This is a genomic window from Amycolatopsis sp. NPDC104863 (genome assembly GCF_055582965.1).
On sequence record NZ_JBVJOW010000001.1, the window covers coordinates 1,284,579 to 1,342,249 of the forward strand.

A 57,671-nucleotide genomic window follows, 5' to 3' on the forward strand; every position below is an offset into this window, starting at 1 on the left:
CCGACCTCCCGCAGGGGCGCGGGGTGGTGCGCGTAGACCTTGCCGTTGACCGTCACCGAGCCCGACGTGGGCGCGTCCAGGCCCATGATCATCCGGATGGTGGTGGACTTCCCGGCGCCGTTCGGGCCGAGGAACCCGGTCACCGCCCCGGGCTTGATGGTGAACGTCGCCCCGTCCACCGCGGTCCGGGCGCCGTAGCGCTTGGACACCGCGTGTGCCTCGATCATCCGTCTCCCTTCGTCGCGGCCGAAGGTAGGCCTGGATGACGTCGGGATCGACCGGCTGAAGGGCGATCTCGACGCGGGCCGCGTGCGACTCGCGGCGTAGGCGCTACGCCGGAGGTCGCACACGGGGTCAGGCGAAGGTTGCCGGGGCGATGACCCGTTGACCGCGCCGCCGCCGAGCAGCTATTCTCGATATGCGAAAGAAAGATTCCGGATAGCGAAATTTGAGGTCGCGATGCCAGAAGAGGGGCACACCCTGCCGTACGTCGCCAACCTGTCGATCCTGTTCAAGGAGGTACCGCTGCCCGAGCGGGCGGCGGCGGCGCGCGCGGCGGGCTTCACCGACGTCGAGTACTGGTGGCCGTTCGAGGTCGCGGTGCCGGCGCGGGACGAGGTCGACGCCTTCGTGCGCGGCGTCGAGCAGGCCGGCGTCCGGCTGCGCGGGCTGAACTTCTACGCCGGTGACATGGCGGCGGGGGAGCGCGGCCTGGTCTCGTGGATCGGCCGCGAAACCGAGTTCGCCGACAGCCTGGTCGTCGCACTCGGGATCGCCGAACGCACCGGCTGCCGCAGCTTCAACGCGCTCTACGGCAACCGGCTCGACGGCGAAGACCCGGCCAAGCAGGACGACCTCGCGCTGGTCCACCTCGCCACCGCCGCCGAGGCGGCCGCGAAGATCGGCGCCCAGTTGGTCCTCGAACCGCTCTCCGGCGCCGACCGCTACCCGCTCAAGACCGCCGCGGACGCCGTGGCCGTGCTCGACGACCTCGGGCGCGACAACGTGCGGCTGCTGGCCGACCTGTACCACCTGGCAGTCAACGGCGACGACCTGGACGCGCTGGCGACGGAGCACATCGCCCGGATCGGGCACGTGCAGATCGCCGACGCGCCCGGCCGCCACCAGCCCGGCACCGGGTCCCTCGACCTCGACGGCCACCTGCGGAAGCTCCAGAACGCGGGCTACGCCGGGTTCGTGGGGATCGAGTACGTCCCGGAGCCCGACACCGTCACGTCGCTGAACTGGCTGCCGACCACCCGAAGGGGACGAGCATGAAACTGGGATTCATCGGACTGGGCGTGATGGGCGCCCCGATGGCCGCGCACCTGGTCGCGGCCGGGCACGACGTCAGCGGCTACGACGTGCACGCCGCGGCGGGGGAGAAGCTCCAGGCCGCCGGGGGACGCGCCGCGAGCGACGTCGCCGACGCGGTGGCCGGGGCGGACGTCGTGATCACGATGCTGCCGAACCACCCGCAGGTCGAGGCGGTCGTGCTGGCCGGCGGCGGGGTCCTCGACACCGCCGCGCCCGGCACGCTGCTGATCGACATGAGCACCATCCGGCCCGAGACGTCGATCGAGGTCGCGAACCTCGCGCGGGACAAGAAGATCCGCGTCCTCGACGCCCCGGTCTCCGGCGGGCAGGCCGGCGCCGAGCAGGCGTCGCTGTCCATCATGGTCGGTGGGGACGCGGCCGACTTCGACGCCGCGAAGCCGGTGCTCGACGCCGTCGGCAAGACGATCGTGCACGTCGGCCCGCACGGCGCCGGTCAGGTGGTCAAGGCCGCCAACCAGCTCGTCGTGGGCGGGATCTACGGCCTGGTCGCCGAGGCGATCGTGCTGCTCGAAGCGTCCGGAGTGGACGCCGCGACCGGGCTCGACGTGCTCGCCGGGGGACTGGCCGGCAGCCGGATCCTCGAGCTCAAGCGCAAGTCCATGGTGGACCGTCAGTTCGCACCCGGGTTCCGGATCGACCTGCACCACAAGGACATGGGGATCGCGCTGGCCGCCGCCCGGCAGGCCGACGTCGCGCTCCCGCTGACCGGGCTGGTCGCCCAGCTCGTCGCCGCCGGCCGTGCCATGGGGTACGGCTCCCTGGACCACTCGGCCTTGCTGAAGGTCGTCGAACAGTTGTCGGGCCGCGTCCCGGCGGAGGTGTGACATGCCCAGAATCCCCGCCATGCAAGCGGTCGTCGACGTCCTGGAGAGCGAAGGCGTCGACACCGTCTTCGGCTGCCCCGGCGCGGCCATCCTCCCGCTGTATAACGCCCTGCAAGGCCGGGCGATCCAGCACCTGATCGTCCGCCACGAAGAGGGTGCGACGCACATGGCCGACGGCTGGGCCCGGACGAACGGGAACGTCGGCGTCGCGATCGGCACGTCCGGGCCGGCCGGGACGAACATGATCACCGGGCTCTACACCGCGCACGCGGACTCGATCCCGATGATCTGCATCACCGGGCAGGCGGCCACGACGAAGCTGCACCAAGAAGCGTTCCAGGCCGTCGACATCGTCGAGATCGCCAAGCCGGTGACGAAGTGGGCGGTGCAGGTCAAGGAGGCCGCGCAGCTGCCGTGGATCTTCCGCGAGGCCTTCCGGATCGCCCGGTCCGGCCGCCCCGGCCCGGTCCTGATCGACCTCCCGATCGACGTCCAGAAGCAGGACATCGAGTGGGACTCCTCGATCGACTCGCCGCTGCCGGTGACCGCCGTCAAACCCGCCGCCGCGCGGGTCGAGCGGGCGCTGGAGATGCTGCTGGCCGCCGAACGCCCGCTGATCCTGGCCGGCGGCGGTGTTGTCCTCGGCGAGGCGAGCGAGCAGCTGCGCGCCGCGGCCGAGCGCCTGGACGTCCCGGTGCAGGTGACGCTCATGGGCAAGGGGAGCTTCCCCGAGGACCACGAGCTGTTCGCCGGGATGGCCGGCATCCAGACGTCGCAGCGCTGGGCCAACGCGGCCTTCCTCGAGTCCGACCTGGTGCTGGCGCTGGGCGCGCGGTTCGGCGACCGGCACACCGGTGAGCTGTCGGTCTACCGCGGTGACCGGAAGTTCATCCACGTCGACATCGAGCCGACGCAGCTGGGCAAGGTGTTCGGCCCCGACTTGGGGATCGTCTCGGACACCCGGGAGTTCCTGGACGCGCTGCTGGCGGCGCTGGACGAGCGTGCGCCGGAGCCGCGGCGCGAGTGGGTCGGCCGGATCGCGGAGCTGAAGGAAGCGCTTCCCCGCCGGGACGACTTCGACACCCTGCCGATCAAGGCGCCGCGGGTCTTCAAGGAGATCAACGAAACCTTCGGCGAGGACACCTACTTCGTCACCGCGATCGGGCTCTACCAGATCTGGTCGGGCCAGTTCCAGAAGGCGCACAAGCCGCGTCACTACCAGGTGTGTGGCCAGGCCGGTCCGCTCGGCTGGGAGATCCCCGCCGCGATCGGCGTCAAGAAGGCCCGGCCGGAGGCCGAGGTTGTCGGCGTGGTCGGCGACTACTCGTTCCAGTTCCTCGTCGAGGAGCTGGCGGTGGCCGCGCAGTACGACGTCGGGTTCGTGCTGATCATGCTCAACAACGAGTACCTCGGGCTGATCCGGCAGGCGGAGACCGGGTACGACATGAACTTCGAGGTCGACATCCACTACGACGCGAACGGCACGGACAACGTCAAGATCATGGAGGCCTACGGCTGCTCGGGCACCCGCGTGCACGAGCCGGCCGAGATCCGGACGTCCCTGGAGTGGGCCCGCAAGGAGGCCGAGCGCACCAGCCGGCCGGTCCTGGTGGAGATCATGATCGAACGTGAGGGCAACGCCGCCATGGGTGCCGCCCTCGACGCCGTCAAGGAGTTCGAGCCCGCGTAACGGCGCCGTTGGTTGCCAGTCCGACCACAGCCACGGCCGGATGACTTCGGAGCAACGGTCACGTACCGCTCCGGGGCCGGCCTACCTTTGGCCGGACTGGCAACGCGCCGCGTGACCACGGCCGCCGCACGAGACCCTGACCTCGTGCGGCGGCCTTTCCGCGTCCGCGATCAAGCGCTTGTCGGAAAGTACAAACGCGGGCCCGAAATTCACCCTTCTTTCAGGGGTTTTGCCGTGGTCGGAGCCACAGTTCACCGTGTGTACTCCTTATCGAAGCAGCCCCGAAAGGACGTCCACAGTGGAATTCCTCCGACCCGCCTCGCTGGCCGACGCGCTCGCCGCGAAGGCCGCGAACCCCGGTGCGGTCCCGATCGCCGGCGGCACGGACGTGATGGTCGAGCTCAACTTCGACCACCGCCGTCCCGAAGCCCTGCTCGACCTCGGCCGGGTCGCCGAGCTCCACGAGCACGGCGCCGACGGCGGCCGGATCCGGATCGGCGCGGCCGTGCCCTACACCCGGATCATCACCGAACTGGGCGCACAGCTGCCCGGCCTCGCGATGGCTTCGCGGACCGTGGGGTCCCCGCAGATCCGCAACCGCGGTTCCGTGGGCGGCAACCTGGGCGCAGCTTCGCCTGCGGGCGACTCACACCCGGCGCTCCTGGCCGCGGACGCGGAGGTCGAGATCGCGTCGGTGCGCGGCACCCGGATCGTCGCGGCGAAGGACTTCTACGTCGGCGTCAAGCGGAACGTCCTGGAGCCGGACGAGCTGATCACGTCCGTGCTGCTGGCCCCGGCCACCGGGCCGCAGCAGTTCAGCAAGATCGGCACCCGCAACGCCATGGTCATCGCCGTCGCCGCGTTCGGGCTGGCACTGCACCCGGACCAGCGGCGCGTCGGCACCGGCGTCGGCTCGGCCGCGCCGACCCCGCGCCGGGCGTTCGAAGCCGAGGAGTTCCTGGCCGGCGAGCTGGACTGGGACGCACCGAAGGCCCTGAACGACTCGGTGAAGCGCCGCTTCGGCGACCTGGTCGCCGGAGCTGCCGCGCCGATCGACGACGTCCGGGGGAGCGCGGCCTACCGCCGGCACGCCCTGGGCGTGATGGCGCGGCGAACCCTGACCTGGGCCTGGACCGACTACTGCGGAGGGAGCGCGAAGTGCGCGTGAACGTCACCGTCAACGGCGAGCCCCGCCGGGCGGACAACGTCTGGGAAGGCGAAAGCCTCCTCTACATGCTGCGCGAGCGGCTCGGCCTGCCGGGCTCGAAGAACGCCTGTGAGCAGGGCGAATGCGGCTCCTGCACGGTGTACGTCGACGGCGTCCCGGCGTGTTCCTGCCTGGTCGCGGCGGGGCAGGCCGAGGGCCGCGACGTCGTCACAGTCGAAGGGCTCGCTTCCGGCGACGACCTGGACCCGGTGCAGGAGTCGTTCGTCGAGCGCGGCGCCGTCCAGTGCGGGTTCTGCACCCCCGGCCTGCTGGTGGCCGCGCACGACCTGATCGAGCGCGTCCCCGACCCGAGCGACGTCGAGATCCGCGAGGCGCTGGCCGGCAACCTCTGCCGCTGCACCGGCTACGAGAAGATCCTCGACGCCGTCCGTGACGCGGCCGCGAAGAAGGCCGTCCGATGAGCGCCCCGGCCCGCTCCCCGCAGGAGCTGCACGACACGATCGCCGGCGGCATCGGCGAGAGCCCGCTGCGCCCCGACGGCACGCTCAAGGTCCGCGGCGAGTTCGCCTACTCCTCCGACCTGTGGCACGAGGACATGCTGTGGGGCGCGACCCTGCGCAGCCCGCACCCGCACGCCCGGATCGTCCGCCTCGACGTCTCCCGCGCGCTGGCCCAGCCGGGCGTGCACGCGGTGCTGACCCACGAGGACGTGCCGGGGGAGAACGTCTACGGCCTCAAGTACCAGGACACCCCGGCGCTGGCCGCGGACCTGGTCCGCTTCCAGGGTGAGCCGGTCGCGATCCTCGCCGCGGACCACCCGGAGATCGCGCGGCAGGCGCTCAAGGAGATCGTCGTCGAGTACGACGTCCTCGAGCCGATCACCGACCCCGAGCGGGCCGCGCACGACGACACGCTGCCGAAGCTGCACCCGGGCGGGAACCTGGTCCGTCACCAGCGGATCGTCAAGGGCGACCCGACCGCGACCGCGGACGTCGTCGTCTCCGGCGTCTACGAGATCGGCATGCAGGACCAGGCGTTCCTCGGGCCGGAGTCCGGGCTCGCGGTGCCGGCCGAGGACGGCGGAGTCGACCTCTACCTGGCGACCCAGTGGCTGCACGTCGACCAGCGCCAGACGGCGAAGGCCCTGGGGCTCCCGCTGGACAAGGTCCGGCTGACGCTGTCCGGCGTCGGCGGTGCGTTCGGCGGCCGCGAGGACCTGTCGATGCAGATCCACTCGTGCATGCTCGCCTTGCGCACCGGGCGGCCGGTGAAGATGAGCTACAACCGCCTGGAGTCGTTCTTCGGGCACGTCCACCGCCACCCGGCGAAGATGTACTACGAGCACGGCGCCACGAGCGACGGCGAGCTCGTCTACGTGCGCGCCAAGATGTACTTCGACGGCGGCGCGTATGCGTCGAAGACCCCGGTCGTGGTCGGCAACGGCACCACGCTCAGCGTCGGCCCGTACGACGTCCCGAACGCGCACATCGAGGGCTGGGGTGTCTACACCAACAACCCGACCTGCGGCGCGATGCGCGGCCTGGGCGCGGTCCAGCCGACGTACGCCTACGAGTCCCAAATGGACAAACTCGCCGCCGCCCTGGGCATGGACCCGGCCGAACTGCGGATCCGCAACGCGCTGAGCGAAGGGTCCACTGTGGTCACCGGCCAGGTCGTGGACTTCCCGGCGCCGGTGGCGGAGCTGGTCCAGCGCCTGCGTGACCTGCCGCTGCCGCCCGAACCCACCGGCGAACGCGACATCCGCGAGCTGCCCGGCGGCGCGTCCAACACCACCCACGGTGAAGGCGTCGTGCGCGGCGTCGGGTACGGCGTCACGATCAAGAACATCTCCTACGCCGAAGGCCTCGACGACTACTCGACCGCCCGCGTCCGGCTGGAGGTGCTCGGCGGCGAGGCGGTCGCGATGGTGCACACCGCCGCGGCCGAGGTCGGCCAGGGCCTGGTCACCCTGCAGCAGCAGATCGCCCGCACCGAGCTGGGCCTGACACGGGTGAGCGTGCACCCGGCCGACACGAGCGTCGGCGACGCCGGCTCCAGCTCGGCGTCGCGCCAGACCTACGTGACCGGTGGTGCGGTCCGCAACGCCTGCCGCGCGGTCGCCGACGCCGTGTACGCCCTCGCCGCGGTCCGCCTCGGCCGTCCGGCCGACGGGCTCACGCTCACCGGCGGCAAGGTGGTCGCGGCCGACGGCGAAGTCGTCGCGGACCTCGCCGACCTGCTCGGCGAGACGGCGATCGAGGAGACCCGCGAGTTCCACCACCGCAAGACCTACCCACTCGACCCCGAGACCGGCCAGGGTGACGCCCACGTCCAGTACGGGTTCTCGGCGCACCGCGCGGTGGTCGACGTCGACCTGGACCTCGGGCTGGTCAAGGTGGTGCAGCTCGACTGCGCGCAAGACGTCGGCAAGGCGATGAACCCCGACGCCGTCATCGCCCAGATCCAGGGCGGCTCGGCCCAGGGCCTCGGTCTGGCGGTGATGGAGGAGATCCTGGTCAAGGACGGCAAGGTCCGGAACCCGTCGTTCACCGACTACCTCATCCCGACCATCCTCGACATGCCCCCGATGCGCGTCGACGTCCTCGAACGGCCCGACCCGCACGCGCCCTACGGCGTCCGCGGCGTCGGCGAGCCACCGACGATCTCGGCCACCCCGGCGATCGCCAACGCCATCCGCGCGGCCACCGGCCTCGAGCTGCCGCGTGTCCCCATCCGCCCCGAACACATCACTGGAGTCTGAGATGACCACGTCGATTTCCGTCGAACAGGAATGGCTCGAGGAGGCCATCCGCATCGCGGCGACGAACGTCGCGAACGGCGGCGGTCCGTTCGGCGCCCTGATCGCCCGCGACGGCGAGATCGTCTCCACCGGCGTCAACCGCGTCACCGCGAACCTCGACCCGACCGCGCACGCCGAAGTCGTCGCGATCCGCGCGGCCTGCCAGGCCCTCGGCGACTTCAAGCTGGACGGCTGCGTGCTCGTCTCCAGCTGCGAGCCGTGCCCGATGTGCCTGTCCTCGGCGCTGTGGGCGCGGGTCGACAAGGTCGTCTTCGCCGCCGACCGGCACGACGCCGCCAAGGCCGGCTTCGACGACCGCGTCTTCTACGAGCTCTTCGACCGCCCGCGCGAAAGCTGGACGGTCCCCATCACCCGACTGTCCGCAAAGGACGGTTTCGCCCCCTTCGCGGCGTGGCTCGACAAGAGCGACCGCACCGACTACTGACCCGCCGACCTCTGACCCACAAGGCCAGCTGACCGGAGCACAACCGAATCGAACGTCCCGCTCGCCAGGCACGGCGCTGTGCCTCGGCCTGGCCGAGCACACCCACCGGCAAGGGCAGGACGCATGACCCAGACCGAAGTCCCCACCCCCGTGGTCGACGAAGTACCCGCGCCACGGCGATCTTTGCTCGACAAGCTGTTCGAACTGCGCGCCCGGCAATCCACGGTAGGCCGCGAGGTCCGCGGCGGCGTCACGACGTTCGTCGCGATGGCCTACATCGTGCTGCTCAACCCGCTCATCCTCGGCGCCTCCGCCGACATCACCGGCGCCCGGCTCTCCGCGGCGCAGGTGACCACCGCGACGGCGCTGGCCGCCGCCGTGATGACGATCCTCATGGGGGTCGTCGGCAACGCGCCCCTCGCGCTGGCCGCCGGCCTCGGCATCAACGGCATCGTCGCGTTCCAGATGGCCCCGACGATGACCTGGGCGCAGGCCTTCGGGCTGGTGGTGCTGGAAGGCGTCTGCATCGTGCTGATGGCCGTCAGCGGAGTCCGCGAACGGATCATGAACGCCATCCCACGGCCGCTCAAGATGGCGATCACCGTCGGGATCGGGCTCTACATCGCCCTGGTCGGGCTGGTCAGTGCCGGGTTCGTGACCCGGGTGCCGGACGCGGCGCAGACCACGGTCCCGGTCCGCCTCGGGGCGAGCGGGCACCTGCACGGCTGGCCGATCGTCGTGTTCTGCTTCGGCCTGCTGCTGATGATCGTGCTGATGGCCCGCAAGGTCCCGGGCGCGGTGCTGATCAGCATCGGCGTGGCGACGGTGTTCGCCGTCGTGCTGCACGAGGGGTTCGGCGTCGGCGGCTGGGGCCTGACCACCCCGGCGCTGCCCGACCACGTTGTCGCGGCCCCGGATTTCGGGCTCTTCGGGCACATCGATCTCTTCGGCGGCTTCGCCTCGGCGGGGGCGCTCGCGGCGACGGTCTTCCTGTTCACCCTGGTGCTCTCCGGCTTCTTCGACGCGATGGGCACGATCACGAGCGTCTCGGACGAGGCCGGGCTGTCGAAGAACGGCAAGGTCCCGCGGATGGGCCGGATCCTGCTGGTCGACGGCGCGGGCGCGATCGCCGGCGGGGTCACCGGTTCGTCGCCGAACACGGTGTTCCTCGAGTCCGCGGCCGGCGTCGGCGAAGGCGCCCGGACGGGCCTCGCCAGCTTGGTCACCGGCCTGCTGTTCGCCGGGACGCTGCTGTTCACCCCGCTCGCCGGAGTGGTTCCGGCCCAGGCCGCGGCGCCCGCGCTGGTCGTCATCGGCGGCATGATGGTCGCGCAGTGCCGCACCATCCCGTGGAACGACCCGGACTACACGATCCCGGTGTTCCTCACCGCGGCCCTGATCCCGTTCACCTACTCGATCACCAACGGTGTCGGCGCCGGCCTGATCGCGTTCGTGCTGATCAAGATCGGCCGCGGCAAGTGGCGCGAAGCCGGCTGGCTGTTGTCGGTGCTGGCGCTGGTGTTCGCGGTCTACTTCGCCGTCGACGGCGTCGAAGCCCTCTTCCGCTAAGGAGAATCCCCGTGGCCCTGATGTTCTTCAACGGCGGCGCCATGCGCGGCGAGCCGCTGCACCACCTCCTGGCCGGAGCGCCGTTCGTGGCGGAGGCGAAAACCGCGCCGAAGTACCGGTTCTACGCCGTCGGCGACCAGTGCCCGGCGCTGTACCCGGTGTCGCACGGCGGCGCGGAGGTGACCGGCGAGGTGTACGACGTCTCGCTGGACGACCTGCGCGACAAGGTGCTCCCGTCCGAGCCCCACGAGCTGGAGCTGGGGGTGGTGGAGCTGACCGACGGCAGTTCGGCGTTCGCGATGCTGCTGCGGCGGCCCTACACCTCGCACGTCGCGCTGCGGGACATCACCGAGGTCGGCGACTGGCGGGCCTACAAGGCGAGCGTGTGAAAGTCCTCGTGGCGCCCGACAAGTTCAAGGGGTCGCTGACCGCGGCCGAGGTGGCGTCGGCGGTGGCCCGGGGCCTCGCCGACGTCCACCCGCGGGTCGAGACGCAGACCCTGCCGGTGGCGGACGGCGGTGACGGCACGGTCGACGCCGCCGTCGCCGCCGGCTTCCGCCGGGTCCGGGTCCCGGCACGCGGCCCGACCGGCGTGCCGGTGACGGCGTCGTACGCGGTCCGTGGCGACACGGCGGTCGTCGAGCTGGCCGAAGCGTCCGGCCTGCACCGGCTGCCCGGTGCGCCGTCGCCGCTCGGCGCGTCCAGTGCGGGCACCGGGGACGTCATCGCGGCCGCGGTGGGCGGGGGCTGCCGCCGGATCGTCCTCGGGGTGGGCGGCAGCGCCTGCACCGACGGCGGCGCCGGCATGCTCGCCGCGCTGGGCGCCCGGCTCCTCGACGCCGCCGGCCGGGAGCTCCCGCCCGGCGGCGCGGCGCTGTCCCGGGTCGCTTCGCTGGATCTGTCCGAACTGGACTTGTCCGAAGTGGACTTCGAGCTGGCGAGCGACGTGGACAACCCGCTCTACGGCCTGAACGGGGCCGCGTTCGTCTACGGCCCGCAGAAGGGCGCGTCACCCGACGACGTCGAGGTGCTCGACGAGGCGTTACGGCACTGGGCGTCGGTCGCCGGGCCGGCGTTCGCGGACCGGCCAGGCGCCGGGGCCGCCGGGGGAGTGGGCTTCGCCGCGATGGCCGTGCTGGGCGCCCGGATGCGCCCGGGCATCACGCTGCTGCTGGACCTGCTCGGGTTCGGCGCCGCGCTCGCGGGGTCCGCGCTGGTCGTCACCGGCGAGGGCTCGCTCGACCGGCAGACGCTCTCGGGCAAGGCGCCGGCCGGAGTCGCCCGGGCCGCGGCGGAGAAGGGGATTCCGTGTGTCGCGGTGTCCGGGCGGTGTCAGCTGTCCACATCGGAACTGGCTTCGGCGGGCATTACGGCCGCGTATGCCCTGACGGACCTGGAGCCCGACCCGGCCCGGTGCATGGCCGACGCCGCGCCGTTGCTGCGGCGGCTCGCCCACCGCGTCGCCGTGGACCACCTCTGACAGGTGCTACCGCAGTTTTGTTATCATTGAAACCATGGTGACGAAGGCGGCGGCGGACACCCGGGAGCGCATCCTCGAAGCGGCGGCGGCCCTGCTGGTGGCCGAAGGCCGCGACGGCCTCTCGACCCGCGCGGTCAGCGCCGCGGCGGGCGTCCAGCCGCCCGCGCTGTACCGGCTCTTCGGCGACAAGGACGGCCTGCTCGACGCGGTCGCCGCGTACGGCTTCGACGAGTACCTGACGAGCAAGCGCGCGCTGGGCTCGACCGGCGACGCGGTGGCGGACCTGCGGCGCGGCTGGGACCTGCACGTGGAATTCGGGCTGTCCCGTCCGGAGTTCTACGTGCTCATGTACGGCGACGCGCGGCCGGGCCGGACCTCGCCCGCGGCCCGGGAAGCCGAAGGGATGCTGCGAAGCATTGTCTCGCGGGTCGCGGAGGCGGGCCGGCTGCGTCTGAGCGTCGAACGCGCGGCGCGGCTGGTGCACGCGACCGGAATGGGCGTGGTGCTGTCGCTCATCGCGACGCCAGAAGACGAGCGTGACCGGGAGCTGTCGCTGACGGCCCGGGAGACGGTGCTGAGCCGGATCCTCACCGACGTCGAAGCGCCGGCGGAGTCCGATCTGCCGGGACGCGCGATCGCGCTGCGGGCCGGGCTCGACGGCGTGGCGGCGCTGACCGAAGCCGAGCGCGTCCTGCTGGCCGAGTGGCTGGACCGCATCGCCGACGCCTGAGCCGTCCGGAGCAGGGCTGGATCGGTTCAGACCGATCGGACATTGCTTGTCACCCACCGGTGGCTCAATATGTTGCGGCTCGCAACATATTGACGACAACGCCGTCGGAGGGTCTTGATGATCAGGTGGAAAGCGGTCCTGGCCTGCGCCGGAGCGGGCGTGCTGCTCGCCGGCGCGCTGCCCGGCACGGCCCTCGCGAGCGGCACCGCGACCGACTGCTGCGGCGGTGGCGCCTCCTGGGCGACCGGCAACAAGTCCGCGCTCGGCACTTCGACGACCACCGGCAGCCCGGTGTGGTTCACCGTCGCCGACGGCGTGACCTCGGAGGTCTTCTACCCGCGCGCCGACGTCCCGAACCTGCAGGACATGCAGTTCGTCGTCACCGACGGATCCAGCTTCGTCGACCTCGAACGCGATGCCACCACCCACGTCGTCTCGATGCCCGACGAGAAAGTGCTCCAGTACACCGTCACCAACACCGCCAAGAGCGGCAAGTACCGGCTCACCACCGACTACGTCACCGACCCGGCCCGCGCGACGCTCGTCCGGAACACCCGCTTCCAGTCCCTCGACGGCGGCGCCTACCGCCTCTACCTGCTCGCCAACCCGTCGATGGCCGGCGGCGGCGCCAACGACAACGCGTGGTGGGACGGCACCGGCCTGGTGGCGAGCGGCACCGAGACGCTGTTCGGCGGCGCGGCCACGACCGTCGTGTCGGCGCTGCGCGTCTCGACCGGGTTCACCGCGCACGACAACGGCTACAGCGGCGCGGGCAGCGACTGCCTGGTCGACCTGCGCGCCGACAAGACCCTGAACAACCAGTTCGACACCGTCTCCGGCACCGGCAACGTCGTCCAGTGTGGACAGATCCCGGTCGGCACGGACACCACGTTCACCGTCGCCCTCGGCTACGGCGGCACTGCGGCCGCCGCGACCTCGGCGGCGACCGGGTCGCTGAGCAGCGGGTTCTCCGCGGTGGCGACGTCGTACCGCGGCGGCTGGAACTCCTATGTGGGCGGTCTGAAACCCGCCCCCGCCAGCGTTTCCGGCGACACCCAGCGGCGTCGCGCCTACTACGTCGCCGCGATGGCGCTCAAGACCGCCGAGGACAAGCAGCACCCCGGCGCGAGCGTCGCGGGCCTCGCGACGCCGTGGGGCAGCTTCACCAACGGCGACCAGCTCAACGACGGTTACCACCGCGTCTGGGGCCGTGACCTCTACCAGCAGGCGACCGGCCTGCTCGCCGCCGGCGACACCGCGCAGGCCAAGCGGATGGCCCAGTTCCTGTGGAACTCCCAGTGGATCGGCAGCCCGACCGCCGGGGACGGCACGACCTACCCGGCGGGCTCGTTCCCGCGCTACAGCCCGGTTTCCGGGGTCGCCGGGGCGAGCGCCCAGCAGCTCGGCTGCTGCGAACAGCTCGACCAGGACGCCGACGCGATCCTGCTCGCGTGGCTGACCGGCGTCACCGACGCCTCGACGTCCTCGAAGGTCAAGACGACGGCGAACCACCTCGTCGCGACCGGCCCGGACACCACCGAGCGGTGGGAAGAGCAGTACGGCAAGTCACCGTCGTCGATCGCCGCCGAGATCGCCGGGCTCATCGCGGCCGGCGCGATCGCCCGGGCCAACGGCGACACCGCGAGCGCGACGTCGTGGGAGTCCACAGCGGACTCGTGGCGCAACTCCCTGGCCGGCTGGACCGTGACGACGTCCGGCTACTGGGGTGGCCACACTTACTACGAGCGGCTCGACCGCGCCGGGAACCCCAACGACGGCGCGACGATCTGCTTCGACGAAGGCTGCTTCTACGAACACGACGTCACCGACTTCGGGTTCCTCGACCTGGTGCGTCTCGGCATCCGCCCGGCCAACGACACGACGATCGCGAACTCGGTCGGACCGACGGCCGCCGCGTCCGACGGCAACGCACCGATGCAGGTGACGCTGCCCAACGGTGACGTCTACTTCCACCGCTACCCGCACGACAACTACGGCGAGAGCACGTCGACCTGCAACGGCTGGCCCGCGGGCGGCAGCCAGCGTTTCGGCCGGCTGTGGCCGGTGCTGTCGGGGGAGCGTGGCCAGTACGAACTGGCCAACGGCCGCTCGGCGAGCGTCTACCTGAAGTCCATGGCGGACTCGGCGAACGACGGGTACTTCGTGCCCGAGCAGGTCTGGGACCGCGCGGACGTCGGCTGCTTCGGGCTGGGCCGCCCGACCGGCAGCGCGGGCCCGCTGATGTGGGCCGAGGGCCAGTACCTGCGGCTCGCGCAGAGCATGGACGCGGGCCACAACCTCGACACCCCGTCGATCGTCAAGTCCCGCTACGGCACCTGAGCGCCGAGCTTGCGGGCCCGGGTCAGCAGCTTCTCGACCCGGTCCCGCAGCTCAGGTGTCTCCCGGTCGAGATCCGGCAGCAGGTTCGTGTAGTCGGCCACGAGGGTCCGGTAGCTCCGGGCGAACTTGCTCGCGGGCTTCTGACGGGCGTAGCGCTTGTCGAGGTCGATGATCTCCTGGGCCAGCACGGCCGTGGCCGCCGCCAGCTCGGACCGCTCGTCCGCTTCGGCGTCCCGGCGTTCGCGCCGCGTCACCGCCACCTGGCCGGTCCGGCGGGCGACGACGTAGAGCGCCAATGAGCCCAGGACCACCGCGCCGACCGCGGCCGACGCGATCAGGTAGCGCGGCAGCGAGGGGCTGACCGTGCGGCCGCCGTCGGGGATCGCGCCGGACTTCACCAGCAGGTCGTAGTTGACGACCATGACCTTCAGCGCGTCCACCGGCCGGTCGGTGAACGCGTCGATGCCGTTGCCGATCATCGACTCCGCCACGTACGCCTTGCCGAAGTTCTCGTCGTCCCCGCCGGGCAGCTGCGAGCAGCCGTACTTCTTGAAGTCGTCGCCGTCGCGGCTGAGCATGACGGCGAGAGTGCCGTCGACCGCGGTGCCGAGGCTGTCGCAAGCGTCGCGCAGGTCCGCGCCCGGTTCGAGGAACGCCACCACCAGCCGCCGGTTGCCGATGACGCGTTCGGCGGCCGGCTGGTCGAGCGTGACCCCGGGCGCGGCGTACACGGACGCCGCGCGCAGCTGCCGGGCGACCGGGCCGTCGAACACACCCGCCGACCACACCGCCCAGCCCGCGAGCACGAGGCAGCCGAGCACCGCGATCCCGAACGCGGAGCGGAAGAAGCGGTTCACGCGAGCCTCCCTCGCAGGTACGCGGCGGGCCGGTAGTCCGGGCGGCCGAGCAGCCCGGCGGTGGTGTCCAAATCGGACTCGGCCGCGTCGAGCAGGCCGTGCACGTGCCGGTCCGGCAGTTTCTCCGTGAACGCCTCCCGGGCCGCCGTCAGCTGGGTGATCCCGCGGGTCAGGGCCGCGGCCGACGCGCCGTCGGTGAGCCCCGAGATCTCGACGGCGAGCGCGGTCAGCCCGGCCAGGCGCGCCGGGACGCCGGCTCCGGCGGGCCGGGCCGGCCGCACCACCCGGCGGGCCGAGAGGACGAGGAACCCGACCGCGCAGGCGGCGAACAGCCACGGCAGCGCGGGCAGCGCGACCCGCAGCGGGTCGAACGGCGTGTAGGGGAGCGGGCGGTCGAACAGCCCGGCGTAGCGGATGGCCGTGACGCGGTCGAGCCACGCGCCGAGGACATTGCGCTGGGGGTAGGCGTACGTGCTGAGGCGGTCGGCGAACTGGCCGTAGAAGCTCGCCGTGACGACGTCGGAGAAGGCGGCGGCCGACGGGCCGTCGTACTCGATCCACTGGCCGTAGATCGCGACGATCGGCCGGCCGGGGAACTCCTTCGCCAGCGCCGGTCCGAAGTGGACCAACGGCTGCCCGGCCGGTTGCTGCGGCAACGCGACGTACAACGGCTGCGCGCCGGGGAACGCGGCGGTCGTCGCGGGCACGTCCTTCAGCGTCGCACCGGGGGCGACGAACCGGCCGGTGCCGCGCAGCGCCGTGGTGGCTTCGGCCAGCTCGCCGGCCGTCGGGTCGCGCCGGGCGATCGGGGCCTGGTCCGGCGGCTCGGGCCGGTGGTTCAGGTGGGCGATCAGGGTGGTCAGCGACTCGGTGACGTCGCCGGTGGCGAACTGGTGGACCCACTCGCTCGCGCGGTCGGCCGAGGCCTGGAGGATCCCGCCGCTGACCTCGGTGCCGACCACACGGACGGTCGCCGCTTCGACGTCGTGCAGCCGGGTTTCGTCGTCCTTCTTGAGCCCGGGCGGAGCGACGAGGATCCGGTAGTCCGTGCCGCCGGCCGCGGCTTTCACGGCTTGGTCGTCCCAGGTCGCGATCGAGCCCGGCAGCCGCACGACGGGAGACGCCTTGAGCATCGCCGTCAGCTCGTCGTCCGACGGGATCGTGGCACCGCTCAGCTCACCGGCCGAGCCCTCGGGGATCGGGTCCTTCGCCGCCGGCGCCTGGCCGTAGCTGACGTCGGTGCTCTGCTTCTGCACGAGGAGGAACGTCACCAGCACGGCGACAGCCACCGCGAGCAGGCTCCACCGGAGTGCGTCCGGCCACCGGCTAGTCACGAGCGGCTCGCCAAAGCGCGTCGGCACGGCGTGCGTGCTCCTCGGCGGCTTGGGCGGCCCGCGCACCGCCGTGCGCGCCCGCGAGAGTCTCTGCCCGGGTCAGCAGCTGCTCGGCTTCGGGCAGGGGAGCGGCCGCGGCGTCCCGGCTCACGGCCGCGCTGTCGATCGCGGCCCGCGCGGCCGACCACGCCGTCCGCCGGCGCAGGTCGCGCTCCCGCAGGCGGGGCACCACGACCACGCCGAACCCGGCGGCGGCGATCACCACCGCGCCGAGCACCCACACCAGCCACGTCATCCGGCCACTTTCGCACGCCGGCCGATCACCGGACCAAGTGGACGGTCTTCGCCGCGGGCACGAACGTCGCCGTCTGGCCGCGGGTGAGGGCGACGCTGTCCGTCTCGAGGCCGTCGCCGAATGCCACCAGGCGGTCGGACTCGACCTCGACCGTCAGCGGCGCCGACGTCAGATCCCCTTCGGTGCACGTCGTTCCGGTCGTCGGTGACGGCCACGCCTCCCGCACGAACCAGACGAGCCGCTGTTCACCGGGCGCGGGCAGCCGGAGGCCGCTGCCGCGTTCCCGCCACACCGACCCGCACCAGCCGGTCGCACCGGTGCCCGTCCCGACCAGGATCCCCGACGACGCCTGGCGTTCCGCCGGCCCGCTCCCGACCCCCAGCCGGTAGCGGGCCGTCTGGTGCCCGGCGTGCCCGAGGTAGATCTCGTTGAGCGCGAGCAGCCGCTGGCCGTCGTCGGCGGTGAGCTCGGCCATCGTCCGGCGCTCGACGTCGCCGGTGGCGCGCACCAGGTCCGCGACGGCGGCGGCCGGGTGCTTGACCAGGACGCCGGGCGCGCCGGGGGCCACGCCGACCACCGGCTGGCCGTCGAGGTACTTGGCGACGTTGGCGACCAGCCCGTCCTGGCCGACGACCACCACGATGTCCTCCGGGGTGAACAGGAACCGGTCGAGGTCCGCGCGTTCGACCTCACCCCGGCGCCAGTCGAGCGGGATCGCCGCCGACGCCGAGGCGAGCGCCGCGCGCACGGCGGCGTCCGCCTCGGTCACCTCGGCGAGGTCACGGCCGCGCGTGCGCAGGAAGAACTCCGCCTGGCCGCGGGTGCCGTGCCGGGCCAGCAGCTCGGCCAGCTCGGTGCGGCGGTGCACCAGCACCACCCGCGGAGCGAGGCTCACGACCGCACGCCCAGCTTCGTCAGCAGCGGCGTGAGCAGGTCGGGCGTCAGGACCAGGCTGTCGATCTGCGGCAGGTTGCCGGCCAGCTCCTTCAGCGCCAGCCCGGTGAGTACGCCTTCCGGCAGGTCGCGGTAGGCCGCAAGACGGGCCGCCTCACCGGCCGCCTCCGCCTCGCCGAGCGCCTGCTTGCCCGCCGCCTCGACCGCGGTCAGCCGCTCCTTCCGCGACGCCTGCGCCTCGGTCTCGATGCGGCTCGCGGCGGCCGCCTCCTCGGCCTGCCGCCGGGCGTTCGCGCCCCGCTGCGTCAGCAGCTGCTCTTCGCGGCGCGCCAGCTCGATCTGGCTCTGCAGCTCGTTTTCGCTGATCGCGCGTTCCCGTTCGACGGCCATCGCGCGGCGCTCGTAGGTCGCCCGGTCGGCTTCCTGCTGCACCTTCTCCCGCGCGGTCGTCTGCAGCGCCTTCTCGACCTCCGGCTCGGCCCGGATGGCGACCACCCGCACGTCGAGGACGGATGTGCCGGTCTGCGCGAGCCGGGTGTCCTCCTCGGCCAGCCCGGCGCGGATCCGGTCGCGGACCGCGCTCACGCCGTCGACGAGCGCGGTGGCGAGGTCGATGCGGGTGAGGACCTCGAGGGCGTACTGCTGGACGTTCTCGGTGAGCAGCCCGCTGATCTGGCCGAGCGGGTCGCTTCTCCAGCGCCCGGTGCCGGGGTCGATGGAGAAGTCGATGCGCTGCGCGGCCACCGCCGGGTCCTCGATCCGGAAGGTGAGGGCGAGCTGGACGGTGACGTCCTGGAAGTCGGCGGTGCGCGCGTGGAACAGCAGGGGCAGCTCCCGGTCGTCGACCGGCACCTCCGAGACCACGGCGGTCAGCGGCCGGTACCAGAACGACAGCCCGATGCCGTCGTGCGCGAGCTTGCCGCGGCGGTGATGGCGGATGTGCACGGTGGGTGCGCCCCGCAGGTGCCGGAACCCGAACCGGCGGCTGATGTCGGCCATGTGCCCTCCTCTTATCGTCGCGGTGACGATATGCGGTGGGCGACCTAATCGTCAAGCTGACGATTAGGAGGTAGGGTGGTGGCATGGGTCACCCGCCGTTCGCCGTCACCGTGGATCTGGTCGTGCTCACCCTGACCGGGGACGAGCTGTGCGCGCTGGTGGTGCGCCGGGGAGTTTCGCCGTACCTGGGCGAATGGGCGTTGCCGGGCGGGTTCGTCCGCGCGGACGAGGACCTGTCGGAAGCGGCGCGGCGCGAACTGGCGGAGGAGACGGGCCTGGCGCCGGGAACCGTCCACATCGAACAGCTGGCGGGGTACGGCGCGCCGGACCGGGACCCGCGGATGCGGGTGGTGACCGTGGCGTACCTGGCGCTGGCCCCGGACCTGCCGACCCCGTCCGCGGGCACGGACGCAGCCGAGGCGCGCTGGGCCCCGGTGCGAGCGCTGGGCGGCGAGCACCTGGCGTTCGACCATGACCGGATCCTGGCGGACGGGCTCGAGCGGGCCCGGGCGAAGCTGGAGTATTCCCCGCTGGCCACGGCGTTTTGCGCCCCGGAGTTCACCGTGGCCGAGCTGCGGCGGGTGTATGAGCTGGTGTGGGACACGCGGCTGGATCCGCGGAACTTTCACCGGAAGGTGACGGGGGCGGAGGGGCTGTTGGAGCCGACGGGCCGGACGACGACCCGTGATGGGGGACGGCCGGCGCAGCTTTATCGGCGGGGGAAGGCGGAGTTGTTGTATCCGCCGATGTTGCGAGGTTGATCGCGCCCGGCCGGGCCTCGCGGTGCCGGGCCGGGCTGCGCCGCGCTGAGCCGGGCCACGCCGGGCGGGGCCACACCGCGCTGCGCCGGGCCGGGCCCCGCCGGACCAGGTTCCGTTGGACCAGGCCAGCTGGGCCGGGCCAGGCCAGCTGCCCAGCCCCGGCCCAGCTGGGCCGGGGCTGGCTGCGTTGGGCCGCGATCGCCGCCGCGCCGGGTCCCGATTGCCGCCGTGCCCGGCCCGGGCTGTGCCGGGCCGGGCCGGGCCGGGCCGAGTCGCGATCGCCGCCGCGCTGCGGTCGCCCGGGCGCGGCGGCTCACCAGCGCCGTTTCAACCCACCCCGTCAGGCCGCGCGGGCCGGAACCAGCTTCCGGGCCGCGCCCATCAACGGCAGCAGCCGCGTGCCGAAATTGCGCACCGCCAGCCCGCCGCGGGTCGCCGGGATCAGTAGTGCCGCGGCCGTGGAGACGTTGCGCTGCTTGGGTTCCACCAGCTTGCGGTGCGCCTCCTCGTAACGCCGGAACGCCGAGTCCGCGTCGTCCGGGGTCCGGCCCAGCTCCGAGGCCAGCGTGTACGCGCCCGCCATCGCCAGCGTCGAGCCGTCGCCGAACAGGGACACGCACGACGCCGCGTCGCCGGCCAGGGCGATGCGACCCGTGCTCCAACTGTCCATCCGCACCCGGCTCACCGCGTCGAAGTACAGGTCGTCGGCCTCCCGCACGCGCTCCAGCAGCTCCGGCACGCGCCACCCGGCGCCGTCGTACGCCGAGAACAGCATCCGCTTGTGCAGCGCCGTGTCCCGATAGTCGAACCCCGGCACCGCGTCCCCGCGGAACATGAACGCCGCGATCCCGTGCCCGCGTGACGGGTGGACCGCGACCGCCCGGCCCGGCGAGTTGTACATCAGAAGCTCGGTGCGGTCGGCCGGCGCCTCGGCGAGCGGCAGGGTCGCGATGTAGACGCCCATGTGCTCGACGAACGCCGCTTCCGCGCCGAACGCCAGCCGTCGCACGGCGGAGTGCAGGCCGTCCGAGCCGAGCACGAGGTCGAAACGCCGGGGCGCACCCCGCTCGAACGTGACGTTGACACCGCCATCGTCCTGGTGGAGCCCGGTGATCGAGTCGTGGAAGACGAACTCGGCGTCCTCGCTCGCCGCTTCGTACAGGATCGCCGCGAGGTCGGTGCGGGGCAGCTCGATGTCGGTGTCGCTGCCGAGCACGCTCATCGGGACGCGCCCGGTCCGGCGGCCGGCGTCGTCGACGAACTTCAGCGACGTCGCGTCGGTGCTGGCTTCGCGCAGCTTCGCGGTGATGCCCATCCGGTCGGCCACCTGCGACGCCGGCCCGCGGACGTCCACCGGGCTGCCGCTCGAGCGCATCCCGGCGGCGCGCTCGACCACGGTGGGCCGGAAGCCCGCGCGCGCCAGCCAGTAGGCCAGCGTCGGCCCGGCGACCCCGGCGCCGGAGATCAGTACGGTCTGCTCGTTCATCTGAACCCCCATCTCGGTCCTGACCATCGGTCAGTCCCGACCGTACGCTCCTGTCCATCGGTCAGGCAAGCGGCTAGGCTCGCGTGATGACGGACGACACCCGCGCCCGGATCCTGCGCGTCGCTCTCGAAGAGTTCTCGACGCGCGGCTACCACGCGACGTCGGTGCGGGAGCTGGCCGAGCTCGTCGGCGTCACGAAGACCGCGGTGCTCTACCACTTCCCGGGCAAGGCGGACATCGTCACGGCGCTCGCCGAGCCGATGCTGGCCGACGTCGAGGTGGCGATGGCGAAGGCGGCCGAGGCTGCCGACCCGCGCCGGGCCGCGATCGAAGGACTCCTCGACGTCTGGCTGAGCCACCGGTACCTGCTGCGGATGAACCTGCGCGACCTCGGCCTGACCGCGTCGGACACGGTGTTCGAGCGATTCCGCGACGGCATGTTGCAGGCGAACCTGCTGGTGGCGGGCCCGGAACCCGACCTCGTGGCGCAGGTGCGGGCAGCGCAGGCGATCGCGATGCTGAGCGACCCGGTGGTCCTGTTCGCCGACGCCCCGGCGGCCGAGCTGCGCGCCGCGGTCCTCGACGGCGTCGACCGGCTGTTCACCGCGACGGAGCCCAAGGCTCGCAGCCGCCGCGGCCGGCCCACGGTGATGAGCCCGGAGACGGTCGAGGCGGCCCAGCGCCTCTACGACGCGGGCCACGCCCCGGCCGACATCGCGGCCGCACTCGGCGTCTCCCGGGCGACGATCTACCGCCACCTACCCGGCGCGGAATAGTGAGACGACTTCTGAGACTTATTGAGACGACTCATGTGCCCGAGATCGCCCGCTCGGATCGGTAAGGTTCTTCCATGGATCTTGATGAGCTGACTCGGAGTCTGCGCGAGTTCGCTTCGGAGCGTGACTGGCACCAGTTCCACACGCCGAAGAACCTGGTCATGGCCTTGTCTGGCGAAGCGGGTGAGCTGTCTGCGCTTTTTCAATGGCTCACGGTCGACGAGGCTGAGCGTGTCATGGACGATCCCGCGACCGCGAAGGAAGTGCGGAACGAGGTCGCCGACGTGTTCGCCTACCTCCTGCGCCTTTCCGACGTTCTGGGTATCGACATCGCGGCGGCATTGACCGAAAAGATCGCGGTGAACGAGGGGAAGTACCCGGCCGATCTGGCGAGAGGCAATGCGGTGAAGTACGACAAACTGGGAATGGAGCACTAGTGCGGATCGCGCTCCAGCCGGCGGCTCTCAACGACCGGGAAGTGGCTCGTCACTTCCGCGACACGATCGACACCCAGGTTCGGCTGGCCGATCACTCGGACGTGATCGACCGGCAGGTCCTGGAGGCTCTGGCGGCGATCCGGCCGCGGGGAACCGTTCAACTCTGGGGAGCCACCCCGGGAACGACCGGCCGCAACGCGGGCAAGTGGAGGAGGCTCGCACCCGGTGACGGAGTCTTCTTCTACGGCGAAAAGAAGATCTACCTGGCCGGACACATCGCTCTGACGTTCCACAACCCCGTTCTCGCCGAACGGTTGTGGGGGAGGAACGCGGACGGGCTGACGTGGGAATTCATGTACGCCCTCGTCAACCTCCGTGACATCGTCCTGCCGATCGAGGAGGTGCGCGCGGCCTTGGGGTGGAGCAGCAGAGCGTTCATCCAGGGCTTCACGGTCATCGAAGGCGAGCAGGCCGAGAACCTGGTCGACCTCGCCAACCTCGACGACACGAGCAACATCCTGCGGCTGTGCGCTGCGCACGCGCGTCCGGTGGGGCCGGGCTCGACGGTCGCGCCGGACGGACCGACGGACAGTACGAGAACAGTCAACTGGCGACGTGAACACCCCAGCCTCAAGAGACGGCTGATCGAGCTGGCGGGCGACACCTGTGGTCTCTGCGGCAAGGAGTTCCCGCCGAATCTCCTGGTCGGCGCCCACATCAAGAAGCGTGCGTACTGCACGGAGGAAGAAAGGAAGGATTTTGACAACATCGGCATGCTCGCCTGCGTTCTCGGTTGCGACAGCCTCTTCGAAAGAGGCTATGTCGCAGTCGGCGAGGACGGGAAGATCCTGAAGAGCAATCTTGTCGCGACCTCCGACAGCGTGGCCGAATTCGTCCGCGACCACCTCGACGGCCGTGTCAGTCCCTGGTGGAGCGTGGGCCGCGACAAGTACTACGGCTGGCATCGGCGGCACGTTTTCGTGCAGGCTCACGACGTTGTTCCCCACGGTTCGGTGCCGGGATCGCTGAGACTTACTGAGACGGCTCCGCGGTGACCTCGATGGCGGGCAACGCCGAGAGCTGGTCGGCCGGCATCCGGGACGCCGTCTCGAAAACCTTCTGCTGATGGTCCTTGATCCGCTCGTCGACGAGCCGGCTCAGCTCGAAGGCGAGCCGGCCGGTCTGGCGGACCGTCACGTCGTCCACCAGCGGCCGCACGGCCGAGGTGATGACGATGCCCGCGGCCTCGCCGGTCTCGGTCTGGGAGACGCCGACGGAGTAGGACTCGCGCGGGTTGACCGCGCCATCGATCGAGAAGTCGCGGATCTTGCCGAGCAGCTCGTGCCACTCGGCGACCTCACCCTGCACCCCGGTCGCCTCGACGTCCGCCGGGGTCAGGTTCATGCCGCGGTCACCGGTGCGGAAGCAGCGCGCGTAGGAGTTCACCGCCGACACCCACAGCGACTCGACGAGGACGGCGTCCCGCCGGGGCCGTTCCAGCTCGGCCACCAGCCGTTCGCAGCACTGCAGCGTGAACTGGAGGTCGTCGAAGATCGCGACGAGATCGGCCAGGCCCAGCGCACCGGGCGTGGTCAGCAACCGCGCGCTCGACGGCGCCGTCGTGGAGTGGCTCATCCGGGGACGCTCCTGTCCTGGCGTGGACCTCCACGACACCGCATGCGGGCCGCCGCGGGGGTCTCAATTTGCGACACCACCCCCCAGCGGCCGGAACCAGAGCGTGAACGACGTCTTCTGCGGCGCCAGCCGGTACCGCGGCAGCACCCCGGGCCCGCACGACGCCGACCCCAGCCCGTGCTGCGCGACGTCCAGCGTCAGGTGCACCAGGTCACCGGCCACCAGATCCGCCGTGTGCCGGGCCTCCTCCAGCTGGGCTGCCGTCCAGCGGCGGGCCGTGAAGTCGAACGTCGGGGCGCCGTCGACGCGGATGCCCGCGCCCGAGGGGGTGGTCAGGCCGGCCCAGCGGGCCGCGGCCCGGTTGCCGTTTTCCTGGGGGTACACGTACGGCGTCTGCAGACCGTCGACGCTGCTGGAGAACCGGCCGATGCGCGCCGCCTGGTGGCTGTCCGGGTACGCCTCGCCCGGGCCGCTGCCGAACCACTCGGCCGTGCCGAGCTCGCCCGGGACGGCCATCGTGACACCCAGCCGGGGGAGTGTCTCCGGCAGTGCGCCGTCCGGGGTCACGTCCACGGTGAGCCGCAGGCGGTCGGCGAACGCCGTCCACGTGTAGTCCGCGAACAGCCCGAACGGCTGCGCCGGCGGGGCGACGCGGGTGCGGACCACCAGCTCGTCGCCGTCGGCGTCGACCGAGATCACCCGGTGCTGCATCCGGTGCAGCCCCGCGTCGAGCCACTGTGAAGCCTCGGACGGCCCGGGCGACAAGCCGCGGTCGTTGTCGGTCGTCGCGCGCCAGACGTCCAGGCGGGGACCCGTCACCGCGTGCCCGCCGAGCGTGGTCAACGCACCGGTCGCCGGGTCGAACTCGCCGACGCCCAGGACGAGCCGGCCGGCCGTACGGAACACCGGGCCGCGCGACGGGAGCAGCGCCGCCGCCGGGGCCTCCGACACCGGCAGCTGCCCCCACCCGACGACGTGGCCCGCGGGCGCCCATGACGTCGCGGCCTTCAGCGACGCCGAGACGGTCAGCCACGACTCGCCCGAGGTGGGCGGCAACGCGGGGAGCGGCACCGAAACGCTCTGTCCGGAGTGGACGACCGGGACGTCGAGAGTCCCCGAGGCGACCGCGGTCCCGGATTCCTCGAGCACCCAGGTGAAGGCGAGGTGCCCGGTCGTCGAGAAGTCGTAGTGGTTCGACACGCGGACACCGGCGAGATCGGCCGAGATCCGGACCGGCTCGATGATCTTCGCGTACTCGACCAGCCCCGGTGACGGCGTCCGGTCCGGGAACACCAGGCCGTCGATCACGAAGTTGCCGTCGTGGATCGGCTCGCCGAAGTCCCCGCCGTAGGCGAAACCGGCCGAAGTGGACAGACCGTGGTCGATCCACTCCCAGACGAACCCGCCCTGGCAGTTCGGGTACCGCTCGAACAGCTCGCGGTACTCCAGCAGCCCGCCCGGGCCGTTGCCCATCGCGTGCGCGTACTCGCACAGCAGGAACGGCAGGTCACGGCGTCGCTCGTTCTCGTCGTCACGCGCCCCGATCCGCGCGACCTCGGCGTGCGTCGCGTACATTCTGCTGTGGACGTCCACATAGGAACAGTCCTGGTCACCCTCGTAGTGCACCGGCCGGGTCGGGTCCCGGTGCCGCACCCACTCCGCCATCCGCGCCAGGTTCTCGCCGGTGTGGCTCTCATTGCCGAGCGACCAGAGGATCACGCTGGGCCGGTTTTTGTCCCGCTCCACCGTGCGCCGCATCCGGTCGAGGTAGGCGTCGGCCCACATCGGCTCGGAGCTCGGGTTGCGGTCCCAGCCCAGCGGCCCGAAGCCGTGGGTTTCGAGGTCGCACTCGTCGATCACCCAGAGGCCGTACTCGTCGCACAGCTCGAGGAACGCCAGGTCCGGCGGGTAGTGGCTGGTCCGGACGGCGTTGACGTTGTGCCGCTTCATGAGCAGGACGTCGGCGAGCGCGGTCTCGGGGGAGACGACCCGGCCGGTCCGCGGGTCGTGTTCGTGCCGGTTCACCCCGCGCAGCAGCAGGCGCCGCCCGTTGACCTTCAGCTGACCGTCCTCGATGGACACTGTCCGGAAGCCGATCCGCACCGGCACCCGTTCGGCCACAGTGGACAGCGTGCCGTCGTACAGCCGCGGCGACTCCGCGCTCCACGGCGAAACCGGCAGCTCCAGCGGTTCACCGGCCGGATGCCCGGTGACGCCCAGCGAAGGGATGTCCAGCACGACGTCCGGGCCGGTTTCGACGCGGACCGTGCCCAGGCCGGTGGTGTGGTCGTAGTCCGCGCGGACCCAGTAGTCGCCGATCCCGCCGGCGGGCCGTGCGAGCAGCGTCACGGACCGGAAGATCCCGGACAGCCACCACATGTCCTGGTCTTCGAGGTAGCTCCCGGCCGACCACTGGTGGACGCGCACCACCAGCACGTTCCCGGTCGGCCGCAGCAGGGCGCCCACTTCGAACTCCGACGGCAGACGGCTGCCCTTCGTGACGCCGAGCTCGGTGCCGTTGAGCCAGATCCGGCCGCACGAGTCGATCCCGTCGAAGCGCAGCAGCGCGGACCCCGCGGGCCAGGACGCGGGCAGGTCGAACCGCAGCCGGTGGTCCCCGGTCGGGTTCTCCGACGGCACGTGCGGGGGATCGACCGGGAACGGGTAGTGCACGTTGGTGTAGGCGGGCTTGCCGTGGCCGTGCAGCTGCCACAGGGACGGCACCGGCAGCTCGTCCCAAGTGGAGTCGTCCGCTTCGACCGGGTCGGGGGCGGCCGCGAGGCTGGGCGAAAGCCGGAACCGCCACACGCCGTTCAGCACCAGCGAGGGAGCGTCGGAGGTGAAGGCCGCGCGCGGGGGCACCGAACCGTGGCCGGGGCCCGGGTCTTCGACGTACGACATGGAGTCCTTTCAGCCCTTGAGGGCGCCGGCGGCGATGTTGCGGACGAAGTGGCGGGCGCCGAAGGCGAACACGACCAGCAGCGGCACGATCGCCACCAGCGTCCCCGCCATGACGACGCTGTAGTCCTTGACGTACAGGCTGTTGAGCTGGGAGAGCGCGACCTGCAGCGTCACATGGTTCGCGTCGATCAGCACGACCAGCGGCCACAGGTAGTCGTTCCAGGCGTTGACGAACGTGAAGATGCCGAGGAACGCCAACGCCGGGCGAAGCACCGGCAACGCGACCGTCAGGTACGTCCGGAAGAAGCCGCAGCCGTCGATCCGGGCCGCTTCGAGCAGCTCGTCCGGGATGGCGCTCTGCGCGTACTGCCGCATCCAGAAGATGCCGAACGCGTTGGCCGCGGCCGGGATGATCAACGCCTTGAGGTCGCCGACCCAGCCGAGGTGCGCCATGACCGTGAACTGCGGGATCGCCGACAGCTGGGTCGGCACGACGAACGTCGCGAGCACCACGCCGAACAGCACCGAGCTGCCGGGGAAGCGGTACTTGGCGAAGGTGAACGCGGCCAGCGAGTCGAAGAACAGCACCAGCAGGGTCGTCACGACCGCGACGACCAGGGTGTTGAGCAGCGAGCCGAAGAAGTCGATCTTCGCGAAGACCTGCCCGATGTTGTGGAAGAACTCTCCGCCGAACGTCCACGTCGGCGGGGACGAGTAGATGTCGGCCGTGGTGTTGGACGCCATCACCACGAGCCAGTAGTAGGGGAACAGCGTGACGAGCGCGCCCAGCGTCAGCGCGACGTAGGTGACGATCCGGCCGGTCCTGCTGCTCATCGGCCCGCCTTCAGGAAGCCGGGGCGCTGGACCAGCCGCCAGTTGAGGATCGCGAACAGCACCACGACGACGAAGATGCCCCACGCGATCGCCGCGCCGTAGCCGAAGTCGTTGTTCACGAAGGCGTTGTCGTAGAAGTACAGCACCATGGTCAGGCCCGCCTCGTCCGGCCCGCCGCGGTTGCCGAGCAGGATCTGCGACTCCGTGAAGATCTGCAGCCCGCTGATCGCCGACATCACCACGGAGAACAGCAGCACCGGACGCAGCAGCGGCAGCGTGATGCGGAAGAACGTCCGCACCGGCCCGGCGCCGTCGACCCGCGCGGCCTCGTAGACGTCGGCGGGCAGCGCCTGCAGCCCGGCCAGGAAGATGATCGCGTTGTACCCCACCCACCGCCAGACGATCATGACCGAGATCGCGACGCGGATCGCCCACGGGTCGGTCAGCCACGGCACCGGGTCGACCCCGAGCAGGCCCAGGAACCAGTTGAGGATGCCGAACTCGCTGCTGAAGATCGAGCCGAAGACCAGCGACATCGCCACGATCGAGGTCACGTTCGGCAGGAAGTAGGCGATCCGGAACACGCCCTTGAACCGGATCGACGAGTGCAGCCCGACCGCGACGAGCAGGGCCAGCGCGGTCATCGGGATCGTCGACATCACCCAGATGACCAGGGTGTTCCCGATCGAGTCCCAGAACGTCGGGTCGCTGACCAGGAACTCGAAGTTACCCAGGCCGACGAACTTCATCGGCCCGACGCCGTCCCAGCGCTGCAGCGCGAGGTAGAGCGAGTACAGCACCGGGTAGAGGCCGAACACGGCGAAGAGCAAAAAGAACGGCGCGATCGCCAGGTACTGCGGGAGGTGGCGCCAGCGCTTCGAGCGCGGGGGAGTCTTGACGCGCGCCGGTGCGGCGGGACGCGTGAGCGTGGCCATCAGAGCACCCCCTGCCGGGTCAGCAGCCGCTCGACGCTGCGGCGGGCGTCGTCCCAGGCGCGGCCGGGGTCCTTGCCGGCGAGCTCTACGTTGGTGAGCTCGTCGGTGTAGGTGTCGCTGATCGAGATGTCCCACGGGCTGAAGTAGGCGGGCCGCACCTCGCGTGCGGCCTGGCCGAGCACGGCCATCGTCGCCTGGCCGCCGAAGAACGGCTCCGGCGCGAGCAGCCGCGGGTCGGCGAAGGCGTCGGGGCTGGTCGGGAAGAGTCCGGCCTCCAGGTAGGACCGCGGCTGGTTCTCCGGGGACAGCATCCAGCGGATGACCTCGAACGCCTGGTCCGGGCGCGGGCAGTACTTCGTGACGGCAAGGAAGGAGCCGCCCTGGTTGCCCGCGCCGCCGGGCGCGCGGCAGACCCGCCACTTCCCGGCCGTGCCCGGCGCCGACTTCTTGAGCTCGCCGACGATCCACGACGCGTTGACGAAGCTCAGCTCCTTGCCGGAGTTCCAGGCGGCGTGCCGTTCGACGGAGGTGCCGGGGTCCTGCGAGCCGGCGTACCCCGCGGTCAGCCCGAAGCGGAACGCGGTGAGCGCGCGGTCCCAGGCGCGGCGGACCTGCGGCGCGTCACCGAGGTAGGTGTTGTCGCGCGTGAAGTACTTCTGCGGCTCCTGCGCCATCGAGTACGTGTAGACGGTCTTCGTGTCGGTGATCAGGTGCCGGCCGGGCAGCTTCTCCTGCAGGCGGCGGCCGAAGTCGAAGTACGCGTCCCACGTCGGCACCGCGGCGGCGACGTCGTCGGGCTCGCTCGGGAAACCGGCCTGGGTGAACAGGTCGTGCCGGTAGTAGAGGGCGGCCGGGCCGATGTCGATCGGGAAGCCGAGCTGGAAGCCGTCCGGGGCCGTCCCCGCCTGCCACTTCCACGGCAGGTACCGGTCCTTGACGGCGTCTGCGCCGAGGCCGCGCAGGTCGGCGAAGTGCGCGCTGTCGGCGAAGTACGTCGCGATGTCGTCGCCGAGCATCGTGATGTCGGGCAGGTACGCCTCGCCGGACAGGGCGGCCAGCAGCCGCTGCTTGAGCTGGCCGCTCACTTGGGACGGGTAGAGGTCGGCGAACCGCTTGCCCGCGTCGGCGACGACGGAGTCGGCAAGCCCGCCGCTGGTGTACCAGAGCGTGAGCTTGCCGGGGTTGGCGGTGGTCGGGCTCGTGCAGGCGGCGGCGGAGCCGAGCGCCGCCACGCCCAGTCCCGCCGCGGTCAGGAAGCTTCGTCGAGTCAGCGTCATCGAGGACCCTCCGGGCAGTGCCCGTGAACGCTCCCGTGAACGTTCACGGATTGCTCGGGAGTGTGCTGCGCGGCGGCACCGGTGTCAAGGGATCAGGCGGATTCGCGCAGGTGGAGCCCGGCGTGGACGATCAGCTCGGCGGGTTCGAGCGGCTCGGCCCCGGTCACGAGCCGGGCCGCCTGGTCGACGGCCAGCGCGCCGAGCGCGCGCGTGTCGATCGCGACGCTGGAGAGCTCGGGGTCGACGAGCGTGCCCAGCGCGAGGCCGTCGAACCCGATCACCGCGAGGTCGGCGGGCACCCGCAGGCCGTAGCGGCGGGCTTCGCGCAGCGCGCCGATGGCGATCACGTCGTTGAAGGCGAAGACGGCGGTGACGTCGGGGTGCGCGGCCAGCAGCGTGGCGAGGGCCGCGCCCCCGCCGTCGACGGTCTGCGCGGCGCGCGCGATCCACCCGGGCGCGACGGTGATGCCTTCCGCGGCGGCGGCCCGGAGGAACCAGGTCTGCCGGATGCTCGGCTCGGGACGGCCGTCGTGGTCGAGCATCCCGATCCGCCGGTGCCCGCGCGAGACGAGGTGGGCGACGGCCTCGCGGATGCCCTCCTCGCCGTCGATCGTGATGCCGCTGAACCGCGGGGTGTGCGGCTCGCGGCCGATGAGCACGACGGGGACGCCGGGGGTGAACCGGTCGAGGTCCTCGTCGGACCGGCTGAAGTAGCCGACGACCGCGTCGACCTGCGCGCCGATCACGCGGAGCGTGGCGAGCTCCTGCTCGGCGTCGTCGGCGGTGTCGTAGACGACGACGTGCCAGCCGCGGGACCGGGCCGCCTCCAGCGCGCCGGAGGCGACCTCGGTGAAGAACGGGTTGAGCAGGTCGGGCACCACCAGCCCGATCGTGGTGGTGTCCGGCCGGACCAGGCCGCGGGCGAAGCGGCTCGGCCGGTACCCGAGCTCCCGGGCGGCGTCGAGCACCCGCTGCTTGGTCGAGCCGTCGATCTCGGCCTTGTCGTTCAGCGCGCGCGACACCGTCTGCCGCGAGACCCCGGCCGAGCGGGCGACGTCGTGGATGGTCACCCGCCGGGGTTCCGTGCTCGAAGACACCGCCCACCTCCTGTCCGGAGGTCGAGTATGCCCGCCCGCGGCCGGCCCGGCCGTGATCGAGCGCCAACACACGTGATTGAAGCGTCAACTCGCGTGATTGGCGGGTCGACACGGCTACCCGAGCGGGGTGCGTTCGCGGCGCTTCGAGATCACCCGCCAGCCGACCGCGAGCACCACGGCCAGCACCGGGATCGAGTAGAACGCGATCTTCTCCGCGCCGTCGGAGAAGCCCATCAGGACCACCACCAGGGCCAGGAACCCGAGGGTCGCCCAGCCGGAGTACGGGGCCCACGGCATGCGGTACGACGGCCGCTCGAGCTCGCCGCGCAGGGCGGCCTGGCGCAGCCGCATCTGGCAGAAGATCAGCGTCGCCCAGGTCGTGATCACGCCGAGCGACGCGACCGCGATGGCGATGTCGAACGCCTCCTTCGGCACCAGGTAGTTCAGCACCACGCCGAGCAGGTAGGCGATCGAGGTGAACAGGATGCCGCCGTAGGGCACCTGCCGGCTGCTCATCCGGCCGACGAACGACGGCGCCTCGCCCTTGTCGGCCAGCGAGCGCAGGATCCGGCCGGTCGAGTAGAGCCCGGAGTTGACGCTCGAGAGCGCCGCCGTGAGCACCACCGCGTTCATCACGTCGCCGATGCCCGGGATCCCCAGGCGGGAGAACACCGTGACGAACGGGCTCTCGTCGCCGTTGTAGAACGGCCAGGGCAGCAGCATCGCCAGCAGCAGCACGGACCCGACGTAGAACACGCCGATCCGCCACACCACACCGTTGATCGCCTTCGGCAGCACCTTGCGGGCGTCCTTGGTCTCGCCGGCCGCGATGCCGACGACCTCGATCGCCGAGTAGGCGAAGATGACCGCCTGCAGCGTCATCAGCGCGATCCCGATGCCCGCCGGGAAGAATCCACTGTGGTCGGTCAGGTTGTGCACGCCGGCCGGTGTGCCGCCGATGTTCGCGCTGGTGAACACCAGGCCGAGCGCGGTGACCAGGAAGACGACGATGGCCAGCACCTTGACCACCGAGAACCAGAACTCCAGCTCGCCGAACAGCTTCACCGAAAGCAGGTTCACCGCCAGCAGCACGCCGAGGGCGACCAGCGCGGTGATCCACTGCGGCACGTCCGGCAGCCACTTGTGGACGTAGATCGCGACCGCGGTGATCTCCGCGATCCCGGTCATCGCCCAGTTCACCCAGTACATCCACCCGGACGCGAAGCCGGCCCACGGCCCGATGAACTTCCGGGCGTAGGTGACGAAACTGCCCGAGCTGGGCTCGTGCAGGACGAGCTCACCCAGCGCCCGCATCACGAAGTAGGCGGCCACCCCGCAGATCGCGTACGAGAGGACCAGCGACGGGCCGACCTGGTGGAGCTTGCCGCCGGCGCCGAGGAAGAGCCCGACGCCGATCGCGCCGCCGATGGCGATCATCTGCACTTGGCGGTTGCCCAGCGCTTTCGAGTAGCTTTCACCTTTTTCGGTGAGCAGCGAGGAATCCATGGTTCACGGACGCTAGAGGCTGTGCGGCAAGTCACCAAGCGCGCTAAGGAAGACTTAAGGTGTGCGGGAGATCACTTGGGGAGTTCTCCCAGTATTTCCCGGTTTCGAGTTGACAAGGGCCGCCGCGCGTCCGGCTTGGACGGCCTTCTACGCTACGGCCGTGGACCTCGCGGCGCTGCTGGACCGGATCGCCGGCGAAGTCGCGCCCGAGATCGGCCGCGGCGCGGTCGCGGACTACATCCCGGCCCTGGCGCGGGTCGAGCCGCGGCGGTTCGGCATGGCGGTGGCCGAAGTGGACGGTGGCCTGCACGGCGTCGGCGACTGGGAGCACCCGTTCTCGGTGCAGAGCATGTCGAAGGTGTTCACCCTGGCGCTGGTGCTCGCCCGCGGTGACGGCGTGTGGACGCGGGTCGGCCGCGAGCCCTCCGGTGACCCGTTCAACTCGCTGGTGCAGCTGGAACACGAGGACGGCATCCCGCGCAACCCGTTCATCAACGCGGGCGCGCTGGTGGTGACCGACGAGCTGGCGCGGCAAGGTGACGCTGTCGAGGCGCTGCTCGCCTTCCTGCGCGAAGAGTCCGGCCGGCCGGACATCGGCGTCGACCCCGAGGTCGCCGAGTCGGAGGCCGGCCACGCCGACCGCAACCGCGCGCTCGCCTACTTCATGGCCTCCTACGGCAACATGCGTCACCCGGTGCCCGAGGTCCTCGACCAGTACGTCCGCCAGTGCTCGATCGCGATGAGCTGTGCCGACGTCGCCCGCTCCGCGCTGTTCCTGGCCCGCCACGGCATCCGCAACGACGGCACCCGGCTGCTCGGCCTCAGCGCGGCCAAGCGGATCAACGCCGTGATGCTGACCTGCGGCACCTACGACGCGGCGGGCGAGTTCGCCTACCGGGTCGGCCTGCCCGGCAAGAGCGGCGTCGGCGGCGGCATCCTCGCGGTGGTGCCGGGCCGGTGCGCGGTCTGCGTGTGGAGCCCCGGCCTGGACGCGCGCGGCAACTCCGTCGCCGGAGTGTCCGCATTGGACCGGTTCACGACGCTGACCGGCTGGTCGGTCTTCTGAGTCAGCGCAGGTAGTTGTAGACGCTCGCCCGGGAGATCCCGAGCAGGTCGGTCAGGGCCGGGACGGCGTTCTTCAGCTCCAGGAACCCCCGCTCCTTCAACAACCGGACCAGGTCCTTCTTGCCCGACGCCGGCAGGCTGCGCGGGGTGTGGCCGCGCTCGGTCGCGTAGTCCTCGACCAGGGTGCGCAGCTCGTCGCCGGTGCGGGCCTGCAGGGACTCGGCCAGCGGGGCCGGCGCGTCGGTGCGGGTGAGACGGGTCAGCGCGTGCGCGGCCGAGCCCAGCAGGGAGACGTCGAGGTTGAGGCACAGCGCCGCGACGTACTCGCCGCCGGAGTTGCGGATGCCGATCGACGTGCTCTTCGCCGGCCGCCCGTCGGGGAAGCGGTTCGGGTAGTTCTGCAGCACGTCCGGGAACCCCGGGTCGGCGATCCGGGCCAGGCCGAGCTCGGTCGCCGGGTCGCCGACGGCGCGCCCGGACAGCCCGCCTTCGATCGCGCGCACGGCGTGGGCGGGGTCGCGCAGGTCGTGCAGCACGACTTCGCACAACCCGGGGAACATCCGGCCGACCGCCTGGGCGATCTTCTCCGCTTCCCGCAGCAGCAGCTCGTCCTCGGTCATCCGATCAGCTCCCGCAGCCGGTCGGGCGCCTTCAGCCCGGACCCGGTGAGCACGACGACCGTGGTCTCGCCGGGCCGGATCGCCCCGCGCTCCCGGAAGACGTCGACCGCCGCGGCGGCGGTCGCGCTGGTCGGCTCCGCGTAGAGACCGAGGGACGCGAGCCGGCGCGCGGCCGCGGCGATGGCGTCCTCGGGGATCGCCGCGGTGTCGCCCGCCGACCGCCGGATCGCGGCGACCACCTCGGGCAGCCGGACCGGGTGGCGGATGGCGGTGCCCTCGGCGACGGTCGGGGCGAACGGCGGCGGCTGCCGGTCGTGGAAGGCGGCGTCGACCGGGGAGCAGTTCCGCGGCTGCGCGACGAGCAGGCGTGGCCGCCGGGTGATCGACCCCGCGGCCAGCAGCTCGCCGAAGCCGAGGTCGCAGCCCAGGACGATGCTGCCCGCGCCGGCGACCGTGACGACGGCGTCCGGCGCGCGGAACCCGAGGTCCTCCCACAGCTCGTAGGCGAGGGTCTTGGTGCCCTGCAGGAAGAAGGGGTGCCAGTTGTGGCTGGCGTAGGTCGTGCGGGCCGACCGGCGGACGGCTTCGGCGGCGGTGTCGTCGCGCGTGCCGGGCACCAGCTCGACCGTCGCGCCGTACGCGCGGGTCTGGAGCACCTTCGCGGGTGATGTCCCTTCGGGTGCCAGCACGGTCGCCGCGATCCCGGCCGCGGCGCTGTAGGCGGCGACGGACGAGCCCCCGTTGCCGGAGCTGTCCTCCAGCAGCTCCCGCACACCGGCGCCGGCCAGCGCCGAAACCATGACGCTCGACCCGCGGTCCTTGAAGCTGCCGGTCGGGCCGAACCACTCGAGCTTGAACCGGACCTCGGTGTCGCCCCAGACCTGGGGGACCAGCGGGGTGCAGCCCTCGCCGAGCGAGACCGGGCGCAGGTCACCGGGCAGTGCCGCGCGGTAGCGCCAGAGGGAGCGGACGCCGGTCTCGACGTCACCCGGGCCCAGGACGGCCAGCGGGGCGACGGTCAGCGGCGCGCCGTCGTCACCGCGCCAGCGCAGCGGGTCGCCCGGGTAACGCGTCCCCGAACGCTCGTCGGTGTACCAGTACTCCACGACCACCTCCACGACTGGACAACGTGTCCAAGTGTAGACGATACGTCTAATGTTACCGACAGGTACGCGAAACGGTTTCAGCTTCCCGGCCGGAAAATTTGTCACATCCGGCGGAGATTTCGACGGCGGAGGACTCATCGCCGCGGCCGGAGATACCGATGGTGCCCGGGTGAATACGCGCCGTCGTTCGCACCGGCCCAGCGGGGGTGTGCAGTTGGCAGGCATGGGCGTCGGGGCGTGGTGGATCGTGTGAGCACGTGAAACCCGGCTGCGCGGGGAATCCACAGTGGACTCGCCGGGATGGCGGGATCGGCCGGGCCGATTCCGGCACCCTACTTTCGGCTGTGGGTAAAAGTGCCGCGCGAATCATCTCCGCGCAATAGGGAAAACTGTTCCGGCGCGTGTGGGCAGAAGAACCGGATAACGTCGTCAATTTTACCTGCACGACACTTTCCGGCGGCCTCGGGGAAACAGTGGACCCGACGGACGGTGTGGTCCGGTGTGGCCAGCCGGACTGCGTCCACCGGGTGAGAAGGCTTGCCCCCATCTGGTGGTGTGTGCCAGGCGGATCGCAGGTACCGCACGGCCTGGCGGCCGCTTGACCAGTGTCCAAGAGTTATCGCGGGGCTGCGCCATGCCGGGGTACATGACGTACACGTTAAATTCTTGCGTCTCTGCGCTGGTCCGTCGCGCATTTTCTGAACAACTCCGACGAAATCGTGGTGGGTTGTTGACGGAACCGGGTGAACCCGCTTAAGTACACCCCGTTACTCCGTCACCCTTTCGTGCATAGCGGGAGTTCCCATGCGTGTCTCGAAAGACGACTGCGCAGCGGTCGTCGCAGTGTCACCACTGCGGTGGCCGTCGGCGCGCGGGGTCGCGGCCGCCGTGCGCGGGGGCGGGCTCGGTGTGCTCGACCTGACCGGTCCGGCCGCCGCGGCCGCGGACGAGCTCGCGCTGCTGGGGGAGTGGGGAATCCCGGCCTTCGGCGTCCGGCTCACGCACCCGCCCGCGGACCTGCCCGACGCCGTGACCACTGTGGTGCTGACCGAAGACTCGCCGTGCACGGCGCGCGACTTTCCTGGCCGGCAGGTGCTCGCCGAAGTCTCCAGCCGCGCCGCGGCCACCCGGGCGCTCGACGGCGGCGCGCACGGGCTGATCGCGCGCGGTCACGAATGCGGCGGCCGGACGGGTGAGCTGAGCACGTTCGTGTTGCTGCAAGCCCTGCTCGACACCGCGCCGGGCGTCCCCGTCTGGGCGGCGGGCGGCATCGGGCCCCACACCGCCGCGGCTGCGGTCGCCGGCGGGGCCGCCGGGGTGGTCGTCGACACCCAGCTCGCCCTGCTGCCGGAAGCCGAACTGCCATCGGCGCTCACCAGCGGGCTTTCCGGTCTCGACGGGTCCGAAACGACCGTCGTCGACGGCGTCCGGATCCTCGCGCGGCGAGGCAGTGAACCGGTCGAAGCCGGCCAGGACATCTTCCTGGCCAGCCGGTTCCGCGACCGCTGGGGCACGGTGACCGCGGCGGTCCGCGGTCTGGCCGACGCCATCGGCGACGCGCTGCGCGCCGAGACCCCGGTGCTCGGCCCGGGCAGCGCGGGCAGCCGCGCGCTCGGCACCGCGCTGCCGGTCGCGCAGGGGCCGATGACCCGGGTCAGCGACCAGCCCGCGTTCGCGGCCGCGGTCGCCGAGGGCGGCGCGCTGCCGTTCATCGCACTGGCCCTGTCCGGGCCGGCCCAGACCCGCGACGTGCTGGAGAAGACCCGCGACGCCCTCGGCGGCGCGCCCTGGGGTGTCGGTGTCCTCGGTTTCGCCGCCGAAGACGTCAAGGCCGCGCAGCTCGAGGTGATCCGCGAGCTGCGGCCGTCCCACGCGATCATCGCCGGCGGCCGCCCGGCCCAGGCCGCGGCGCTCGAGGACGCGGGGATCTCGACCTTCCTCCACGTGCCCTCACCCGGACTGCTGAAGCAGTTCCTCGAAGCCGGGGCGCGCAAGTTCGTCTTCGAAGGGTCGGAATGCGGCGGTCACGTCGGCCCGCGTACGAGCTTCCCGTTGTGGGAGGCCCAGCTCGGAGTGTTGGGTGACTTCCTCGCGGTGACGCCGGGCGCGGCCGCGGACCTGCAGCTGCTGTTCGCGGGCGGCGTCCACGACGAGCGCTCGGCGGCGATGGTGGCCGCCCTCGCCGCCCCGGTCGCCGCGCGGGGCGCCGCCGTGGGGGTGCTGATGGGCACGGCGTACCTGTTCACCCGCGAGGCCGTCGACGCGGGCGCCGTGCTCCCGCGGTTCCAGCGCGAGCTGCTCGGCGCCGAGCACACCGACCTGCTCGAAACCGCGCCCGGGCACGCCACCCGGTGCGTGCGCAGCCCGTTCACCGAGGAGTACGCGGTGATCAAGGCGGACCTCGCCGAGCGGGGCGTGCCGAGCCGCGAAGCGTGGGAGCAGCTGGAAACCCTCAACGTCGGCCGGCTCCGCCTGGCCAGCAAGGGCATCGAGCGGGTCGGCGCCGAGCTGCACGACGTCGGCGAGGACCGGCAGTTCGCCGAAGGCATGTTCATGGCGGGTGAGGTCGCCGTGCTGCGCGACGCGGTCACGACGATCGCCGACCTGCACCACGCCGTCGGCGAGGGCGCGAACGCGTTCCTGCGCGCCCGGGCCGCCGAATTCGGCGTGACCACCCCGGAACCGCCCGCGCCCGCCCCGCTCGACGTCGCGATCGTCGGGATGGCCTGCATGTTCCCGCAGGCGCCGGACCTGGCCACGTTCTGGGCGAACGTCCTGGCCGGCGCCGACGCCGTCACCGAGGTCCCGCGGGAGCGATGGGACACCGAGCTGTACTACGACGCGGCCGGCCAGGGTGAAAAGACACCGTCGCGCTGGGGCGGGTTCCTCCCGGAGATCGGCTTCGACCCGTTGAAGTACGGCATCCCGCCGTCGTCGCTGGCCAGCATCGAACCGGTGCAGCTGCTCGCGCTGGAAGCGGCGCACCGCGCGCTGGCCGACGCGGGGTACGCCGACCGCGCGTTCGACCGCGCCCGGACGTCGGTGGTGTTCGGCGCCGAGGCGGGCAGCGACCTGTCCAACGCGATGACCCTGCGCTCGGTGCTGCCGTCCTATGTGGGCGAACTGCCGTCCGAACTGGACGACCGGCTGCCGCGGATCACCGAGGACTCCTTCCCCGGCGTGCTCGCGAACGTCATCGCCGGGCGCATCGCCAACCGCCTCGACCTGGGTGGCGCGAACTACACGGTGGACGCCGCGTGCGCGTCGTCGCTGACCGCCGTCGACGTCGCCTGCAAGGAGCTGACCGCCGGCACCAGCGACCTCGTCCTCTGCGGCGGAGCGGACCTGCACAACGGCATCAACGACTACCTCCTGTTCGCCTCGGCGCACGCCCTTTCCCCGACCGGGCGCTCGGCGACGTTCGACAGCGCCGCGGACGGCATCGCCCTCGGCGAAGGGGTCGCGTGCGTCGCGCTGAAACGCCTCGCCGACGCCGACCGGGACGGCGACCGCGTGTACGCGGTGATCAAGGGGGTCGGCGCGGCCTCCGACGGCCGCGCGCTCGGCCTCACCGCGCCGCGGCCGGAGGGCCAGCACACCGCGCTCAGCCGCGCCTACCGCAACGCGGGCATCTCGCCCGCGCGCGTCGGGCTGGTCGAGGCGCACGGCACCGGCACCGTGGTCGGCGACCGGACCGAACTGGGCACGCTCACGAAGGTGTTCACCGAGGCCGGCGCCGCGCCCGGCGGGTGCACGATCGGGTCGGTCAAGTCGCAGATCGGGCACACCAAGTGTGCCGCGGGCCTCGCCGGGCTGATCAAGACGGCGCTGGCCTTGCACACCGCCGTCAAGCCGCCGACACTGCACCTCTCGGCGCCGAACGCGGCCTGGGACGCGTCGAGCAGCCCGTTCGTGTTCCAGACGGCGGCACAGCCGTGGGCCGCGCCGGCCGCGGACCGGATCGCCGGGGTGAGCGCGTTCGGCTTCGGTGGCACCAACTTCCACGTGGTGCTCGCCGCCCACAGCAGTGTGCCCCCGGCGCAGACGGCCGACGAGTGGCCCGCCGAGCTGTTCCCCTTCGCGACCGACGCGGCGGCCCGGGACCTGCTGTCCATGGTGGACGACGTGCCCGGCGGGAAGCAGCCGTGGCGGCTGCGGGACCTGGCGCTGAGCGCGTCACGGCGCGCCGACGCCGCCGGGAAGGTGCGGCTCGCCGTCGTCGCGTCCACTGTGGACGAGCTGGCCGGGCTGCTGCGGCAGGCCCTGGCCGGGCAGGACGTGTCCGGGGTGTACCGCGCCGGGGACGAAGAACCCGGTGAGGTCGCGGTGCTGTTCCCCGGCCAGGGCAGCCAGCGGCCCGGCATGTTCGCCGAGCTCTTCGTCGCCTTCCCCGAGCTGCAGCGGTACCTGCGCCTGGACCCGGTGACCGCCGACGTCGTCTTCGGCCCCGCGGTGTTCGGCGAGGCCGCCCGGCAGGCCGCCGCCGAGCGTGTCACCGACACCCGTGTCGCCCAGCCCGCGCTCGGCCTCGCCGGGCTGGCCGCGTTCCGGCTGCTGACCCGCGCCGGCGTGCGGGCCGCGATGGTCGGCGGGCACAGCTACGGCGAGCTGACGGCGCTGGCCGCGGCGGGCGCCTTCACCCCCGAAGCGTTGATGCTGGCCAGCCACGCGCGGGCCGGGGCGATCTTCGCCGCGGTGCCCGCCGGGGACCCCGGGGCGATGGCGGCGGTCTCGGCGTCCGCCGCGGACGTGAGCGCGGTCCTCACCGCCACCACGGTTGTCCTGGCCAACCACAATTCACCCCGGCAGACGGTGATCTCCGGGCCCACCCCCGACGTCGAAGCGGCGATCGCGCAGCTCCGCGCGGCCGGGCTCGGCGCAAAGCGGATTTCGGTCGCGTGTGCGTTCCACAGTCCGCTGGTCGCTCCGGCGGGCGCGGCTTTCGGGAAGGCTCTGGAGGCGATCGGCGTTGTGCGGCCCGCCGTCCCGGTGTACGGCAACCGGTCCGCCGGACCCTACCCGGCGGACCCGGACGAGATCCGCGGTGAGCTGGCCGCGCAGGTGGGCTCGCCGGTGCGGTTCGTCGAGCAGATCGAGGCGATGTACGCGGCCGGCGCGCGGGTGTTCGTCGAAGCCGGACCGGGCGCGGTGCTCGCCCGGCAGGTCGACGCGATCCTCGGGGACCGTCCGCACCGGACGGTCGGGTTCGAACAGCCGGGCCGCCGCGGTGTGCCGGGCTTCCTCGGCACGCTCGCGCAGCTGGCCGTCGCCGGGGTGCGCGTCGAGACGGGGTGGCTGTTCCGCGGCCGCGACGCGGTCGACGCGGCGATGGCCCCACGGCCGAACCGTCCCGGTTGGACGGTCGACGGCCACCTCCTGCGCACGGCGGACGGCACCATCCCGGCGGGGGCGCTGCGCCCGGCCGAGCGGCTGTCGGCGGTGCTGGCCACGACGTCGGCCGAGCCGGTTTCGTCGGAGGCGATGGTCGCCGACTTCCTCCGCACCAGCCGGGAGATGATCGCCGCGCAGCGGGACGTCTTGCTCGGGTTCTTCGGCAGTGACGTGCCGGTTCAGCTGCCACAGCCGGTCCCGGTGGCCGAGGTGCTTCCGGCGGTCGTCCCGGCGGCGCCGGTGGAGCGGCCGGTGCTGGAGACGATCGTCGCGGTGATCGGGGAGCGGACCGGCTACCCGGTGGACATGATCGAGCCCGACCTCGACCTCGAAGCCGACTTGAGCATCGACTCGATCAAGCGCGCCGAGATCGCCGGTGAGCTGGCCACGGTCCTGGGGCTGGCCGGGGGAGACGTCGAGGAGTTCGCCGAGGCCCGGACGGCGGCGGCGATCGCGGAGCTGATCGGGGACCAGCGCCCGACGGTGGCCTCGGTTGTCCCTGACGCACCGAAGGCCACGTCGGTGCTGGAGACGATCATCGCGGTGATCGGGGAGCGGACCGGCTATCCCGCGGACATGATCGAGCCCGACCTCGATCTGGAAGCCGACCTGAGCATCGACTCCATCAAGCGCGCCGAGATCGCGGGCGAGCTGACGGTCCGCCTCGGCGCCGGAGAGGTCGAGGAGCTGGCAAAGGCCCGGACGGCGGCCGGAATCGCCGAACTGCTGGACGCCGGACCCGCACAAACGCCCGTGAAGCAGTCCGGGCCGGAGCCGGTGATCATCGCGCCGCGCAGGTACGTGATGACCGAGTTCGACCTCGCTCCGGCCGGAGAGCTGGACATCGCCGGCCGCCGCTTCCTCGTACTCGGCGCCGGTCCGTTCGCCGAAGCCGTCCACAATGCACTGACCGCCCGCGGGGCCGAAGCCGAGATCGGCGACGACGTCCGGCCGGGCTTCGACGGCTACCTGCACGTGCCCGACGGTGACGCCGTCCTGCCCGGCGCCTTCCCGCTCTACCAGGCCGCGCTGGCTCAGGGGCCGAAGTGGCTGCTGGCCGCCGGACCGGCCGAGGGCCTCCGCGGCTTCTACCGCAGCGTCGCCCGCGAATACCCGGACACGCTCGCGCGGGTCGTCGAAGGCGCGGACGCCGCCGCCTTCGTCGCCGAGCTGTCCACTGTGGACCGCGAACCCGTGGTGATCAGGGAAGGCGTCAATCGGCGCGGGCTGAAACCCGGCGAAGAAGGGCTCGGCCTGCTGGGCAGCAGCGGCGCCGGACCGGCGGGGGACGGCGTGGCCGAAGCGGCCGCGATCGGCCTCGACCGCGACTCCGTCGTCCTGCTCGTCGGCGGCGCCAAGGGCATCACCGCCCGGTTCGCCGCGACGCTGGCCGCCGCCACCCGCTGCCGCGTCGAGCTGCTCGGCCGGACCCCGGTGCCGCCGCCGGAAGACGAGTACCCGCAGGCGAAAGAGCCCAAGGAGCTGCGCGCGGCCCTGATCGCGAGCGGGCTGAAGAGCCCCGCCGAGATCGAACGGACCGTCCGCCGGATCACCTCCGAACGCGAGGTCCGCCAGACCCTGGGCAAGCTCGAGAGCCTCGGCAGCCCGGCGCGCTACCAGTCCGTCGACATGCTCGACGCCGAAGCCGTGCACCGCGCGGTCAAGGAGATCCACGCCGAGCACGGCCGCCTCGACGGCATCGTCTACGCGGCCGGGGTCATCGAGGACAAGCTCGTCGCCGAGAAGACGCCGGAGTCGTTCGCCCGGGTCTACGGCACGAAGGTCGACGGCGCCCGGACCCTGCTCGAAGCGACCGCCGACCTGCCCGAGGAGCCGAAGTTCGTGGTGCTGTTCGGCAGCATCGCCGCGACGCTCGGCAACCGCGGCCAGTCGGACTACGCCGCCGCCAACGACGCCCTCGAGACACTCGGCCACCGCTGGCCCGCCGGGCGTGCGGTGACCGTCCACTGGGGACCGTGGGCGCCCACCGGCGACCACGACGGCATGGTGACACCCGAGCTGATGCGCGAGTACGCCCGCCGCGGCATCGCGCTGATCGACCCGGAGGAAGGCACCCTCGGCCTGCTGCGCGAGCTGGCGTGGGGCCGCCCCGAAACCGCCGCCGTCGTCCACACCGCGTCGGGCTGGTGAGCCGATGCCGGACCCCGTGGCGATCGTCGGGATGTCGGTGCTGCTGCCCGGCGCCCCGGACCTGGCGGCCTACTGGCGCAACCTCGTCGGCGGCGTCGACGCGATCACCGAGGTGCCGGCGGGCAAGTGGGACGGCGCGCACTACGCGCCGGACGCCGACCCGCGGGCCGACCGGCTCTACTGCCGCCGCGGCGGGTTCGTCGACGAACTGGCCGAAGTGGACGTCACCGGGTTCGGGATCATGCCGAACTCCGTGCCCGCCACCGAACCCGACCAGCTGATCGCGCTGCGCGTCGCCGCCCAGGCCGTCGCGGACGCGGGCGGCCCCGACCGGTTGCCCGCGGACCGCGCGAAGGTCGGGGTCGTGCTCGGCCGCGGCGGGTACCTGACCCCCGGGCTGGTGCGCCTCGACCAGCGCGTCCGCACCGCCAGCCAGCTCGTCCGCACGCTCGGCGAGCTGCTGCCCGACCTCGACCCGGCCCGGCTCGACGCGGTCCGCGAGGCCTTCACCGACCAGCTCGGGCCGGAGGCGCCGGAGTCGGCGATCGGGCTGGTGCCCAACCTGGCCGCGTCGCGGCTGGCCAACCGGCTCGACCTGCGCGGCCCGGCGTACACAGTGGACGCCGCCTGCGCGTCTTCGCTGATCGCCGTCGACCACGCCGTGCGGGAGCTCGCCACCGGTCGCTGCGACGTGGTGCTCGCGGGCGGGGTGCACCACTGCCACGACATCACGTTCTGGAGCGTGTTCACCCAGCTCGGCGCGCTCTCGCCGTCCGAGCGCATCCGGCCCTTCCACCGCGACGCCGACGGCGTGCTGATCGGGGAGGGCACCGGCGTGGTCGTCCTCAAGCGGCTGGCCGACGCCGAACGGGACGGCGACCGCGTCTACGCCGTGATCACCGGCACCGGCGTCGCCTCCGACGGCCGGACCGCGAGCCTGGCCAACCCGGACTCCGGCGGCCAGGTCCGGGCGGTGCGCCAGGCGTGGGCGGCGGCGAACCTCGACCCGGCCGCCCCGGACTCGCTGGGCCTGCTGGAGGCGCACGGCACGGCGACCCCGGCGGGCGACGCGGCCGAGCTCGCGACCCTGGCGGAGGTCTTCGGCACCGCGGGCACCGCCGTCCTCGGCTCGGTGAAGTCGATGATCGGCCACACGATGCCCGCGGCCGGGATCGCCGGGCTGGTCAAGGCGGCGCTGGCCGTGCACCACGGTGTCCTGCTGCCCACGTTGCACTGCGACGACCCACACCCCGCGCTCGCGAAGACCCGGTTCTCCCCAGTGGACGAAGCCCAGCCGTGGGACGCGGCCGTGCGCCGCGCCGGGGTCAACGCGTTCGGCTTCGGCGGGATCAACGCCCACGTCGTGCTGGAGCAGGCGCCGGACCGCCTGGCCCCGGCCGTGGTGGTCCAGGAGCCGGAACGGGTGCTGCGGCTCGCCGCGCGCTCGGTCGAGGGCCTGCGTGACCTGCTCGACCGGCCCGCCCCGCGCACGACCGGCGACGGCCCGGTCCGCCTAGGGGTGGTCGACCCGACCGAAAAACGGCTCGCTCTCGCCCGGAAGGCCGTCGCCCGCGGCCGGGCCTGGCGCGGCCGCAACGACGTCTGGTTCGCCGACCGCCCGCTGCTCGGACCGGGCGGCGGGAAGCTCGCTTTTGTGTTCCCCGGCCTGGAGTCGGAGCTGACGCTCAACTGCGGAGACGTCGCGAGCCACTTCGGGCTTCTCTGGCAGCACGCCGACGTCGAGGTCGGGGACGTCGGCCGGCAGGGCGCCGCGGTGTTCGAGCTGGGCCGGCTGCTGCACACGGCGCTCGGCCGGCTGGGTGTCGAACCGGACGCCGTCGCCGGGCACAGCCTGGGCGAGTGGACGGCGATGGCCGCGGCCGGCGTGTACGCCGGCGCGGAGGTCGACACGTTCCTCGCCGGGTTCGACCCGGACAGCCTCGTGGTCCCCGGTCTCGCCTTCGCCGCGGTCGGCGCCCCCGCGCCCCGTGTACTAGAAGAGCTGGCCGGACGCGCGGATGTGGTGCTCTCCCACGACAACTCACCCCACCAGGCCATGGTCTGCGGCCCGGCGGCGGCGGTCGAGGAGCTCGTCACGCGCTTCCGGGACGCAGGGATCGTGGCGCAGGTGCTGCCGTTCCGGTCCGGGTTCCACACCCCGATGCTGCGGCCGTACCTGGACCCGATCCGCGACGCGGCCGCCCGCTTCACCCTGCACCCGCCGGTCCGGCCGCTCTGGTCGGCGACCACGGTGTCGGAGTACCCGGCCGCCGAGGCCGACGTCCGCGAGCTGTTCGTGCGGCACCTGCTGGAGCCGGTGCGGTTCCGGCCGCTCGTCCGGGCGTTGCACACCGCCGGGTTCCGGGCGTTCGTCCAGGTCGGCGCCGGGCAGCTCGGCTCCCTCGTCGGCGACACACTCCACGGCGAGGACCACCTCGTCGTCGCGGCCCACTCGGCGCAGCGCCCCGGCCTCGCGCAGCTGCGCCGGGTCGCGACCGCGTTGTGGGCCGACGGCCTCGACATCGACTTCACCCGCCTGCCCGGGGAAGACCGCGCGACCGCGCACAAGGCCGTCAAGCTCGACCTGGGCGGCCGGCTGATCTCGCTCGACGAACAGACCCGCGCCCGCGTCGGCGCCCGCCTGGCCCGGCAGTCCACTCAGGACGTGCTGGCCGGCAAGGGGCCGCTGGCCGAGGAGTTCGCGGCGCTGCTGGCCGACACCGCGGACCTCGCGTCGACGGTGCTCGGGGGCCGGGCCCGGCCCCGGCGGCTCCCGCCACCCGGCGCACTGCGGACCACTTTGGACGTTTCGGTCGAGAGCATGCCCTACCTGCTCGACCACTGCTTCTTCAAGCAGCCGCCGCAGGCCGACCCGGGTGACCGCTGGCCGGTGGTGCCGGCGACCACCGTGATCGACCACCTCATGGGCTTCGCCGAACAGGCCGCGCCCGGCCGGCGCGCGGTCGCCGTGCACGACGTCCGGCTGACCCAGTGGATCACCGCGGTTCCCGCCGTCAGCGTGCCGGTGCGGGTCGAGCCGCAGGGCGCCGACCGGGTGCTCGCCGCACTCGACGGCTACTCGCAGGCCGTCGTGGAGCTGGCCCCGGCGTATCCGGCCGACGCGCCCGCGCCGTGGCGGTTCCCGGCGTCGGCGGAACAGGTCCCGGAGACGACCGCGGCCGAGCTGTACGCCGACCGCTGGATGTTCCACGGCCCGCGCTTCCAGGGGGTCACCGAGCTGACCGCCGTCGGCGAACACCATGTGCGCGCGGTCCTGACGACCCCCGCCGCGCCCGGCGCGTTGCTCGACAACGTCGGCCAGGTGCTGGGCTTCTGGATCATGTCCCGGCTACCGGAGCGCACGACCGTCTTCCCGGTCGGCATGCGCGAGATCCGCTTCCACGGCCCGCACCCGGCGCCGGGGGAGCGGCTGGAGTGCCTGGTCAAGATCACCGGGCTGACCGAAGAGTTCCTCGACGCCGACATGCAGCTCGTCCACCAGGGACAGGTCTGGGCCACCTTCACCGGCTGGCGCGACCGGCGCTTCGACAGCACCCGCGAGATCCGCCAGGCCGACCGGACCCCCGAGCGCTCGACGCTGTCGAAGCAGCAGCCGGGCGGCTGGGCGCTGGTGCACGAGGGCTGGCCGGACCTGGCCACCCGCGAGCTGATCATGCGCAACTACCTGGCCGGCGCCGAGCGCGACGCCTACACCGCGCGCCCGCCCCGGGGCCGCCGGCAGTGGCTGCTCGGCCGGATCGCGGCCAAGGACGCCGTCCGCCAGTTCCTCTGGGCGCGCGGTGAGCCCGAGATGTTCCCGGCCGAGCTGCGCATCGGCAACGACGACGCGGGCCGTCCACACGCGACCGGCGCCTACGGCCGTGAGCTGCCCGAGCTGACGATTTCGGTGGCGCACAAGGCGGAAACCGGGGTGGCGATCGCCCGGTTCGGCCCGTGCGGCATCGACGTCGAAGAGGTCGTGCCGCGCACCGGGTCCACTGTGGACGCCGCGCTCGGCGCGGGGGAGCAGGAGCTGTTCGCGAGCCTGCCCGGGGACCCGGAACGCTGGTTCGCCCGGTTCTGGACCGCCAAGGAAGCCGTCGCGAAGCTGCTCGGCACCGGCCTGCGCGGTGAGCCCCGCGACTTCGAGGTCGTCGCGGCCACCGTGGACGAGCTCACCGTCCGCGCCGCCGGGCGCACCCACCGGGTGTGCTGTGCCGACCTCGGGAACCCGCCCGGCGCGCCGCCGCGCCAGTACGTCGTCGCCTGGACCGAAGAGCCGAAGGAGACCGGGGAATGAGCGTCGAGACCACCACCGGCCACGAAACGACCGCCGAGGCGTCCGTGCTGGCCCAGCTGAGCGGGATGCTGCGCGAGCTGCTCGAGGAGTACGGCCTCGACGACACGGAGATCACGATGGACACCACCTTCCACGACGACCTCGAGCTGGAGAGCGTCGACCTGGTGGCGCTGTCCGGGCAGCTGCGCGAGCACTACGGCGACCGGGTCAACTTCGCGACGTTCATCGCCGAACGCGACCTCGACGAGATCATCGCGCTGACCGTCGGCGAGCTGGTCCGGTACACCGTCGCTTCGCTGCGGGAGACGGCGTGAGCCGGATCCGCGCGGGCGAGCTGGACGTCCACGTCCAGCGGCTGACCCCGGACGTGCCGCTCGACGGCGACGCGCCGGTCGTCGTGTGTGTGCACGGCCTGCTCACCGACAGCCTGGCCAGCTACTACTTCACCCTCGGCCCGGCGTTCGCCGAGCGCGGGCTCGACGTCCTGATGTACGACTTGCGCGGGCACGGCCGCACGACCCGGCCCGAGTCCGGTTACCACCTCGAGCGGTTCGTCGACGACCTCGTCGCGGTCCTCGACGCCTGCGAGGTCACCCGGCCGGTGCACGTCGTCGGCAACTCGTTCGGCGCGTCGGTGGCCTTCGGGCTGGCCGCAGCCCGGCCCGACCGGGTGGCGAGCGTGGTCGTGATCGAAGGCGAGCCGCCGACGGCGGAGTGGACGGGCCACATGGCCGACGGCCTGGCCGACGCAAAGACCCGGCTGGCCATCGACGAGGTGATCGGCTGGATCGCGGACAACCACGGCGCGCACACCGCCCGGCTGTCGAAGGCGGCGAACCGGATTCTGCAGACCACGACGATCGCCGAGGACATCCCGCGCAGCGCGACCATCGCCGCGGACCTCTCGGCGGTCCGCTGCCCGGTGTTCGCGATCTTCGGCGGTGACTCCGGCCTCGCCGCGCAGGTGCCCCACTTCGAGACGCACCTGGACCGCTGCCGCTGCGTGGTGCTGCCCGACCAGGGGCACTCGGTGCTGGTCGAGCGGACCGCCGAGACGATCGAGCTGATCTTCGAGTGGGTCCGGGACACCTCGCGCGCGCCGGCCCGGGTGCGGTAGTGGCCCGGTTCCTGTTCGTCGTCCCGCCGCTGGTCGGGCACGTGAACCCGGCCGTCGGCGTGGCGGGCGAGCTCACCGCGCGCGGGCACGAGGTCGCCTGGGCCGGGCACGACGAGCTGCTGTGGCAGCTGGCCGGTCCCGACGCGCTCGTCTTCTCCTGCGCTCTGCCCCGGGACGCGCCGTCGCGTCCGGCGGAGCTCAAGGGCCCGGCCGCGCTCCGGTTCCTCTGGGAAGATTTCCTCGTCCCCCTGGCCGACTCGATGGCGCCCGGCGTGGCCGCGGCGATCGACGCGTTCGCCCCGCACGTGGTGGTCGCCGACCAGCAGGCGCTGGCCGGCGGGCTGCTGGCCGAGGCGCGCGGCCTGCCGTGGGTCACCTCGGCGACGACGTCGGCCGAGCTGCTCGACCCGCTCGCCGGCATGCCGAAGGTCGCCGAATGGGTCGCCTCGCTGCTCGACGGGCTGCGGGCGCGCGTCGCGGGCGGCCGCGGTTCGGCCGACCCGCGGTTCTCCCCGCACGGCGTCCTGGCGTTCACCACCCGCGAGCTGCTCGGCGCGGCGGCGCCGCCCGGGGTCCGGCTGGTCGGGCCCGCGCTCGGCGCGCGTCCGTCCACAACGGACTTCCCGTGGGACTGGCTCGACCCGCTCCGGCCGGCCGTGCTGGTGTCCCTCGGCACGGCGAACACCTCGGCGGGGACCCGGTTCCTGACCGCGGCGGCGGAGGCGTTCGCCGGGCTGCCCGCCCGCGCCGTGCTCGTCGACCCGGGCGAGGCGCTCGGGCCGGTGCCGCCGAACGTCCTGGTGCGCCCGCGCGTCCCGCAGCTGGCCCTGCTGCCGCGGGTGGACGCGGTGCTTTGCCACGCGGGGCACAACACGGTGTGCGAGACGCTGTGGCACGGCCTGCCGCTGGTGGTCGCCCCGATCCGCGACGACCAGCCGATCGTGGCTGCCCAGGTGGTCGCGGCGGGCGCCGGCGTGCGGCTGCGCTTCGGCCGCGCCGACGCCGCCAAGATCGCCGAAGCCGTGTCGGAAGTACTGACCGAACCTTCGTACCGGCGGGCCGCCGAGACGGTGGCCGCGTCGTTCCGCGCGGCGGGCGGAAGCGTGGCGGCCGCGGGCCATCTGGAGCAGCTCGCGCTGGAAAGCCTGGCGCACCTGAGCCCCGGAAAGTCCTGATTTACTTCGAAAAATCACGCGGTTACGGTCGAAGCCATGACTGTTTCCGTCTGTGTTCCCGAAGACGTCCCCGAACTCGTCAAGTCGGCCGCCGGGCTGTTCGCCGAAGACGCCGGGCGCCACGACCCGCGCATGGACCTCGGCTGGCCCGGCCGTGAGGGCGCCGCCTACTACGCGGAGCTGGTCGGCGATCCGGACTGCCTCTGCCTGCTGGCCGGCGACGGGCACCTGATCGGCAGGCTGCGGCCCCCGAACGCCCTGCGGCCGGGCGCGGTGACCGCGGTGCTGGAGAGCCTGCGCGTCGGCCCGGAACACCGCCGGTCGGGGGTCGGCGCCGAGCTGGTCGCGGCGTTTTTCGCGTGGGCGCGGGAAAAGGGCGCGAACGAATCGATCGTGCAGGCCTACGCCGGCAATGAGGCGGCGCTGGCGTTCTACCGCGCGCAGGGGTTCGAGCCGTTCGAGCTGACCCTGCGTCACCGGAACGAGTGGCTATCCACAGTGGACCGTTCGCACTAGCCTCGGAGGCCGAGCCAGGAGGTGCGGATGACGGCCACCGCGGAGGTCGCCCACGAGCCGGGACCCGCGCAGCTGAGCCGGGGGCGGGTCAACGCCGTCTTCGGGGCGGTGCTGCTCGGCATGCTGCTGGCCGCGCTGGACCAGACCATCGTCGGGACCGCGCTGCCCACCATCGTCGGCGACCTCGGCGGGGCCGGGCACCTCTCGTGGGTGGTCACGTCCTACCTGCTCGCCGAGACGATCATGACCGTCGTCGTCGGCAAGCTCGGCGACCTGTTCGGCCGCAAGCTGATGTTCCAGATCTCGGTGGTCGTGTTCGGCGTCGGCTCGTTCTGCGCCGGGTTCGCCGACAGCATGGTCTGGCTGATCGTCTGGCGTGCGGTGCAGGGCCTGGGCGGCGGCGGGCTGATGGTCACCTCGACCGCGCTGATCGCCGACGTCGTCCCGCTGCGCGAGCGCGGCAAGTACCAGGGTGTGCTCGGCTCGGTGTTCGGCGTGGTGACCGTGGCCGGGCCGATGCTCGGCGGCTTCTTCGTCGACCACCTGTCGTGGCGCTGGGCGTTCTACGTCAACATCCCGCTGGTCATCGTGGTGCTGGTGGTGGCGTCCTCGGCGATGCCGAACGCGCGCGCCGCGGTCAAGCCGGTCATCGACTACCTTGGCATCCTGCTGATCGGCCTGGCCGCGACCGGGCTCACGCTGGTGACGAGCTGGGGCGGCACGCAGTACGCGTGGGGCTCGCCGACGATCATCGGGATGGCGATCGGCTCGGTCGTGCTGCTGGCGGCGTTCGTCTTCGTGGAGTTGAGAGCCGCGGAGCCGATGCTGCCGATGCGGCTGTTCCGGAACCCGGTGTTCACCGTCGGCGGGATCATGAGCTTCGTCGTCGGTTTCGCGATGCTCGGCGCGCTTTCCTACCTGCCGACGTACATGCAGTACGTCCAGGGCACCTCGGCGACGACGTCCGGGGTGCGGCTGCTGCCGATGGTGCTGGCGCTGCTGGTCGCGTCGATCGCCGCGGGCAACGCCGTGAGCAAGACCGGGCGGTACAAGATCTTCCCGCTGGTCGGCGCCGCGGGCATGACGATCGGGCTCTACCTGCTGTCCCGGCTGGACGCCGACACCGGGTTCTGGGAGGCCTCGGCCTACATGGCCGTGCTGGGCCTGGGCATCGGGCTCGGCATGCAGGTGCTGACCATCGCCGTGCAGAACACCGTCGACTACGCCGACCTCGGTGTCGCGACGTCGGGGGTGACGTTCCTGCGCTCGATCGGCAGCTCGTTCGGCGCGGCCATCTTCGGCACGGTGTACGCGAACCAGCTGGCGCCCAACCTGGCCAAGGCCGCCGCCGAACACCCGCTGCCGCCCGGGGTCGACCCGCGGGCGCTTCAGGTGCCGACCGCGCTGCACGCGTTGCCGGACTCGGTGTCCGCGCCGGTCATCCAGGCCTACAGCGACTCCCTGCACGTGGTGTTCCTCGCCGCGGCGCCGGTCGGGCTGGTCGCGTTCGCGCTGGCGTTCTTCCTCAAGGAGGTTCCGCTGCGCGACACCGCCCGTGCGGCCGCGCCGGACCTCGGTGACGGCTTCGCGATGCCGGAGGCCCGCACCGACGACCGTGAGCTCGAACGCGCCGTCGCCACGCTGTTCTTCCGCGAGCGCCGCAAGGTGGCCCCGGCGATCGTCGAACGCGCCGGCGGTGACCTCGACGAGGGTGGCATCTGGTGCCTGCTGCAGGTCCACCTGCGGGAGCGTCGCGGCGAGCCGTCGACGCTCAAGGCGATCGGGGAGTACTTCAGCGTTCCCGCGCAGGTGCTCGAACCGGCGTTCAACCGCCTGGAGCTGACCGGGCACCTGCGCTACGCCGGCGGCCAGTGGGAGCTGACCGAGCCGGGCCGGGCCGAGTTCGCCAAGGTGGTGCGGGCGTGGCACGACTGGCTGGCCGAGCGCCTCGGCGACTGGGGCACGGCCGACCGCGCCGAGCTGGACGCGGCGATCGGCCGGGTGGCCAACCGGCTGCTGGACCAGAGCGCGGAGTCCCGCGCCCACGGCCGCCACGCCTTGGCCTGACCCCGCCCGAGTGACACTTTGCGCGGCAAAGCAGAGCTTTCCCCGAGAAAGATGCGCCCGGGCGGCCCTGAGACGCATCTTTCTCGGCGAAAGTGACGTTCAGCGGCGCCAGAAGTCGTGCGGGGTGCGGCCGGGGCGGAAACCGGCGGACTCGACCAGGGTGGCCGCCGCCGCGAAGCCGTGGCCGACCAGGCCCGGCTCGTGGGCGTCGCTGCCGAAGCTCACCGCCTCGCCGCCGTCCTCGAACCACCACCGGACCACTTCGCCCGGCAGCGGCACCTTCGTGTTGACCTCCAGCGCGCGTCCGCTCGAAGCCAGCGCCCGCAGCACGGTGCGGAACTCCTCCTCGAAGTCCGCCACGACGAACGGCGGGCCCTCGGCCGGCCACGACCTCAGCGCGTAGTCGATGTGCGCGAGCACCGCGAAGCCGGCGGCCGACTCGACCAGCCCGAGCACCTCGGCCAGGTAGGCGCGCAGCAGGTCGCCGGGCGGCCGGTCGGTGATCAGCGTCAGCTCGTGGTGGTGCTCGCCGCCAGGCAGGGAGTGCACCGAGCCGAGGATCCGGTCGAAGTCGTGGGCGGCGAGCAGCGCGTCGGCGCGAGCGCGGTGCCAATGCGGCTCGCTCAGCTCCACTCCGGACAGGATCCGCAGCTCCGGGAACCGGTCCCGGCACTGCTCGACCCCCGCCAGATAGCCCTCGACGTCGAGGTCGGGCGGCTCCAGGACGCCGTCCGGGCGCAGCCGCACCCGGAAGTGGTCCGGCAGCAGCGGCCGGACCGGCTCCGGGACCAGCCACGGCGTGAGGTCCGCGTGCTCGGTGAAAGCCACCGACGGCAGCCCCAGCTCGACCGCCCGCTCGCACGAGCCGAGCATCGACCCGGTCACCGTGTCCCAGGACCATTCGGTGTGGACGTGGCCGTCCGGCGGGAGGCTCATGATCCCCACGGTAGCCGCGGTTTCGGGCTACTGTCGGTCCATGGCGCAGAAGTCGGCGGCGGTGGAGCTCGAGGTCGGGCCGCACACCGTCCGGATCTCCAACCCGGACCGGGTGTACTTCCCGGCCCGCGGCGAGACGAAGCTCGACCTGGTCAACTACTACCTCTCGGTCGGCGACGGCATCGTCAACGCGCTGCGCGAGCGGCCGTGCATGCTGCACCGCTTCCCCTCCGGCGTGGCGGGGGAGAAGGTCCACCAGAAGCGCGTCCCGAACGGCGCGCCGCCGTGGCTGGAGACCGTCCGGGTCACCTTCCCGCGGTACAACCGGCACGCCGACGAGCTGTGCGTCACCGAGCTGGCGCACGTCGCGTGGGCGGTGCAGATGTCCACTGTGGAGTTCCACCCGTGGAACTCGCGGCGCGCCGACACCGAGAAGCCCGACGAGTGGCGCATCGACCTCGACCCGATGCCCGACTGCGGCTACGACCGCGTCCGCCGGGTCGCGCACGTCGCGCACGAGATCCTCGACGAGCTCGGCGCGGTCGGCTGGCCCAAGACCTCGGGCGGGCGCGGGCTGCACATCTACGTCCGGATCGAACCCCACTGGGGCTTCAAAGAGGTCCGGCGTGCGGCCCTGGCCTTCGCGCACGAGGTCGAACGCCGTGCCCCGGACGACGTCACGACGACCTGGTGGCGCAAGGACCGCGACCCCCGGCTGCTTTTTGTCGACTACAACCAGAACGCGCGTGACCACACGATCGCCAGCGCGTACTCGGTGCGCGGGAACCCGGAAGGCACGGTGTCGACGCCGATCCGCTGGGAGGAGATCGACGACGTCGAGCCCGGCGACTTCACCATCGCGACCGTCCCGGCCCGCTTCGCCGAGCTGGGCGACCTCCACGCGGGCATCGACAAGGCCGTCTTCTCGCTGGAACCCCTGCTGGAGTGGGCCGACCGTGACGGCGTCGAAGAGCCGCCCGAGCCCGACTGACGTATTTTCCGCGGCCGGCCACGGCTCTGCGGGAAGTGAAGATCGTGCTGTGCGGCCTGGACGAGGCCGCGTGGAGCCTGGTCGCCCTGCAGGTGCTCCTCGAACGCGAAGGTCACGTCGTGTGCGTGACCACCGACGCGCTCGAGGCGTGCCGCCATGAGCGGCCGGACTGCCTGCTGCTGTCCACTGTGCTCGGCAGTTCGGGGGTGGAGCTGCTCCGCCGCGTGCGCGCCGACCCGGAGCTCAGTGAACTGCCCGTCGTGCTCGGCGGCCGGGTGTCGAGCACTCGCGCGGACCTGCTCGCGCTCGGCTTCGACGAGGTGTTCCCGGTCGCCGCCACGGATCCCGGGGGAGCCGTGGCGGCGCTGCGGGCCTACCTGGCGCGTCAGTCGAGGCGTTCGATGATCGTCGCGTTGGCGAGGCCGCCGGCTTCGCACATCGTCTGCAGGCCGTAACGGCCGCCGGTCTGCTCCAGCACCGAAAGCAGCGTGGTCGCCAGGCGCGCGCCGCTGCCGCCGAGCGGGTGGCCGATCGCGATCGCGCCGCCGTTGACGTTGACCTTCGCGAGGTCGGCGCCGATCTCGGCCTGCCAGGCGAGCACCACGCTGGCGAACGCCTCGTTGACCTCGAAGGCGTCGATGTCCCCGACCGAAAGCCCGGCGCGGGCGAGCACCTTGCGGGTCGCGGGGATGACGCCGGTCAGCATGTACAGCGGGTCGTCGCCGACCACGGCGAAACTGTGGATCCGCGCCCGCGGCCGCAGTCCGAGCGCCTTCGCCGTCTCGGAGCTGGTGATCATCAACGCCGCGGCGCCGTCGTTGATGGGAGACGAGTTCCCGGCCGTGACGTGCCAGCCGAGGTCGGGGAACCGCTGCTCCCAGACGTCGGCGCGGAACGCGGGCTTGAGCCCGGCGAGGATCTCCGGTGTGGTGCCCGGGCGGATCGTCTCGTCCGTGGTGACGTCGACGAGCGCGCCGTCGGGCCCGGGCGCCTTGAGCGGCGCGACCTCACCGGCGAACTTCCCGTCCGCCCACGCCTTCGCGGCGCGCTGGTGGCTTTCGGCGGAGAACGCGTCGAGCTGCGCGCGGCTGAAGCCCCACTTGGCGGCGATCAGCTCGGCGCTGATGCCCTGCGGGACGAGCCCGTCCGGATAGCGGGCGGCGACCTGCGGGCCGAACGGGTCCCGCCCGGCCACCTGGCTGCCCATCGGCACCCGGCTCATCGACTCGACCCCGGAGGCGATCACGACGTCGTAGGCGCCGGCGATGACGCCCTGGGCGGCGAAGTGGACCGCCTGCTGGCTGCTGCCGCACTGCCGGTCGACGGTCACCGCGGGCACCGACTCCGGCAGTCCCGCGGCGAGCGCGGCCCAGCGCGCGGTGTTCATGCTCTGCTCGCCGATCTGCCCGACCGCGCCGCTGATCACGTCGTCGATCCGGGCCGGGTCGACGCCGGTGCGATCGACCAGCGAGCGCAGGGCGTGGGCGTGCAGGTCGACCGGGTGCACCCCGGCGAGCTTCCCGTTCGGCTTGCCCTTGCCGATGGGGGTCCGTACCGCGTCGACGATCACCGCGTCCGTCATGGCGTCTGCCTCCTCGCAGATCGGGGGATGCCTTCGGTATACGCCGGGTGAGTTGGATTCCACAACTCAGCTGTTCGGCACGTCACACGCGGTTGACGTGCTAGGTTGGATTTTCAACCTGCGGGAGGTGGCATGGTCCGGCGTGGTCGCGAGTGCTCGGTCGCCGAGGCTCTCGAAGTGGTCGGCGAGCGGTGGAGCCTGCTCGCCCTGCGCGAGGTCATGCTGGGGGAGCGGCGGTTCAACCAGATCGCCGAGAACACCGGCGCCAGCCGTGACATCCTGGCCGCGCGGCTGCGCAAGCTCGTCGACGCCGGCGTGCTCGAGAAGGTCCGGTACGAAGACCACCCGCCGCGCTTCGAGTACTACCCGACCGAGGCCGGCCGCGCGCTGCAGCCGATCCTGCTCGGCCTGATGGCCTGGGGGGACAAGTACGTCCACCAGGGTGAGCCGCCCACGCTGTGGCGGCACGCGTGCGGCGAGGTGCTGGAGCCCGCCACGGTCTGCGCCCACTGCGGCGAGCCGGTCAACACCCCGGGCACCCACGCGATCCGGCTGGGCGCCGTCCACTCCTGACCCGACCTCGGCAAAGGCCTTCTCGCATCCCCGCGAGGAGGCCTTTTCGACGTTTGGGCGTTGACTTGAGACCCCGGTCACTGTAAGTCTTGAACGAATCAGTGCAAGAACCTGACAACAGCGCGAGAAATTGCGGCAGTCGTCAGGAAGATCCCGCCCAGCTCCTCGACGAAGAGGTGCCCATGACGGCTGTCCCGTGCTGCCCGCGTGCGCCCCCGGACCACGTCCGGTGTGTGCCCGTTCCCTGGTTTCCGCCGTCCCCGCCCGGGACGAGCGCGCTCGACCCGCCTCCCCCTCCTCCCCGGATCATGAGGAACCCCATGAGAACGAAGCGACTTCTGTCGCGCGCGGCCACCTACGCCGCCCTGTCCCTCCTCCTGGCCGCGCCCGCCGTGGCCGCGAGCGGCACCCCGGCCGCCGCGCCCGCCGCGCAGGCCGTCCAGCCCGCCGCCCAAGCCGCCGTCGCGACCTACACCGCCAGCAGCCAGCTCGCCGGCTACCCCGTCTCGAACGTCGGTGACGGAAACCAGGCGACCTACTGGGAGAGCACCAACAACCAGTTCCCGCAGTGGGTCCAGGCCGACCTCGGCACGGCCACGAACGTCGCCCAGCTCGTGCTGAAACTGCCGACCGGCTGGGAGGCCCGCACCGAGACCTTCAGCGTTCAAGGCAGCACCAACGGCACGAGCTTCAGCGACCTGAAGGCCTCCGCCGGTTACCGCTTCGACCCCGCCACCGGCAACACGGTCACCGTGGACGTCACCGGCAGCACCCGGTACGTCCGGCTGAACGTCACGGCCAACACCGGCTGGCCCGCCGCGCAGCTGTCGGAGTTCGAGGTGCACGGCCCGGCCGGCGGGGACACGCAGCCGCCGTCCGCGCCCGGCAACCTCGCCTACACCCAGCCCGCGAGCGGCCAGATCCGGCTCACCTGGTCGGCCTCGACGGACAACACCGGTGTCGCCGGATACGACGTCTACGCCAACAACCAGCTGCGCGGCAGTGTCGGCGGGACGGTCCTGACCTACACCGACAACCAGCCCGACAGCGCGACCGTGTCGTACTACGTGCGGGCCAAGGACGCCGCGGGCAACCAGTCGGCGAACAGCGCCACGGTGACCCGCAACGGCACCCAGGCCGGGACGAACCTCGCGCTGGGCAAGCCGATCACGGCGTCCTCGACGGAGTTCACCTTCGTCGCGGCCAACGCCAACGACAACTCCGTGACCACCTACTGGGAGGGCGGCGGCGGGACCTACCCGAACCTGCTGACCGTCGCGCTCGGCTCGAACGCGGACCTCAACCAGGTGGTCGTCAAGCTGAACCCGGACGCCTCCTGGGGCCCGCGGACGCAGACGATCGCCGTCGAAGGCCGTGACCAGGCTTCGAGCGCGTTCACCACGCTGTCGGCCGCGCAGACCTACAGCTTCAGCCCGTCGTCCGGCAACACCGTGACGATCCCGCTGAGCGGCCGCGCCGCCGACGTCCGGCTGCGTGTCACCGCGAACTCCGGCGCCGGCGGCGGGCAGGCCGCGGAGTTCCAGGTCTTCGGGGTGCCCGCGCCGAACCCCGACCTCACGGTCTCCGGGGTCTCCTGGACACCGCAGAACCCGGTGGAGACCGACTCGATCACCGCGTCGGCCACGATCCGCAACGCCGGGACCGCGGCTTCG

The 57,671-nt window shown here is 72.2% G+C and carries 46 protein-coding genes (2 of these 46 cut by a window edge); 28 read left to right on the plus strand and 18 right to left on the minus strand.

Going from position 1 to position 57,671, the window contains the following annotated elements:
• Positions 1-227, minus strand: partial view of an ABC transporter ATP-binding protein gene (locus tag ACZ63J_RS05625; RefSeq protein WP_465406921.1) — the start only. Its footprint begins 691 nt before the window's first position; the window shows 227 of its 918 coding nt (coding positions 1-227); the start codon lies at positions 225-227; its stop codon lies beyond the left edge, outside the window.
• Positions 228-459: 232 nt separating this feature from the next.
• Here ACZ63J_RS05625 and ACZ63J_RS05630 point away from each other — a divergent pair, with 232 nt between their 5' ends.
• The 12 genes from ACZ63J_RS05630 to ACZ63J_RS05685 all read left to right on the plus strand — a co-directional run bounded on the left by ACZ63J_RS05630 (position 460) and on the right by ACZ63J_RS05685 (position 14,384).
• Positions 460-1,278 (plus strand): hydroxypyruvate isomerase family protein, encoded by an 819-nt coding sequence (locus tag ACZ63J_RS05630; protein WP_465406919.1) that lies wholly within the window; start codon positions 460-462, stop codon positions 1,276-1,278.
• Positions 1,275-2,162, plus strand: coding sequence for a 2-hydroxy-3-oxopropionate reductase (locus ACZ63J_RS05635; RefSeq protein WP_465406917.1), 888 nt, complete (start codon positions 1,275-1,277; stop codon positions 2,160-2,162). Before ACZ63J_RS05630 ends, ACZ63J_RS05635 begins: the two co-directional genes overlap by 4 nt.
• A 1-nt stretch (position 2,163) precedes the next feature.
• Positions 2,164-3,852 carry a glyoxylate carboligase gene (gene gcl, locus ACZ63J_RS05640; protein WP_465406915.1) on the plus strand — a complete coding sequence of 563 codons (1,689 nt, stop codon included), beginning with the start codon at positions 2,164-2,166 and terminating at the stop codon, positions 3,850-3,852.
• A gap of 298 nt (positions 3,853-4,150) precedes the next feature.
• On the plus strand, positions 4,151-5,020 hold the full coding sequence (locus tag ACZ63J_RS05645) for an FAD binding domain-containing protein (RefSeq protein WP_465406913.1): 870 nt from the start codon (positions 4,151-4,153) through the stop codon (positions 5,018-5,020).
• Entirely contained in the window at positions 5,011-5,481 is a 471-nt protein-coding gene (locus tag ACZ63J_RS05650; RefSeq protein WP_465304716.1) for a (2Fe-2S)-binding protein, read from the plus strand. The genes ACZ63J_RS05645 and ACZ63J_RS05650 overlap by 10 nt, the downstream gene beginning before the upstream one ends.
• Complete coding sequence (pucD, locus tag ACZ63J_RS05655; RefSeq protein ID WP_465406911.1) at positions 5,478-7,781, plus strand: xanthine dehydrogenase subunit D; 2,304 nt, start codon at positions 5,478-5,480, stop codon at positions 7,779-7,781. Before ACZ63J_RS05650 ends, pucD begins: the two co-directional genes overlap by 4 nt.
• Before the next feature lies 1 nt (position 7,782).
• The gene (locus ACZ63J_RS05660) at positions 7,783-8,265 is read left to right on the plus strand and encodes a nucleoside deaminase (protein WP_465406909.1); all 483 of its coding nucleotides are present in this window, start codon (positions 7,783-7,785) and stop codon (positions 8,263-8,265) included.
• A gap of 123 nt (positions 8,266-8,388) precedes the next feature.
• Positions 8,389-9,834 (plus strand): NCS2 family permease, encoded by a 1,446-nt coding sequence (locus tag ACZ63J_RS05665; RefSeq protein WP_465406907.1) that lies wholly within the window; start codon positions 8,389-8,391, stop codon positions 9,832-9,834.
• Positions 9,835-9,845: 11 nt separating this feature from the next.
• On the plus strand, positions 9,846-10,223 hold the full coding sequence (locus ACZ63J_RS05670) for an allophanate hydrolase-related protein (protein WP_465340568.1): 378 nt from the start codon (positions 9,846-9,848) through the stop codon (positions 10,221-10,223).
• Entirely contained in the window at positions 10,220-11,314 is a 1,095-nt protein-coding gene (locus ACZ63J_RS05675; protein ID WP_465406905.1) for a glycerate kinase, read from the plus strand. The genes ACZ63J_RS05670 and ACZ63J_RS05675 overlap by 4 nt, the downstream gene beginning before the upstream one ends.
• 34 nt (positions 11,315-11,348) lie before the next feature.
• The gene (locus ACZ63J_RS05680; RefSeq protein ID WP_465406904.1) at positions 11,349-12,044 is read left to right on the plus strand and encodes a TetR/AcrR family transcriptional regulator; all 696 of its coding nucleotides are present in this window, start codon (positions 11,349-11,351) and stop codon (positions 12,042-12,044) included.
• Between the two features lie 117 nt (positions 12,045-12,161).
• Positions 12,162-14,384: a glycoside hydrolase family 15 protein gene (locus ACZ63J_RS05685; RefSeq protein ID WP_465406902.1), complete on the plus strand. Its 2,223-nt coding sequence runs from the start codon at positions 12,162-12,164 to the stop codon at positions 14,382-14,384.
• Here ACZ63J_RS05685 and ACZ63J_RS05690 read toward each other — a convergent pair.
• Genes ACZ63J_RS05690 through ACZ63J_RS05710 form a run of 5 tightly spaced genes read right to left on the minus strand, consistent with a single transcriptional unit; the run spans position 14,372 to position 18,763 of the window.
• Complete coding sequence (locus ACZ63J_RS05690; RefSeq protein WP_465406900.1) at positions 14,372-15,241, minus strand: hypothetical protein; 870 nt, start codon at positions 15,239-15,241, stop codon at positions 14,372-14,374. The two genes, ACZ63J_RS05685 and ACZ63J_RS05690, sit on opposite strands and share 13 nt — an antisense overlap.
• Positions 15,238-16,530, minus strand: a complete 1,293-nt coding sequence (locus tag ACZ63J_RS05695) for a hypothetical protein (RefSeq protein WP_465406898.1) — start codon at positions 16,528-16,530, stop codon at positions 15,238-15,240. The genes ACZ63J_RS05690 and ACZ63J_RS05695 overlap by 4 nt, the downstream gene beginning before the upstream one ends.
• A gap of 37 nt (positions 16,531-16,567) precedes the next feature.
• Positions 16,568-16,870, minus strand: a complete 303-nt coding sequence (locus ACZ63J_RS05700; RefSeq protein WP_465406896.1) for a DUF6403 family protein — start codon at positions 16,868-16,870, stop codon at positions 16,568-16,570.
• A 25-nt stretch (positions 16,871-16,895) separates the two neighbouring features.
• On the minus strand, positions 16,896-17,765 hold the full coding sequence (locus ACZ63J_RS05705; RefSeq protein WP_465304736.1) for an NAD(+)/NADH kinase: 870 nt from the start codon (positions 17,763-17,765) through the stop codon (positions 16,896-16,898).
• Positions 17,762-18,763, minus strand: a complete 1,002-nt coding sequence (locus ACZ63J_RS05710) for an SPFH domain-containing protein (protein ID WP_465406894.1) — start codon at positions 18,761-18,763, stop codon at positions 17,762-17,764. Before ACZ63J_RS05710 ends, ACZ63J_RS05705 begins: the two co-directional genes overlap by 4 nt.
• Positions 18,764-18,846: 83 nt before the next feature.
• Here ACZ63J_RS05710 and ACZ63J_RS05715 point away from each other — a divergent pair, with 83 nt between their 5' ends.
• Complete coding sequence (locus ACZ63J_RS05715; protein WP_465406892.1) at positions 18,847-19,524, plus strand: NUDIX hydrolase; 678 nt, start codon at positions 18,847-18,849, stop codon at positions 19,522-19,524.
• Between the two features lie 340 nt (positions 19,525-19,864).
• On the opposite strand, the gene ACZ63J_RS05720 is transcribed toward ACZ63J_RS05715, so the two are convergent.
• Positions 19,865-21,010 (minus strand): FAD-dependent monooxygenase, encoded by a 1,146-nt coding sequence (locus tag ACZ63J_RS05720; protein WP_465406890.1) that lies wholly within the window; start codon positions 21,008-21,010, stop codon positions 19,865-19,867.
• Positions 21,011-21,096: 86 nt separating this feature from the next.
• Here ACZ63J_RS05720 and ACZ63J_RS05725 point away from each other — a divergent pair, with 86 nt between their 5' ends.
• The 3 genes from ACZ63J_RS05725 to ACZ63J_RS05735 all read left to right on the plus strand — a co-directional run bounded on the left by ACZ63J_RS05725 (position 21,097) and on the right by ACZ63J_RS05735 (position 23,278).
• Positions 21,097-21,786, plus strand: a complete 690-nt coding sequence (locus tag ACZ63J_RS05725; protein ID WP_465406888.1) for a TetR family transcriptional regulator — start codon at positions 21,097-21,099, stop codon at positions 21,784-21,786.
• Positions 21,787-21,860: 74 nt separating this feature from the next.
• A complete protein-coding gene (locus tag ACZ63J_RS05730; protein WP_465406886.1) occupies positions 21,861-22,223 on the plus strand; it encodes a nucleotide pyrophosphohydrolase in 363 nt (120 codons plus the stop codon).
• Positions 22,223-23,278, plus strand: a complete 1,056-nt coding sequence (locus ACZ63J_RS05735) for a hypothetical protein (protein WP_465406884.1) — start codon at positions 22,223-22,225, stop codon at positions 23,276-23,278. Before ACZ63J_RS05730 ends, ACZ63J_RS05735 begins: the two co-directional genes overlap by 1 nt.
• Here the strand turns inward: ACZ63J_RS05735 and ACZ63J_RS05740 are convergent.
• From ACZ63J_RS05740 to ACZ63J_RS05770, 7 genes are all read right to left on the minus strand, one after another.
• On the minus strand, positions 23,256-23,858 hold the full coding sequence (locus tag ACZ63J_RS05740; RefSeq protein WP_465406882.1) for a hypothetical protein: 603 nt from the start codon (positions 23,856-23,858) through the stop codon (positions 23,256-23,258). The genes ACZ63J_RS05735 and ACZ63J_RS05740 overlap by 23 nt on opposite strands.
• Positions 23,859-23,921: 63 nt before the next feature.
• Positions 23,922-26,759, minus strand: a complete 2,838-nt coding sequence (locus tag ACZ63J_RS05745) for a glycoside hydrolase family 2 TIM barrel-domain containing protein (RefSeq protein ID WP_465406880.1) — start codon at positions 26,757-26,759, stop codon at positions 23,922-23,924.
• Between the two features lie 9 nt (positions 26,760-26,768).
• Positions 26,769-27,593 carry a carbohydrate ABC transporter permease gene (locus ACZ63J_RS05750; protein WP_465406878.1) on the minus strand — a complete coding sequence of 275 codons (825 nt, stop codon included), beginning with the start codon at positions 27,591-27,593 and terminating at the stop codon, positions 26,769-26,771.
• Positions 27,590-28,528, minus strand: coding sequence for a carbohydrate ABC transporter permease (locus ACZ63J_RS05755; RefSeq protein WP_465406876.1), 939 nt, complete (start codon positions 28,526-28,528; stop codon positions 27,590-27,592). The genes ACZ63J_RS05750 and ACZ63J_RS05755 overlap by 4 nt, the downstream gene beginning before the upstream one ends.
• Positions 28,528-29,805 carry an ABC transporter substrate-binding protein gene (locus ACZ63J_RS05760; protein ID WP_465406874.1) on the minus strand — a complete coding sequence of 426 codons (1,278 nt, stop codon included), beginning with the start codon at positions 29,803-29,805 and terminating at the stop codon, positions 28,528-28,530. Before ACZ63J_RS05760 ends, ACZ63J_RS05755 begins: the two co-directional genes overlap by 1 nt.
• A gap of 92 nt (positions 29,806-29,897) precedes the next feature.
• Positions 29,898-30,902, minus strand: coding sequence for a LacI family DNA-binding transcriptional regulator (locus ACZ63J_RS05765; protein ID WP_465406872.1), 1,005 nt, complete (start codon positions 30,900-30,902; stop codon positions 29,898-29,900).
• 114 nt (positions 30,903-31,016) lie between these two features.
• Positions 31,017-32,408, minus strand: coding sequence for an amino acid permease (locus ACZ63J_RS05770; RefSeq protein ID WP_465406871.1), 1,392 nt, complete (start codon positions 32,406-32,408; stop codon positions 31,017-31,019).
• 160 nt (positions 32,409-32,568) lie between these two features.
• Between ACZ63J_RS05770 and ACZ63J_RS05775 the strand changes: the two genes are divergently transcribed.
• Complete coding sequence (locus tag ACZ63J_RS05775; protein ID WP_465406869.1) at positions 32,569-33,474, plus strand: glutaminase; 906 nt, start codon at positions 32,569-32,571, stop codon at positions 33,472-33,474.
• A gap of 1 nt (position 33,475) precedes the next feature.
• Here ACZ63J_RS05775 and ACZ63J_RS05780 read toward each other — a convergent pair whose 3' ends face one another.
• Positions 33,476-34,093 carry a helix-turn-helix transcriptional regulator gene (locus ACZ63J_RS05780; RefSeq protein WP_465406867.1) on the minus strand — a complete coding sequence of 206 codons (618 nt, stop codon included), beginning with the start codon at positions 34,091-34,093 and terminating at the stop codon, positions 33,476-33,478.
• On the minus strand, positions 34,090-35,211 hold the full coding sequence (locus ACZ63J_RS05785) for a threonine synthase (RefSeq protein ID WP_465406865.1): 1,122 nt from the start codon (positions 35,209-35,211) through the stop codon (positions 34,090-34,092). The genes ACZ63J_RS05780 and ACZ63J_RS05785 overlap by 4 nt, the downstream gene beginning before the upstream one ends.
• Before the next feature lie 792 nt (positions 35,212-36,003).
• Here ACZ63J_RS05785 and ACZ63J_RS05790 point away from each other — a divergent pair.
• From ACZ63J_RS05790 to ACZ63J_RS05820, 7 genes are read left to right on the plus strand one after another with little or no spacing between them, the layout of a single operon-like run.
• Positions 36,004-42,741 (plus strand): SDR family NAD(P)-dependent oxidoreductase, encoded by a 6,738-nt coding sequence (locus ACZ63J_RS05790; RefSeq protein WP_465406863.1) that lies wholly within the window; start codon positions 36,004-36,006, stop codon positions 42,739-42,741.
• Between the two features lie 31 nt (positions 42,742-42,772).
• Positions 42,773-47,041, plus strand: a complete 4,269-nt coding sequence (locus ACZ63J_RS05795) for a beta-ketoacyl synthase N-terminal-like domain-containing protein (protein ID WP_465406952.1) — start codon at positions 42,773-42,775, stop codon at positions 47,039-47,041.
• A complete protein-coding gene (locus ACZ63J_RS05800; protein ID WP_465304768.1) occupies positions 47,038-47,355 on the plus strand; it encodes an acyl carrier protein in 318 nt (105 codons plus the stop codon). Before ACZ63J_RS05795 ends, ACZ63J_RS05800 begins: the two co-directional genes overlap by 4 nt.
• Positions 47,352-48,158 (plus strand): alpha/beta fold hydrolase, encoded by an 807-nt coding sequence (locus tag ACZ63J_RS05805; RefSeq protein WP_465406861.1) that lies wholly within the window; start codon positions 47,352-47,354, stop codon positions 48,156-48,158. The genes ACZ63J_RS05800 and ACZ63J_RS05805 overlap by 4 nt, the downstream gene beginning before the upstream one ends.
• Positions 48,158-49,333, plus strand: a complete 1,176-nt coding sequence (locus ACZ63J_RS05810; protein WP_465406859.1) for a glycosyltransferase — start codon at positions 48,158-48,160, stop codon at positions 49,331-49,333. The genes ACZ63J_RS05805 and ACZ63J_RS05810 overlap by 1 nt, the downstream gene beginning before the upstream one ends.
• Before the next feature lie 36 nt (positions 49,334-49,369).
• Positions 49,370-49,849, plus strand: a complete 480-nt coding sequence (locus tag ACZ63J_RS05815) for a GNAT family N-acetyltransferase (protein ID WP_465406857.1) — start codon at positions 49,370-49,372, stop codon at positions 49,847-49,849.
• Between the two features lie 21 nt (positions 49,850-49,870).
• Positions 49,871-51,916, plus strand: a complete 2,046-nt coding sequence (locus ACZ63J_RS05820; protein WP_465340599.1) for a DHA2 family efflux MFS transporter permease subunit — start codon at positions 49,871-49,873, stop codon at positions 51,914-51,916.
• Positions 51,917-52,015: 99 nt separating this feature from the next.
• Here ACZ63J_RS05820 and ACZ63J_RS05825 read toward each other — a convergent pair whose 3' ends face one another.
• Positions 52,016-52,852: a PHP domain-containing protein gene (locus ACZ63J_RS05825; protein ID WP_465406855.1), complete on the minus strand. Its 837-nt coding sequence runs from the start codon at positions 52,850-52,852 to the stop codon at positions 52,016-52,018.
• Positions 52,853-52,892: 40 nt separating this feature from the next.
• Here ACZ63J_RS05825 and ligD point away from each other — a divergent pair, with 40 nt between their 5' ends.
• Positions 52,893-53,843 carry a non-homologous end-joining DNA ligase gene (gene ligD / locus ACZ63J_RS05830; RefSeq protein WP_465304780.1) on the plus strand — a complete coding sequence of 317 codons (951 nt, stop codon included), beginning with the start codon at positions 52,893-52,895 and terminating at the stop codon, positions 53,841-53,843.
• Between the two features lie 35 nt (positions 53,844-53,878).
• Positions 53,879-54,298 carry a response regulator gene (locus ACZ63J_RS05835; protein ID WP_465406853.1) on the plus strand — a complete coding sequence of 140 codons (420 nt, stop codon included), beginning with the start codon at positions 53,879-53,881 and terminating at the stop codon, positions 54,296-54,298.
• Here ACZ63J_RS05835 and ACZ63J_RS05840 read toward each other — a convergent pair.
• Positions 54,229-55,425, minus strand: a complete 1,197-nt coding sequence (locus tag ACZ63J_RS05840) for a thiolase family protein (RefSeq protein WP_465406851.1) — start codon at positions 55,423-55,425, stop codon at positions 54,229-54,231. The two genes, ACZ63J_RS05835 and ACZ63J_RS05840, sit on opposite strands and share 70 nt — an antisense overlap.
• A 132-nt stretch (positions 55,426-55,557) precedes the next feature.
• Here ACZ63J_RS05840 and ACZ63J_RS05845 point away from each other — a divergent pair, with 132 nt between their 5' ends.
• Both ACZ63J_RS05845 and ACZ63J_RS05850 read left to right on the plus strand, forming a co-directional pair.
• Complete coding sequence (locus ACZ63J_RS05845; protein ID WP_465406849.1) at positions 55,558-55,998, plus strand: winged helix-turn-helix transcriptional regulator; 441 nt, start codon at positions 55,558-55,560, stop codon at positions 55,996-55,998.
• 320 nt (positions 55,999-56,318) lie between these two features.
• A protein-coding gene (locus ACZ63J_RS05850; RefSeq protein WP_465406847.1) for a CARDB domain-containing protein crosses the window boundary here: on the plus strand, positions 56,319-57,671 show its 5' portion. The gene runs 2,241 nt beyond the window's last position; only the first 1,353 of its 3,594 coding nucleotides appear in the window; the start codon lies at positions 56,319-56,321; its stop codon lies beyond the right edge, outside the window.

Excerpts from the sequence above, each read along its gene's own strand:
- ACZ63J_RS05630 (WP_465406919.1), top strand. The coding sequence starts at position 460 with ATGCCAGAAGAGGGGCACACCCTGCCGTACGTCGCCAACCTGTCGATC.
- ACZ63J_RS05635 (WP_465406917.1), top strand. The coding sequence starts at position 1,275 with ATGAAACTGGGATTCATCGGACTGGGCGTGATGGGCGCCCCGATGGCC.
- gcl (WP_465406915.1), top strand. The coding sequence starts at position 2,164 with ATGCCCAGAATCCCCGCCATGCAAGCGGTCGTCGACGTCCTGGAGAGC.
- pucD (WP_465406911.1), top strand. The coding sequence starts at position 5,478 with ATGAGCGCCCCGGCCCGCTCCCCGCAGGAGCTGCACGACACGATCGCC.
- ACZ63J_RS05660 (WP_465406909.1), top strand. The coding sequence starts at position 7,783 with ATGACCACGTCGATTTCCGTCGAACAGGAATGGCTCGAGGAGGCCATC.
- ACZ63J_RS05665 (WP_465406907.1), top strand. The coding sequence starts at position 8,389 with ATGACCCAGACCGAAGTCCCCACCCCCGTGGTCGACGAAGTACCCGCG.
- ACZ63J_RS05680 (WP_465406904.1), top strand. The coding sequence starts at position 11,349 with ATGGTGACGAAGGCGGCGGCGGACACCCGGGAGCGCATCCTCGAAGCG.
- ACZ63J_RS05685 (WP_465406902.1), top strand. The coding sequence starts at position 12,162 with ATGATCAGGTGGAAAGCGGTCCTGGCCTGCGCCGGAGCGGGCGTGCTG.
- ACZ63J_RS05700 (WP_465406896.1), bottom strand. The coding sequence starts at position 16,870 with ATGACGTGGCTGGTGTGGGTGCTCGGCGCGGTGGTGATCGCCGCCGCC.
- ACZ63J_RS05710 (WP_465406894.1), bottom strand. The coding sequence starts at position 18,763 with ATGGCCGACATCAGCCGCCGGTTCGGGTTCCGGCACCTGCGGGGCGCA.
- ACZ63J_RS05715 (WP_465406892.1), top strand. The coding sequence starts at position 18,847 with ATGGGTCACCCGCCGTTCGCCGTCACCGTGGATCTGGTCGTGCTCACC.
- ACZ63J_RS05720 (WP_465406890.1), bottom strand. The coding sequence starts at position 21,010 with ATGAACGAGCAGACCGTACTGATCTCCGGCGCCGGGGTCGCCGGGCCG.
- ACZ63J_RS05725 (WP_465406888.1), top strand. The coding sequence starts at position 21,097 with ATGACGGACGACACCCGCGCCCGGATCCTGCGCGTCGCTCTCGAAGAG.
- ACZ63J_RS05730 (WP_465406886.1), top strand. The coding sequence starts at position 21,861 with ATGGATCTTGATGAGCTGACTCGGAGTCTGCGCGAGTTCGCTTCGGAG.
- ACZ63J_RS05740 (WP_465406882.1), bottom strand. The coding sequence starts at position 23,858 with ATGAGCCACTCCACGACGGCGCCGTCGAGCGCGCGGTTGCTGACCACG.
- ACZ63J_RS05745 (WP_465406880.1), bottom strand. The coding sequence starts at position 26,759 with ATGTCGTACGTCGAAGACCCGGGCCCCGGCCACGGTTCGGTGCCCCCG.
- ACZ63J_RS05750 (WP_465406878.1), bottom strand. The coding sequence starts at position 27,593 with ATGAGCAGCAGGACCGGCCGGATCGTCACCTACGTCGCGCTGACGCTG.
- ACZ63J_RS05755 (WP_465406876.1), bottom strand. The coding sequence starts at position 28,528 with ATGGCCACGCTCACGCGTCCCGCCGCACCGGCGCGCGTCAAGACTCCC.
- ACZ63J_RS05760 (WP_465406874.1), bottom strand. The coding sequence starts at position 29,805 with ATGACGCTGACTCGACGAAGCTTCCTGACCGCGGCGGGACTGGGCGTG.
- ACZ63J_RS05770 (WP_465406871.1), bottom strand. The coding sequence starts at position 32,408 with ATGGATTCCTCGCTGCTCACCGAAAAAGGTGAAAGCTACTCGAAAGCG.
- ACZ63J_RS05780 (WP_465406867.1), bottom strand. The coding sequence starts at position 34,093 with ATGACCGAGGACGAGCTGCTGCTGCGGGAAGCGGAGAAGATCGCCCAG.
- ACZ63J_RS05790 (WP_465406863.1), top strand. The coding sequence starts at position 36,004 with ATGCGTGTCTCGAAAGACGACTGCGCAGCGGTCGTCGCAGTGTCACCA.
- ACZ63J_RS05795 (WP_465406952.1), top strand. The coding sequence starts at position 42,773 with ATGTCGGTGCTGCTGCCCGGCGCCCCGGACCTGGCGGCCTACTGGCGC.
- ACZ63J_RS05800 (WP_465304768.1), top strand. The coding sequence starts at position 47,038 with ATGAGCGTCGAGACCACCACCGGCCACGAAACGACCGCCGAGGCGTCC.
- ACZ63J_RS05815 (WP_465406857.1), top strand. The coding sequence starts at position 49,370 with ATGACTGTTTCCGTCTGTGTTCCCGAAGACGTCCCCGAACTCGTCAAG.
- ACZ63J_RS05825 (WP_465406855.1), bottom strand. The coding sequence starts at position 52,852 with ATGAGCCTCCCGCCGGACGGCCACGTCCACACCGAATGGTCCTGGGAC.
- ligD (WP_465304780.1), top strand. The coding sequence starts at position 52,893 with ATGGCGCAGAAGTCGGCGGCGGTGGAGCTCGAGGTCGGGCCGCACACC.
- ACZ63J_RS05840 (WP_465406851.1), bottom strand. The coding sequence starts at position 55,425 with ATGACGGACGCGGTGATCGTCGACGCGGTACGGACCCCCATCGGCAAG.
- ACZ63J_RS05845 (WP_465406849.1), top strand. The coding sequence starts at position 55,558 with ATGGTCCGGCGTGGTCGCGAGTGCTCGGTCGCCGAGGCTCTCGAAGTG.